Annotated in this window: 38 protein-coding genes and 2 pseudogenes (1 of these 40 running past the window's edge); 22 read left to right on the plus strand and 18 right to left on the minus strand. The window is 60.4% G+C overall.

From position 1 onward, the window contains the following. The first annotated feature begins 194 nt into the window (after window positions 1-194). From AC1DKH_RS21760 to AC1DKH_RS21775, 4 genes and pseudogenes are all read left to right on the plus strand, one after another. Window positions 195-902, plus strand: coding sequence for an HPP family protein (locus AC1DKH_RS21760; RefSeq protein ID WP_477799256.1), 708 nt, complete (start codon window positions 195-197; stop codon window positions 900-902). 195 nt (window positions 903-1097) lie between these two features. Next, on the plus strand, window positions 1098-1289 hold the full coding sequence (locus AC1DKH_RS21765; protein WP_477799318.1) for a hypothetical protein: 192 nt from the start codon (window positions 1098-1100) through the stop codon (window positions 1287-1289). Further along, window positions 1237-1505: pseudogene (locus tag AC1DKH_RS21770) on the plus strand (xanthine permease XanP); the annotation flags it as partial. The gene AC1DKH_RS21765 and the pseudogene AC1DKH_RS21770, both read left to right, overlap by 53 nt. A gap of 57 nt (window positions 1506-1562) precedes the next feature. Further along, window positions 1563-2033: an LEA/WHy family protein gene (locus AC1DKH_RS21775; RefSeq protein WP_477799257.1), complete on the plus strand. Its 471-nt coding sequence runs from the start codon at window positions 1563-1565 to the stop codon at window positions 2031-2033. A gap of 35 nt (window positions 2034-2068) precedes the next feature. Here AC1DKH_RS21775 and AC1DKH_RS21780 read toward each other — a convergent pair whose 3' ends face one another. Beyond that, window positions 2069-3085 carry an AraC family transcriptional regulator gene (locus AC1DKH_RS21780; RefSeq protein ID WP_477753668.1) on the minus strand — a complete coding sequence of 339 codons (1017 nt, stop codon included), beginning with the start codon at window positions 3083-3085 and terminating at the stop codon, window positions 2069-2071. 822 nt (window positions 3086-3907) lie between these two features. Continuing rightward, on the minus strand, window positions 3908-5251 hold the full coding sequence (gene pssA / locus AC1DKH_RS21785) for a CDP-diacylglycerol--serine O-phosphatidyltransferase (RefSeq protein WP_477754412.1): 1344 nt from the start codon (window positions 5249-5251) through the stop codon (window positions 3908-3910). Between the two features lie 217 nt (window positions 5252-5468). On the opposite strand from pssA, the gene AC1DKH_RS21790 reads away from it, so the two are divergent. The 3 genes from AC1DKH_RS21790 to AC1DKH_RS21800 all read left to right on the plus strand — a co-directional run bounded on the left by AC1DKH_RS21790 (window position 5469) and on the right by AC1DKH_RS21800 (window position 7552). Beyond that, on the plus strand, window positions 5469-6032 hold the full coding sequence (locus AC1DKH_RS21790; RefSeq protein ID WP_477799258.1) for a TetR/AcrR family transcriptional regulator: 564 nt from the start codon (window positions 5469-5471) through the stop codon (window positions 6030-6032). 56 nt (window positions 6033-6088) lie between these two features. Next, window positions 6089-6565, plus strand: a complete 477-nt coding sequence (locus tag AC1DKH_RS21795; RefSeq protein WP_477799259.1) for a nuclear transport factor 2 family protein — start codon at window positions 6089-6091, stop codon at window positions 6563-6565. Between the two features lie 207 nt (window positions 6566-6772). Next, entirely contained in the window at window positions 6773-7552 is a 780-nt protein-coding gene (locus AC1DKH_RS21800; protein WP_477764176.1) for a TSUP family transporter, read from the plus strand. Here the strand turns inward: AC1DKH_RS21800 and nudC are convergent. Further along, window positions 7520-8350 (minus strand): NAD(+) diphosphatase, encoded by an 831-nt coding sequence (nudC, locus tag AC1DKH_RS21805; protein WP_477764175.1) that lies wholly within the window; start codon window positions 8348-8350, stop codon window positions 7520-7522. The two genes, AC1DKH_RS21800 and nudC, sit on opposite strands and share 33 nt — an antisense overlap. 6 nt (window positions 8351-8356) lie before the next feature. Continuing rightward, on the minus strand, window positions 8357-9169 hold the full coding sequence (locus AC1DKH_RS21810; RefSeq protein ID WP_477799260.1) for a crotonase/enoyl-CoA hydratase family protein: 813 nt from the start codon (window positions 9167-9169) through the stop codon (window positions 8357-8359). Window positions 9170-9726: 557 nt separating this feature from the next. Between AC1DKH_RS21810 and glgA the strand changes: the two genes are divergently transcribed. From glgA to AC1DKH_RS21865, 11 genes and pseudogenes are all read left to right on the plus strand, one after another. Beyond that, window positions 9727-11310 carry a glycogen synthase GlgA gene (gene glgA / locus AC1DKH_RS21815; protein WP_477799261.1) on the plus strand — a complete coding sequence of 528 codons (1584 nt, stop codon included), beginning with the start codon at window positions 9727-9729 and terminating at the stop codon, window positions 11308-11310. Window positions 11311-11322: 12 nt separating this feature from the next. Further along, on the plus strand, window positions 11323-13122 hold the full coding sequence (gene treZ / locus AC1DKH_RS21820) for a malto-oligosyltrehalose trehalohydrolase (RefSeq protein ID WP_477799262.1): 1800 nt from the start codon (window positions 11323-11325) through the stop codon (window positions 13120-13122). After that, window positions 13115-15193: a 4-alpha-glucanotransferase gene (gene malQ / locus AC1DKH_RS21825; protein ID WP_477799263.1), complete on the plus strand. Its 2079-nt coding sequence runs from the start codon at window positions 13115-13117 to the stop codon at window positions 15191-15193. The genes treZ and malQ overlap by 8 nt, the downstream gene beginning before the upstream one ends. Beyond that, a complete protein-coding gene (locus AC1DKH_RS21830) occupies window positions 15190-17985 on the plus strand; it encodes a malto-oligosyltrehalose synthase (protein ID WP_477799264.1) in 2796 nt (931 codons plus the stop codon). The genes malQ and AC1DKH_RS21830 overlap by 4 nt, the downstream gene beginning before the upstream one ends. A 21-nt stretch (window positions 17986-18006) precedes the next feature. Then, window positions 18007-18342, plus strand: coding sequence for a DUF2934 domain-containing protein (locus AC1DKH_RS21835; RefSeq protein WP_477764169.1), 336 nt, complete (start codon window positions 18007-18009; stop codon window positions 18340-18342). Between the two features lie 193 nt (window positions 18343-18535). Then, on the plus strand, window positions 18536-20698 hold the full coding sequence (gene glgX / locus AC1DKH_RS21840) for a glycogen debranching protein GlgX (RefSeq protein WP_477799265.1): 2163 nt from the start codon (window positions 18536-18538) through the stop codon (window positions 20696-20698). 215 nt (window positions 20699-20913) lie between these two features. Continuing rightward, complete coding sequence (locus AC1DKH_RS21845) at window positions 20914-21672, plus strand: PIG-L deacetylase family protein (protein ID WP_477799266.1); 759 nt, start codon at window positions 20914-20916, stop codon at window positions 21670-21672. Between the two features lie 78 nt (window positions 21673-21750). Continuing rightward, window positions 21751-22551, plus strand: a complete 801-nt coding sequence (locus tag AC1DKH_RS21850; RefSeq protein WP_477799267.1) for an endonuclease/exonuclease/phosphatase family protein — start codon at window positions 21751-21753, stop codon at window positions 22549-22551. 274 nt (window positions 22552-22825) lie between these two features. Next, on the plus strand, window positions 22826-25408 hold the full coding sequence (locus tag AC1DKH_RS21855; RefSeq protein ID WP_477799268.1) for an autotransporter family protein: 2583 nt from the start codon (window positions 22826-22828) through the stop codon (window positions 25406-25408). Between the two features lie 41 nt (window positions 25409-25449). After that, window positions 25450-25989 (plus strand): annotated as a pseudogene (locus AC1DKH_RS21860) (autotransporter outer membrane beta-barrel domain-containing protein); the annotation flags it as partial. An 88-nt stretch (window positions 25990-26077) separates the two neighbouring features. After that, window positions 26078-28945 (plus strand): RHS repeat domain-containing protein, encoded by a 2868-nt coding sequence (locus tag AC1DKH_RS21865; protein WP_477799269.1) that lies wholly within the window; start codon window positions 26078-26080, stop codon window positions 28943-28945. A gap of 72 nt (window positions 28946-29017) precedes the next feature. On the opposite strand, the gene glgB is transcribed toward AC1DKH_RS21865, so the two are convergent. From glgB to AC1DKH_RS21880, 3 genes are all read right to left on the minus strand, one after another. Further along, window positions 29018-31249 carry a 1,4-alpha-glucan branching protein GlgB gene (gene glgB, locus AC1DKH_RS21870; protein WP_477799270.1) on the minus strand — a complete coding sequence of 744 codons (2232 nt, stop codon included), beginning with the start codon at window positions 31247-31249 and terminating at the stop codon, window positions 29018-29020. Window positions 31250-31251: 2 nt separating this feature from the next. Beyond that, the gene (treS, locus tag AC1DKH_RS21875) at window positions 31252-34593 is read right to left on the minus strand and encodes a maltose alpha-D-glucosyltransferase (protein ID WP_477799271.1); all 3342 of its coding nucleotides are present in this window, start codon (window positions 34591-34593) and stop codon (window positions 31252-31254) included. A 142-nt stretch (window positions 34594-34735) separates the two neighbouring features. Then, window positions 34736-36733 carry an alpha-1,4-glucan--maltose-1-phosphate maltosyltransferase gene (locus AC1DKH_RS21880; RefSeq protein ID WP_477799272.1) on the minus strand — a complete coding sequence of 666 codons (1998 nt, stop codon included), beginning with the start codon at window positions 36731-36733 and terminating at the stop codon, window positions 34736-34738. 547 nt (window positions 36734-37280) lie between these two features. On the opposite strand from AC1DKH_RS21880, the gene AC1DKH_RS21885 reads away from it, so the two are divergent. The 3 genes from AC1DKH_RS21885 to mapR all read left to right on the plus strand — a co-directional run bounded on the left by AC1DKH_RS21885 (window position 37281) and on the right by mapR (window position 40742). Next, complete coding sequence (locus AC1DKH_RS21885) at window positions 37281-37517, plus strand: hypothetical protein (RefSeq protein WP_477799273.1); 237 nt, start codon at window positions 37281-37283, stop codon at window positions 37515-37517. Window positions 37518-37775: 258 nt separating this feature from the next. After that, window positions 37776-39188 (plus strand): cytochrome c oxidase accessory protein CcoG, encoded by a 1413-nt coding sequence (ccoG, locus tag AC1DKH_RS21890; RefSeq protein WP_477799274.1) that lies wholly within the window; start codon window positions 37776-37778, stop codon window positions 39186-39188. A 144-nt stretch (window positions 39189-39332) separates the two neighbouring features. Next, a complete protein-coding gene (gene mapR / locus AC1DKH_RS21895) occupies window positions 39333-40742 on the plus strand; it encodes a GntR family transcriptional regulator MpaR (protein ID WP_477799275.1) in 1410 nt (469 codons plus the stop codon). A gap of 155 nt (window positions 40743-40897) precedes the next feature. Here the strand turns inward: mapR and AC1DKH_RS21900 are convergent, their stop codons facing one another. The 7 genes from AC1DKH_RS21900 to tpx all read right to left on the minus strand — a co-directional run bounded on the left by AC1DKH_RS21900 (window position 40898) and on the right by tpx (window position 53735). Beyond that, complete coding sequence (locus AC1DKH_RS21900) at window positions 40898-41644, minus strand: SDR family oxidoreductase (protein ID WP_056727529.1); 747 nt, start codon at window positions 41642-41644, stop codon at window positions 40898-40900. A gap of 85 nt (window positions 41645-41729) precedes the next feature. Then, on the minus strand, window positions 41730-43847 hold the full coding sequence (locus AC1DKH_RS21905; RefSeq protein WP_477799276.1) for a putative bifunctional diguanylate cyclase/phosphodiesterase: 2118 nt from the start codon (window positions 43845-43847) through the stop codon (window positions 41730-41732). A 210-nt stretch (window positions 43848-44057) separates the two neighbouring features. Further along, window positions 44058-45539, minus strand: a complete 1482-nt coding sequence (locus tag AC1DKH_RS21910) for an efflux transporter outer membrane subunit (protein WP_477799277.1) — start codon at window positions 45537-45539, stop codon at window positions 44058-44060. After that, window positions 45536-48643, minus strand: a complete 3108-nt coding sequence (locus AC1DKH_RS21915; protein ID WP_477799278.1) for an efflux RND transporter permease subunit — start codon at window positions 48641-48643, stop codon at window positions 45536-45538. Before AC1DKH_RS21915 ends, AC1DKH_RS21910 begins: the two co-directional genes overlap by 4 nt. Beyond that, window positions 48640-51744, minus strand: a complete 3105-nt coding sequence (locus tag AC1DKH_RS21920; RefSeq protein WP_477799279.1) for an MdtB/MuxB family multidrug efflux RND transporter permease subunit — start codon at window positions 51742-51744, stop codon at window positions 48640-48642. The genes AC1DKH_RS21915 and AC1DKH_RS21920 overlap by 4 nt, the downstream gene beginning before the upstream one ends. Beyond that, window positions 51741-53057: an MdtA/MuxA family multidrug efflux RND transporter periplasmic adaptor subunit gene (locus AC1DKH_RS21925; RefSeq protein ID WP_477799280.1), complete on the minus strand. Its 1317-nt coding sequence runs from the start codon at window positions 53055-53057 to the stop codon at window positions 51741-51743. The genes AC1DKH_RS21920 and AC1DKH_RS21925 overlap by 4 nt, the downstream gene beginning before the upstream one ends. 177 nt (window positions 53058-53234) lie before the next feature. Beyond that, window positions 53235-53735 (minus strand): thiol peroxidase, encoded by a 501-nt coding sequence (gene tpx / locus AC1DKH_RS21930; RefSeq protein WP_477754059.1) that lies wholly within the window; start codon window positions 53733-53735, stop codon window positions 53235-53237. 403 nt (window positions 53736-54138) lie between these two features. Here tpx and AC1DKH_RS21935 point away from each other — a divergent pair, with 403 nt between their 5' ends. Continuing rightward, a complete protein-coding gene (locus AC1DKH_RS21935; RefSeq protein ID WP_477799281.1) occupies window positions 54139-54564 on the plus strand; it encodes a YciI family protein in 426 nt (141 codons plus the stop codon). Window positions 54565-54639: 75 nt separating this feature from the next. Here the strand turns inward: AC1DKH_RS21935 and AC1DKH_RS21940 are convergent, their stop codons facing one another. The 4 genes from AC1DKH_RS21940 to AC1DKH_RS21955 form a co-directional block, all read right to left on the minus strand. Beyond that, the gene (locus tag AC1DKH_RS21940; protein WP_477799282.1) at window positions 54640-56148 is read right to left on the minus strand and encodes a bacteriocin immunity protein; all 1509 of its coding nucleotides are present in this window, start codon (window positions 56146-56148) and stop codon (window positions 54640-54642) included. A gap of 83 nt (window positions 56149-56231) precedes the next feature. Beyond that, window positions 56232-56507 (minus strand): bacteriocin immunity protein, encoded by a 276-nt coding sequence (locus tag AC1DKH_RS21945; RefSeq protein ID WP_477799283.1) that lies wholly within the window; start codon window positions 56505-56507, stop codon window positions 56232-56234. Next, window positions 56497-56922 carry a hypothetical protein gene (locus AC1DKH_RS21950; protein ID WP_477799284.1) on the minus strand — a complete coding sequence of 142 codons (426 nt, stop codon included), beginning with the start codon at window positions 56920-56922 and terminating at the stop codon, window positions 56497-56499. The genes AC1DKH_RS21945 and AC1DKH_RS21950 overlap by 11 nt, the downstream gene beginning before the upstream one ends. After that, on the minus strand, window positions 56840-57671 hold the final stretch of the coding sequence (locus AC1DKH_RS21955) for an S-type pyocin domain-containing protein (protein WP_477799285.1). 1391 nt of this gene lie beyond the right edge of the window; 832 of the gene's 2223 nt are visible here — the last part of the coding sequence; its start codon lies beyond the right edge, outside the window — the gene reads right to left on this strand; its stop codon occupies window positions 56840-56842. Before AC1DKH_RS21955 ends, AC1DKH_RS21950 begins: the two co-directional genes overlap by 83 nt.

Here is a 57671-nt window from a genome sequence, read left to right on the forward strand (position 1 = left end):
TAAGGGCGGAACCCTAAGTGGCCGTTACCGCAGCAATGAATATGTACACCAGGAAGAAAATGCTCGGCCGTCAGTTGCCATCGCTGGCAAGTCGGATCGCCGCACCGCAGCTTCTACAGGTATCGGTGTTCCCCGGAATTCCGTGAAGAACCTTTTTTTTACCTCGATTTTTCCTTGCCGGAGTTTTTGTCAGAATGTTTGCTCGCTGGTTGCCCGCCGCCATCAATACCCGCCCCACCGAATGGAGCCGCGCCGCCATCGGCATGGCCTTGGGGACACTGATGAGCGTGTGGCTCTGTAGCCAGGTGTTCGGCATTGAGGTGGCCCAGCACCTGATCGGCCCGCTGGGGGCGTCGGCGGTGCTGCTGTTTGCCGTGTCTTCGGGCGCGCTCGCCCAACCCTGGTCGATTCTGGGCGGCTACTTGTGCGCCGGGGTGATCGCCTTGCTGGTGGCCCATGTGTTGGGCCGAACCCTCGGTAGCGCTTGCCTGGCGGCGGGCATGGCGTTGATTCTGATGTGCTGGCTGCGGTGCCTGCATCCACCGGCCGGTGCATTGGCCCTGACCCTGGTGCTGGCCGATCCGGCGACCATTGCCATGGACTGGAGAGCCATTGGACCGGTGATGCTCAGCGCGGCGACGATGCTGCTCTGCGCCCTGGCCTACAACAACCTGACCCGCGTTCGTTACCCCAAGAGTGCCAGCGAGCCGGTGGCCAGGATTCCTGCCGATCACCCGCCGGTCGACCGTCAGGCCATCACCGCCGAAGACCTGAAACTGGCGCTGGCCGACATGGAAGCGTTCTATGATGTCACGCCCGAAGACCTCGAACAGTTGATCCAGGCCAGCCAACTGCACGCCAAACGCCGTAGCGTGGCCGAGGTGTTCGCCCCGCGCCTGTAAGTCGCTGTTTTTGGAGGTTCTTTTGCCGTGGTCGGGCGGTTCTGGCATCCTGCGCCTCCATTTTCTGACCCGGCCCGCCTTCTGGCACGCAAACCACCATGACCGCCTCCGAAAAAGCCCCTTCTCCACGCAACAGCGACCTGATCTACGGCCTCGATGACCGTCCGCACCTGACCGCCACCGTCTTCGCCGCCCTTGTTGTGCCTGCAAGGCACCAGTTTCTCGTTCATCAGTGTGACTCTCAGTGCCGGCTTCATGGTCAAGGCCCGGGGCGGCGGCACCGATGAAATTCTCTCGACCATCTTCGGCGTGTGTTTTTTTGCCGCGTTCATTGATTTCCGTCGGCATGGGCCTGGGCGTGGCCGCCGTGCCGGAAGTCTTGCGTGAACTGCCCAGGCCCTGCACAACATTTTCGAATCGCCCATCACCGTCGGCGCGCTGTGCGCTATCGTTCTTAATATCTTCCTGCCCGAGGAATTCATCGAACTGGAAGAGGACGAACTCGATCCGGAGGCCTCAGTGCTTCAGGTGATGCAGAACCCCGATGTGACCACCAGGGATGAACCCGCAAAGCCTGCGATGTTCGCACAGTCGAACCACTAGACGGGCTCAAGGGCTGAGCCGCTGGCGGTTCAGCCCTATTCAGATGAGAGCACGTCCATGCGCAGCCTCAACGCGGTCCTGATTTCCCTCCTGCTCTGCCTGAGCGCTTGTTCTTCTCTGCCCAATCGAGACCCATTGAAAATCAACGTCGTGGGCGTCGAGCCCCTGCAAGGCGAGGGCTTGGAAGTGCGCTTTGCCGTGAAAATCCGCGTGCAAAACCCCAATGACACCACCCTCACCTACAGTGGCGTTGCTTTGGATCTGGACATCAACGGCCAACCCTTCGCTTCCGGCGTCACCGATGAGAGGGGCACGATCGGGCGTTTTTCCGACGTCGTCGTGAGCGTACCAGTCAGCGTTTCGGCGTTTTCGATGGTCCGCCAGACCTATGGCATCAGCCAAATGAAAACGCTCAACAACATGCCTTATATCCTGCACGGCAAGCTCTCGGGTGGCCTGTTCAACACCATGCGCTTCGTGGACAGTGGCACGCTCAATCTGCCGGGATCGACCACTGGCAGCCGTTAACAGCCTGCGAAGAAATGACCGTTGCGCCGCTGAACCTACTCGGTGTCATTGAGAATCAGGCTGCGGTAATGCCCAGGATTCGACCCCGACCACTTGCGAAACGCCTTGTAGAACGAACTGACGTCAGCGAACCCCAGCCGCGTGGCGATCTCGCTGAAGCTGATCGCCGGCTCGGCCAGCCAGACAATCGCCAGCTCCTTGCGCACGCTGTCCTTGAGACCCTGATAGGTTTGCCCTTCTTCGGCCAGTCGGCGGCGCAGGGTTGATGCCGACATGCACAAGCGTTGTGCCAGGACTTCGGTTTCCGGCCAGTGTTCGGCCGGCAGATGGCGTAGATCGTGTTTGATGCGACTGGCCAGGCTCTGCGGATCGCGGTACTTGACCAGAATGTTCGCCGGCGCATGGGCCAGGAATCGCTTGAGTTCTTCAGGGCTGCGCTTGATCGGCAAGTCCAGACAATCGGCGGAGAAAATCATCCGCGTGCGCGGACGGTCGAAACGCAGGTTCTCGGAAAACATCACCTGATAGTCATCGCAGAAATCCGGTTTCGCACAGCGCAGTTCGATGGCCAGGATTGGAATCCGCCGCCCTGCCAGCCAGCACGCAACGCCGTGCACGATCATCCAGTAGGTGAAATAGGTGAAGGCCCGGCGCGGGTCTTTGTCGTCCTCCAGCAGGACGATTTCCGCCAGGCTTTGCTGACGCACCAACTGTGCCGGCAGGTGTTCGAGGATCAATGACAGAAACCCCAGGCCGCTGGACAGTCCCGCCGCCACGTTGGGCTGGTGCATGGCGCTGCGACACAGAAAGGCAAAGCTGCCGGATTTCAGTTTGCGTGGGTCCATGCCAAAAAACTCATCGTCCCCGCGCCGTGCCAGCAGCCGCCACAGGCGCGCATAAGCCGTGGCCGGAACGCGGGCGCCGGTGTTGCCCAACAGCAGCGGGTCGATGCCAACCTTGATCAACACCTCGTCCGTGGCGATTCCCGGCGCGCAGCTTTGCAACAGTGCTTCACGCACCAGTTGGATGGAGATGGTGTCTTTTTCCGACATGGATCGCGGCAAGCCCTGTTCTTGTTCGAGTGGGGGGCATATTAGCTGAAAGCACCCGCCTGGCGCTGATCCCTGTGGGAGCGAGCTTGGTCCGGGCGGCGTTCCGACGATGGCTGCTTGGCGGGCGATATGGATTTTTGAGGGTGTACATATCCATTGCTGCGGTCGCGGCCACTTACGGTTCCGCCCTGACGGCGGGTCACTTTGGAAAAGCGCCAAAGTAACCAAAACGCTTTGCCCCTGACATTCGGTGCCTCGCCTAGGCTCGGCATGCCCTCGCTCCGGTCCTGCTCCGTGGGCCCGCCGCGATCGGCCATCCATGGCCCAGAGCGTGTAAAAACGCTTCGCCAAAATTGAAGTGTGCGCGTCTACGTTAAATCTGAAATTTATCGGCACGTCAGTAGATGTGGATTTCGCGTAGAAGCGCGATTTCCAGTCCGGTTTTGAGTACCTGTCGCGCTGAAAAACGTTTTCACACAGCCTCGGCCGTACGCGGCTAACCCGAGGCGGCCTGCCGGCCGGCCTGGTTCTGATGCGTGCGCATTTCCCTGTAGGAGCTGTCGAGTGCAACGAGGCTGCGATCTTTTGGCTTTATTACTGACAAACAAGATCAAAAGATCGCAGCCTTCGGCAGCTCCTACGCAGTGATACATCCGCGAAATCAGGTCGGCTGGCAGGCCGCCATCGCGAGCAGGTCGGAGCAAGCCCACAGGGTTTCACGTCGATCACAGCACTGTGTTTCGACGCTGATTTTGTGGGAGCGGCGGTGCGACGATTCGACTTGCCCGCGAAGGCGTCAATCGCCACAGGCTGCGATCTTTTTCAGAGGATGCGATAGAGCAACCGCTCGATCCGCACACGACTCACGCGCTTGAGGAACTTGGCCACGCCCGCCGGGTACTCGGCAAGGGTTTCCAGGTTCTGGAAGTGCTCGATACGCCGAGTGTGCTGGAAGATCTCCGTCAGCTCTTTACGACGCGGCTCCAGCAGTTCGCCATGGGGATCATCGATCAACAAGGCATTTTCCAGATCGAGTCGAAACGCCCGCGGGTTGAGGTTGTTGCCGGTCAGCAAGGTATAGCGCCGGTCGATCCACATGCCCTTGAGGTGATAGGTGTTGTCACCATCACGCCACAGGTGCAGGTTCAACTGCCCACTGTCGATGTTGCGCTGATGGCGCTTGGCAAACCGGCGCAAGCTGATTTCGTACAGGTACGGCAGCGCAGAAATGACCCGGAACGGTTCGCTCGGCGGAATGTAGAAATCGTTGGCGGTCTTGTCGCCGACCACAATGTCGATCTTCACCCCACGGGCCAGTGCGCGGTTGATCTCGCGGATGATCGCCAGCGGCAGGTTGAAGTACGGTGTGCAAATGGTCAGTTGCTGCTGGGCGCTGGCGATCAGTTCGCAGATCACCCGGTTCAGCGGATTGTTCTTGCCGACGCCGAGCAAGGGGCTGACAGACAAACCGGTCCGGTCGGTGGTGCCCCGCGTGGTGTCGTAGGCCGCGTGCTTGAGGCGGCTGCGCAGGTCGCCGATGTCATTGCGCAGGCTGCGGGTGGTCGGCAGATTCGGCAGGTCGAGGCGGTGCACCGCCTTGGACGCCACCAGGCCGTGCTGCACCAGATGCTGCATCGAATCGGCCAGTTCACGATTGTGCAGCAGGTGATAGCGGTCGTAGCGGTACTTGTCGAACTTGTGCAGATAGACGTTGTTCAGGCTCGCGCCGCTGTAGATCACGCAGTCATCGATCACGAAACCTTTCAGGTGCAACACGCCGAACAGTTCGCGGGTTTGTACCGGAACGCCGTAGACCGGCACAACACTTTCGTGGGTGCGGGTCATTTCCTGATACCAGGCGGAGTTGCCCGGTTGCTTGCCGGCACCGATCAGGCCGCGCTGGGCGCGCAGCCAGTCGACGACGACCACCACGTCCAGTTCCGGACGTGCCAGCTTGGCCGCGTGCAAGGCATCGAGAATTTCCTGGCCGGCTTCATCCTGTTGCAGGTACAGCGCAACGATGTAAATGCGCCGGGTCGCGCTGGCGATTTTCTCCAACAGGCAATGACGGAACTCTGCAGCGCCGGAGAGAACGCTAACGGCATCGGCCGCCAGCGGAAAACTGCGCAACTTGGGCAGCAGGGAGCGTTTGAAAAGCGACGGCATAGGGCTCGCAATTGGGTCGAATCCGAAGAACCCGAGAGCTTACACCATGCAAAGGTTCGGGTCTTGTTACCGTCTGTAATGTCCCCTTCGCGAGCAGGCTCGCTCCTACATTGAAATGCATTCTCCTGTGGGAGCGAGCCTGCTCGCGAAGACCATTTATCAGGCACTACAAAAACACCTATTGACCATGGAGAACGATCATTCTACTGTTAGCCACATGAACGAAATCACCAGCAATGACACACGCGACATCATTCTGGATGTCACCGAGAAGTTGATCTACAAAAGTGGCATTGCCGCCACTGGCATGGATCTTCTGGTGAAAACCGCCGGTGTCTCCAGAAAAAGCATCTACCGCTACTTCGTCAACAAGGACGAACTGGTGGTGGCCGCCCTGCAACGCCGCGACCAGCGTTGGATGCACTGGTACAGAGGCGCAGTCGGCCAGGCACAAACCCCGGCCGAGCGACTGCTCAACCTGTTTACCGTACTCAAGTCCTGGTTCGCCTCCGACGGTTTCCGCGGCTGCGCTTTCATCAACACCAGTGGCGAAACCGGCGACCCACAAGACCCGGTGCGCCTGGTCGCCAAAGAGCATAAACAGAAGCTGCTCGACTACGTGTGCGAGCTGTGTACCGAATATGGTGCCGAGGATCCGCAGACGCTGGCCAGACAACTGCTGATCCTGATCGATGGTGCCATTACCGTGGCGCTTGTAATGGGTGATCACAGTGCCGCCGATAATGCGCAATGCATGGCGCGAAAGTTATTGGACCTGTAGCAACTCAATCAAGCTCGACACAATGTTTGAACTTTAACTTGATACGGAGACTTGAAATGTCTGATGCCGAAGTTCGTCCGCCACTACCCCCTTTCACCCGTGAATCGGCGATTGAAAAAGTTCGCCTGGCTGAAGACGGCTGGAACTCGCGCGACCCCGAGCGCGTGTCCCTGGCCTACACCCTGGACACTCAATGGCGCAACCGCGCCGAGTTCGCCCACAACCGCGAAGAAGCCAAAGCTTTCCTGACCCGCAAATGGGCCAGGGAACTGGATTATCGGCTGATCAAGGAACTCTGGGCCTTTACCGACAACCGCATCGCCGTGCGTTATGCCTATGAATGGCATGACGACTCGGGCAACTGGTTCCGCTCCTACGGCAACGAAAACTGGGAGTTCAACGAGGATGGCCTGATGGCCCACCGCTTCGCCAGCATCAACGACATGCCGATCAAGGAAAGCGAGCGCAAGTTCCACTGGCCGCTGGGGCGTCGTCCTGACGGTCATCCGGGGCTGTCGGATCTGGGCCTGTAGTTTGAATTCGCACTAATCCCTGTGGGAGCGAGCTTGCTCGCGATAGCAATCTAACATTCAACATCATTGTTGAATTTGATGACGCCATCGCGAGCAAGCTCGCTCCCACAGTTTTTGTGTTGTTCACAAAGCATCACGCAAAGGTTACAGGTAACATGTCGCCCCTTCCCCGCAGCCCTTTCTGCACCCGCCGAATAAGCCGAGCCCATGCCTTTCGAACTCAGCGTTGACCTCTCCACCCTGGCCATCCTGGCCCTTGTCGCTTTTGTTGCCGGTTTCATCGACGCCATCGCCGGTGGCGGTGGCCTGTTGACCACCCCGGCCTTGCTGACTGCCGGCCTGCCGCCGCACCTGGTGCTGGGCACCAACAAACTCAGCTCGACCTTCGGCTCGGCGGTTGCCAGTTTCACCTTCTACCGCCGCAAGCTGTTCCACCCCGCGCAATGGGTACACGCCATCATCGGTACCCTGGTCGGCGCGCTGACCGGTGCCGTGGTCGCGCACTACCTGCCGGCGGAGTGGCTGAACAAAATGCTGCCGGTGATCGTTTTCGCCTGTGGCGTTTATCTTTTGTTTGGCGGCACGCCGAAAGCGCCAGTGGACAGCGATGCACCGATCAAGAAAAAGTGGCAGTCGACCCAGGGCTTCAGCCTCGGCTTCTATGACGGCGTGGCCGGTCCCGGCACGGGCGCGTTCTGGACCGTCAGCAGCCTGCTGCTCTACCCCGTCGACCTGGTGAAGGCCAGCGGCGTGGCGCGCAGCATGAACTTCGTCAGCAACGCGGCAGCGCTGTCGATCTTCATCTTTTCCGGTCAGGTGGACTGGATCATCGGCCTGTGCATGGGCTCGTCGTTGATGGTCGGCGCGTTCCTTGGTGCCCGCACCGCCATCAGCGGCGGTGCGAAATTCATTCGCCCGGTGTTCATCACCGTGGTGCTGGGCCTGACCGTGCGCCTAGCCTGGCAGCACTGGTTCAGCGTGGCCTAAACGCCGCGCCACATAGAGGTCGATCAGGTAACGGGCAATCGAGCGTGACGCCGGCAACGGCGGCAGCTCGTGTACGTTGAACCACTGGGCGTCCTCGATCTCGTCTTCCTGACAGACGATCTCGCCGCCGGCGTATTCGGCATGAAAGCCGAGCATCATCGAGTGCGGGAACGGCCAGCACTGGCTGCCCATGTACTGGATGTTCCGGACCTCGATGCTCACCTCTTCGCGAACCTCGCGAATCAGGCAGTCCTCGGCCGATTCGCCCGGTTCGGCAAACCCGGCCAGGGTGCTGTAGACCCCCGGCACAAAACGCGGCGAACGCCCCAGCAGAATCTCGTCGCCGCGGGTCACCAGCACGATCATGCTCGGCGAAATCCGCGGGTAATAGCGCAAGTCACACGGCTCGCAGTACATCGCCCGCTCACGCACCACCTGATGGGTCGCCTGCCCACAATTGCCGCAAAAACGATGCTCGCGGGCCCAGGTGCCGATCTGTGCGGCGTAACCGAGCACCTTGTAGACCGTGTGATCGCCCTCCAGCATGAACGCCCGCAGGCCTTTCCAGTTGCAGCCCGGCACTTCGCTTTGACTGCGCAGCTCCAGCAGATAGACCGGCTCGCCATCGAGATGACCGATGCCATGCTCGGCGAGAATCGACAGGTCCTGACGTTTGAGCCATTCGCGCGCGAACAGTGCGCCATTGTCATCGAACAGAAAGCCTTCGGGGCTGCGCGCAATGGCCCAGCCGCCGGGTTGATCGGTGTCCAGTACTGCGGTGGTCCAGCGAGGAATCATGGTTAATCAATCCAGAAATTCGGGTTTCTGTTTGCTCATATGGGCGGCCATGGCCACACGCAGATCGGTGGATTGCAGCATGGCGGCGTTCCAGGTAGCGATGTATTCGAGGCCGTCATCGATGCGATGGTCGCGCATGTAGCTGATCATCTCTTTGGTGCCGGTGACGGCGATCGGCGACTTGCTGGCGATTTCGCGGGCAATGCCCATGACGCCGTCGAGCAGACTGGCGTTGTCGCTGTAGACGCGATTGACCAGGCCCATGCCCCGCGCCTCGTCGGCGCCAAACGTGCGACCAGTGTAAGCCAGTTCGCGCAGCATGCCGTCACCGATGATCCGCGGCAAGCGTTGCAACGTGCCGACGTCGGCGGCCATGCCGATGTCGATTTCCTTGATCGAAAACTGTGCGTCTTCGGCGGCATAACGCATGTCGCACGCGGCAATCAGGTCGATGGCGCCACCCAGGCAGTAGCCCTGAATCGCTGCAAGCACCGGTTTGCGGCAGTTATCGACGGCATTGAACGACGCTTGCAGGGTGAGAATCTTGCGCCGCAGCAGTCGCGCATTGCGTCCGACGTCCTTGCCCAGTTCGTTGGCCACGCCAGCCAGCATCATCAGGTCGATACCCGAGGAGAAATGCTTGCCTGCGCCGCTGAGAACCACCACGCGCACTTCATCGGTGTCGTCGATCCACTGGAAGATTTCGACGATCTCGCTCCAGAACGCAGCGTTCATCGAGTTGATCTTCTCCGGGCGGTCGATCTGCACATGGGCGATTTTATCGACCAGTTCGACGTTGAACGCGCTGTACTGAGACATGCCAGTGATCCTTTTGCGGGCAAAAATGAGGCCCGAACTATAACAAGGCATCAAGGTGGGCAGTAAGGCAGCGGTTCGGCCAAATGCGGGACTCACGACGCGCACCACAATGGTGCGCGCATGCTGAATCGTGTCGCACATTTATGTGACTGCCCAGTGATTTTTTGAGGCCAAAACGCAAAAAAACATGCACTTCGTCGGGGCGATTGCACCTCGATCAGGCACGTCCGTCCCGCTACAAACCGATTGTCGAACAATTTTGCCATCCGGCCTTTACCGCTCTAAGTTCTGGCCTAGACTCATTTTCTCGAGACGAAACCGATCGGTCACAAAATGGAAAAACAGTCGAAACTTTTTCCAATCCCGATCGGTCCTCTGACAAGAAGGTGCGTTGCGACTGGTGCAATCTTTGCAACGGCTCATTCAACCCTTTTGCTTCGACGCATTGGGCAGCGCTTGCTCACTGATGCGTAGCGCATTTGCGCCGGCCACGGGAATTGGCCATGGAACACCGTTTGCCAGACCTAAGAATTAGATCAACAACACGGGAGATTCATATGATCAGTACGGCTTTGGAAATACAGGGAGAGCGTGCTCATCAGGTCGGCGAATCGAGCGCCGTAACTGCCGCAAACACCCAACCCGTCAGCGTTCCTGGCACCCGGACCCTGACCCCGGCAGCCAACCGGAATCCGAACCGTAAAAAAGTCTTGTTCGTCACCTCGGAAATCGCCGACCTGGTGAAAACAGGTGGTCTGGGCGACGTTTCCGCGGCGCTGCCACGGGCCATGGCCCATCTGCACGATGTACGGGTGTTGATCCCCGGTTACCCGCAGGTGCTGCACAGCGAGAACCCCATCCATATCATCGGTGAGCTCGGCGGTCATGCTGCGTTGCCACCGTGCAAGATCGGGCGCATGGACATGCCCGACGGTCTGGTCATTTACGTACTGATCTGCCCCGAACTCTACGAGCGCGAAGGTTCGCCCTACGGCGCCAACAACGGCCGCGACTGGCCGGACAACCATATCCGTTTCGCCCGCCTGGGCCTGGCGGCGGCCGATATTGCCGCCAACCTCGCGCAAATCCACTGGTGCCCGGACCTGGTGCACGCCCACGACTGGCCGGCCGGCCTGGCCCCTGCTTATATGCACTGGCGTGGACAGCGCACACCCACCCTGTTCACCATCCACAACCTGGCGTACCAGGGCGTAACCAGCCTGGGGTCGTGCCCCGAACTGGGCATCCCCCATCACGCGCTGCAACAGGAAGGCATGGAGTTCTACGGCAAGATGTCGTTCCTCAAGGCCGGCATGGCCTATTCGAGCCACATCACCACGGTCAGTGCGACCTACGCCCAGGAAATCACCACCCCGGATTTCGGCTGCGGTCTCGACGGTTTCCTCGCCGCCAAGACCCAGCAAGGCCTGCTCAGCGGGATTCCCAACGGCATCGATGAAAGCTGGGATGCGGCGACCGATCCGCACCTGTTCTGCCCGTTCAACATTGGCGACTGGGATGGCAAGGCCGTGAACGCCGCTCATGTGCGCGAGCTGTTCGGCCTGGAAGATTCCGAAGGCCCGCTGTTTGCCGTGGTCTCGCGGCTGGTTTATCAGAAAGGCCTGGACCTCACCGAGGCGGTCTCTGAATACATCGTCAAATCCGGTGGCCAGATCGCGATCATCGGCCGTGGCGAGCCGGAAGAAGAACAGTCGATGCGCGAACTGGCCCTGCGTTTCCCCGGGCAGATAGGCGTGCGCATCGGCTTCAACGAAACCGACGCCCGGCGCATGTTCGCCGGCAGCGACTTCCTGCTGATGCCTTCGCGGTACGAGCCGTGCGGCCTGAGCCAGATGTACGCCCAGCGCTTCGGCTCGTTGCCGGTGGCACGCAATACCGGTGGCCTGGCCGACACCATCGAGAACGGCGTGACCGGTTTCCTGTTCGATGAATCCACGGTGCAGAGCTATCAGGAAGCCCTGAGTCGCGCATTCAAGGTATTCGCCTTTCCCGACCTGCTGCACGCCATGCGCTGCCGGGCCATGGCCGCGCCGTTCAACTGGTGCAAGGCGGTCGAACCCTACGCCGAACTCTATGAACAGCTTGTGGCGAAAGCATTGGGGAAATCGAACAAACAGTAAGAGGCTTTGAAGATGCCGTTACGGACCCTTGAGACCTGGCCCCACGGCGCAATCATGCTGGACGCAGAGCACACGCGATTCGCGTTGTGGGCGCCAGATGCGTTTTACGTCAGTGTCGAACTGGAAAATGGACAGTCCTTGCCGTTGCTGCCCCAGGCCGACGGCTGGTTCGTGAGCAACATCCGATGCGCGGCGGGCACGCGTTACCGCTACAGCATCGACGGCGAACTGGAAGTGCCCGACCCGGCCTCCCGCGCTCAGGCCGGCGATATCGACCGGCACAGCGTGGTGGTCGATCCGCTGGCCTATGCGTGGCAACACAGTACCTGGCTGGGACGGCCGTGGAACGAAGCGGTGATCTACGAGTTGCATGTCGGTGCGCTCGGCGGCTTCAGTGCCGTTGAGCAGCATCTGGCACGCCTGGTCGAACTGGGCGTCAGCGCGATCGAACTGATGCCCATCGCGCAGTTTCCCGGTGAGCGCAATTGGGGTTATGACGGCGTCCTGCCCTATGCGCCCCAGGCTTCCTACGGCTCACCCGAGCAGCTCAAGCACTTGATCGACACCGCCCACGGCCACGGTCTGGCGGTGATTCTCGACGTGGTCTACAACCACTTCGGCCCGGACGGCAATTACCTGCATCGTTATGCCAGTGCTTTCTTTCGCGAAGACCAACACACGCCGTGGGGCGCGGCCATCGACTTGCGCCGTCGCGAAGTACGGGACTTCTTCATCGAAAACGCCTTGATGTGGCTGCTGGAATACCGTTTCGACGGATTGCGCCTGGACGCGGTGCACACCATCCAAGATCCAGATTTCCTCCAGGAACTGGCTCAACGGGTGCGCCAGCAGACGGGACCGGCGCGGCATGTGTGGCTGATGGTGGAGAACGAACACAATCAGGCCAGCCTGCTCGAACAGGGTTACGACGCGCAATGGAATGATGACGGCCACAACGCCCTGCACGTATTGCTGACCGGCGAAACCGACGCCTATTACGCCGACTACGCGCAAAACCCCACCGAACAACTGGCGCGCTGCCTGAGCCAGGGTTTCGTGTTCCAGGGCCACCTCAACCGCCATGGTGTGGCGCGGGGTGAACCCAGCGGGCATCTGCCGCCCAGTGCCTTCATCCTGTTTTTGCAGAACCATGACCAGATCGGCAACCGGGCCTTCGGCGAGCGCCTGCATCAACTCGCCCACCCGCAAGCGCTGCAGGCCGCCACGGTGTTGCTGCTGCTGTCGCCGATGATTCCGCTGCTGTTCATGGGTGACGAGTTTGCCGTCGAACAACCCTTTCTGTTTTTCACCAGCCATCACGGTGAATTGGCAAAACGGGTACGCGATGGCCGGCGCAACGAGTTCGCGGCGTTCAGCGCGTTTGCGGACCCGCGTCAACGCGAACACATTCCGGACCCGAACGATCCGCAGACATTTGCGGCGTCCCGCCCTGTCCTGCTCTCGATCGGCCACAGCGAGATGCACGACCTGTACTGCCGACTGTTGCAGATCCGTCACCGGCTCATCGTCCCGCACTTGCCGGGCACCCAGGCACTGGGCACCGACGTGCTGGGCCAAGGCGCGGTCAGTGCAGCCTGGCGATTGGGCGATGGCAGCCAATTGCGCATTGACCTGAACCTCAGCGACAGGCCCGTAGGCCACACCTCACAGACCGGTGCCGCGCGGTTGTTCGAATACCCGCCAGAGAGCGCCGGCCTTCTGGACCAGGGCACCCTTGCCCCGTATTGCGCGCTCGTCAGCCTCGCCGCCGCAGCCCCTTTGCTACCCCGTATGGAGAGCGTCCATGAGTGATGCGCAACTGGAAATCCTGGCCAGCCGTGCCGGCCTCGCGGTCGACTGGATCGACGCCAACGGTCGCCCGCAAAAAGTCGCGCCTTCAGTGTTGCGCAACGTGCTGAGCGGCCTTGGCCACCCGGCCGGCAGTGCCCAGGAAATCGACACCAGCCTGCTGGAGTTGCAAGCGGCGCAACAGACCCATCACTTGCCGCCATTGATCACCGCCGATGTCGGGGTGGGCCTGGACCTGGCGCGTTATTTCGAGCCCCAGACCCCTTGCGAAATCCACCTCGAAGACGGTTCGCGGCTCAACCTGAAACTGGACGCCAACGCGGTGCTGCCGGGGCTGGTACCGGTCGGCTATCAACAGGTCGGCATCGACGGACAAACCTTCACTCTGGCGGTGGCCCCATCCCGTTGTTACAGCGTGGCCGATGCCGTGGATAACCCCATTCCTCGTGCCTGGGGCCTGAGCGTGCAGTTGTATGGCTTGCGCCGCCCCGGTGATGGCGGGTTTGGTGACACCCAGGCGCTGGAGGACCTCGCCCGGGTGGCCGGTGAGCGTGGCGCCGAGGCGCTGGCGATCAGCCCGTTGCATGCGATGTTTTCCAGTGACACCCAACGCTATAGCCCATATTCGCCGTCCAGCCGTTTGTTTCTCAACAGCCTTTACTGCGCCCCCGGCACCATTCTCGGCGAACGCGCCCTGCGTACCGCCATCGATGCAACCGGCCTGGCCATTGAACTCAAGGCGCTGGAAGAACGTCCGCTGATTGACTGGCCGGCCGCCGCCGAAGCCAAGCATCGGTTGTTGCAGGCCCTGTATGAAGGCTTCGTCCAGGGTGAACACCCGTTGCACGAAGACTTCAGCAGTTTTCGTCACGCCGCTGGCGAAGCGCTGGAAAACCACTGCCGCTTCGAAACCATCCAGGAGGCTCGCGCCGCCCGCGGTGAACACCTCGACTGGCGGCAGTGGCCCGAACCCTGGCGCAACCCGCGCAGCGCCGAACTGGCGGCATTCGCCGAAGAAAATGCCGGGCGCATCGGCTTCTTCGCCTTCTGCCAGTGGCTGATCACGCGCTGCCTGGAGCGCGCGCAAACCGCCGCCCGCGCCAGCGGCATGAGCATCGGCCTGATTGCCGATCTGGCCGTCGGTGCCGATGGCGGCGGCAGCCAGGCCTGGAGCCGTCAGGACGAACTGCTCGCCTCCCTCACCGTCGGTGCACCACCGGACATTCTCAACCGCACTGGCCAGGGCTGGGGGATTTCCGCGTTCTCCCCTGAAGGCCTGGTGCGCAATGGTTTCCGGGCCTTCATCGAAATGTTGCGGGCCAACTTCGCCCACTCCGGAGGCTTGCGCATCGATCATGTCATGGGCTTGCAGCGTTTGTGGGTGATCCCCAATGGCTCGCCGCCAGCCGACGGCGCTTACCTGTATTACCCGGTGGACGATCTGCTGCGTTTGCTGACCCTGGAATCCCATCGTCACCAGGCCATCGTCCTCGGTGAAGACCTCGGCACCGTGCAGGACGGCCTGCGGGAAAAACTCATCGCCCGTTCGATACTCGGCATGCGAGTGTTGCTGTTCGAACAGGACAACACGCACTTCAAGCCGATCCTCGACTGGCCGGACAACGCCCTGGCGACCACCAGCACCCATGACCTGCCCACCCTCAACGGCTGGTGGCATGGCCGCGATATCGACTGGAACGCCCGGCTCGGCATGGTCGATGCCAGCACTGAAATCGAATGGCGCCAGCACCGCGAGCGCGAGCGTGAGGGCCTGCGCCGGGCGTTGAGCCAGGACCCGCAGAACTTTCGCGAAGAGTCCCACGAAACCGACCAGGTGCTCGACGCCAGCGTGCGCTTCCTCGGCCATACCCGGTCGCCGTTGGTGTTGCTGCCACTGGAAGATGCCCTTGGCGTGGAACAACAGGCCAATCTGCCGGGCACCATCGATACTCACCCGAACTGGTCGCGGCGCTTGCCCGGATACAGCGAGGCCCTGCTCGATGGAGCGGATGCCGCGCGGCGTCTGGAACTGCTCGCCTGTGCGCGGCTTCAGGCGGCCGAGCGTGATCGATGACTCAAGTGCCGAGCCGACCACTGCGCGCCACGTTGCGCCTGCAATTTCATAAAGGCTTCACGCTGGAAGATGCGGTGCCACTGGTGCCGTATTTCGCCCGTCTCGGCATCAGCCATGTCTACGCCTCCCCGCTGTTGCGCGCGCGCGTCGGATCGATGCACGGCTATGACGTGGTGGACCCGACAAGGGTCAATCCGGAGCTGGGCGGTGAGGTGGCGCTGCGCAGTCTGGTCGGTGCCCTGCACGGGCACGACATGGGGTTGATCCTCGATATCGTCTCCAACCACATGGCGGTCGGCGGCAGTGATAATCCCTGGTGGCTGGATTTGCTGGAGTGGGGGCGCCTGAGCCCCTACGGCGAGTTTTTCGACATCCAGTGGCACTCGCCCGACCCGTTGATGGAGGGCCAGTTGCTCCTGCCGTTTCTGGGCAGCGACTATGGCGTCGCGTTGCAGGACGGCACCCTGCCCCTGCGCTTCGATGCCTGGCACGGAAGCTTTCATGTCGAGTACTACGAACACCGCTTTCCCATTTGCCCCTGGGATTACGGCGAGCTGCTCAAGGTCGATGCGCCGCTCGATACGCAACAGGCCGAACAACTCAAATCCCTGGCCGATCGCTTCAGCACCCTGAGCTACCAGACCGATGCCCACAGCCTGGCGCGACCGCTGAAAGCAGAACTACGCGACCTGGTCAGCGATCCGGCCATTGCCCAAGCCATTGACCAACACCTGAAAAACTACGACTCAGTGACCCGCGAAGGCTTCCAGCGCCTGCACAACCTGCTGGAGCGCCAGAGCTATCGCCTGGCCAGTTGGCGCACCGCCGCCGACGACATCAACTGGCGGCGCTTCTTTGATATCAATGAACTCGGTGGGCTGCGCGTCGAGCGTCCCGCCGTGTTCGAAGCCACCCACGCGAAGATCTTCCAACTGGTGGCTGAAGGGCTGATCGACGGGTTGCGCATCGACCATATCGACGGCCTTGCCGACCCGCGGGGCTACTGCCGAAAACTGCGCCGTCGGATCGACAGCCTGTCCCCGGGGCGCCACCTGCCCATCTATGTCGAAAAGATCCTCGGCGAAGGCGAAACCCTGCATCGCGACTGGTCGGTGGACGGCACCACCGGTTACGAGTTCATGAACCAGTTGTCACTGCTGCAAACCGACCCCAGGGGTGCGCAGGCGCTGGCCGAGCGCTGGAAGCGTCACAGCGAGCGGTCCGCCGACTTCTCCCAGGAAGCACAACTGGCCCGTCAGCAAATCCTCAATGGCTCCCTCGCCGGGGATTTCGAAAGCGTCGCCCAGGCCTTGCTGCAAGTGGCCCGGGACAATCTGATGACCCGCGACCTGACCCTCGGCGCCATTCGCCGGGCCTTGCAGGCGCTGATCGTGCATTTTCCGGTGTACCGCACCTACATCAGCGCCCTCGGCCGGTCGGCCCAGGACGAGGTGTTTTTCCAACGGGCCATGGACGGTGCCCGGCAAACCCTGGGTGAGGCGGACTGGCCGGTGCTCGACTGCGTGGCCGGCTGGCTCGGCGGTGAACCCTGGCGGCAGCGCCCGGCCGGTCGCGAGCGCAAACGCCTCAAGCACGCCTGCGTACGTTTCCAGCAACTGACTTCGCCGGCCGCGGCGAAAGCGGTGGAAGACACCGCGTTCTATCGGTCGGCGGTCCTGCTCTCGCGCAACGATGTGGGATTCAACACCGAGCAGTTCAGTGCGCCGGTTGCCGACTTTCATCAAGCCTGCATCGAGCGCCTCGACACCTTCCCGGACAATCTGCTGGCCAGCGCCACCCACGACCACAAGCGCGGGGAAGATTCACGGGCGCGGCTGGCGGTATTGAGCGAGCGCAGCGACTGGTACGCCGACCAGATCGGTCTGTGGCGCACCCTCGCCCGGCCACTGCGCAGTGACGATCAAGTGCCGTCGGCGGGCGATGAGTTGATTCTGTATCAAGCGATTCTTGGCAGCTGGCCGCTGGAGTTGGCTGTCGATCATCCGCCGGCGCTCGAGGACTACGCAAAACGCCTCAGGCAGTGGCAACGCAAGGCCCTGCGCGAAGCCAAACTGCAAAGCAGCTGGAACGCACCCAATGACCCTTGTGAGCAGGCGAGCGAGGACTTCATCCAGCGCCTGTTGCTCAGCCCCGAAGGCGAGTTGTTGCGTACGGCCCTGGCCAAGGCTGCCCGTTCGATTGCCGTCCCCGGTGCACTCAACGGTTTGGCGCAAACCTTGCTGCGCATGACCGTGCCCGGAGTACCGGATTTGTATCAGGGCAACGATTTCTGGGACTTCAGCCTGGTCGATCCGGACAACCGTCGCCCGGTGGATTACGCCAGCCGCCAGCAGGCACTGCAGCAAGCGGTGGACCTGTCGGACTTGTTGCTGAACTGGCATGACGGGCGCATCAAGCAAGCCCTGATTGCCCGCACCTTGGGCCTGCGTGCCGAGCATGCCGAGCTGTTTCGGCGTGGCACTTACCAGGCCCTGGAAGTGGTGGGCAGCGAGGCCCATCGAGTACTGGGATTTGTCCGTGAACGGGAGGGGAAACGCGCCATCGTGATTGTGCCGATACGTTGTGCCGATCTGCTGGAAACCCGTGCAGAACCACAGGTCCATGCCCCGCTGTGGGGCGATACCCGGGTCAAACTGCCGTTCACCGTCCCTGACGAACATATAGAGGGACTTTTTTCCCGCATCACAGTCACACAACACAGGGAGCTGCTGGTCAGCGCCGCGCTGGGGGATTTCCCGGTCAATCTCATTATTCAAACTGCCCACACTTGAGTTCAGTTCAGGAGCATTACGATGAGTACCAACGACAAACGCATCCGCGAATTTGCCTATCAGATCTGGGAATCCGAAGGAAAACCTGAAGGTCAGGAAGCCCGCCATTGGGAGATGGCGCTCAAACTGGCAGAAGCCGAAGCCCTGGCCCCGAAAAAGTCCACGAAGGCCCCCGCCAGCAAGGCAGCGCCGAAGAAAACCGCAGACGCAAAACTCAGCCCGGACAAGACCCTCAATGGCAAGACCGCCGCGCCGAAAGCCAAGGCCAAACCTGCGGCAGCTTCGAAAGTCATCCCGCCCGGAGAAAAGGCAGTCGAGAAAAAGCCCCGGGCTGCGCGAAAACCGCCGGCGGTTTGAGACTGTCCTGACAGGGCTTGTGAAGAGTTACCATGAATATTGAGCCTTATGGCCTCATCGCGAGCAGGCTCGCTCCTACATGGGATCTGTGTCGTTCAAAAATTTGCGGCCCGTTCCCGATAAATGTAGGAGCGAGCCTGCTCGCGATGGCGGCGTGCCAGTCGCCATAGGTTTTGAGTTTGCAGGAGCACTTATGACCAGCCCAAAGAAAGCCGCCACGCCAGCCCCGCGTGCCGAAGCCACGCGAATCCGCGAAGGCCTGCCCTTTCCGCTGGGTGCCACCTGGGATGGACTGGGCGTCAACTTCGCGCTGTTTTCCGCCCACGCCACCAAAGTTGAACTGTGCCTGTTCGACGACGCCGGCGAGGTGGAACTCGAACGCATCGAACTGCCCGAATACACCGACGAGATCTACCACGGCTACTTGCCCGACGCCCATCCGGGGCTGATCTACGGCTATCGCGTCTACGGCCCGTACGACCCGGCCAACGGCCATCGCTTCAACCCCAACAAACTGCTGATCGACCCCTACGCCAAACAACTGGTCGGCAAGCTGAAATGGTCCGAAGCGCTGTTCGGCTACACCATCGGCCACCCCGACGCCGACCTCAGCTTCGATAAACGGGACAGCGCGCCCTTCGTGCCCAAATGCAAGGTCATCGACCCGGCGCACACCTGGGGCCACGACCACCGCGTCAGCGTGCCGTGGGACAAGACAATCATCTATGAAACCCATGTGCGCGGCTTCAGCATGCGTCACCCTGCCGTCCCCGAAAACCTGCGCGGCACCTTTGCCGGGTTGATGGTCGATGACGTGCTGGAGCACATCCGCAAACTCGGCGTGTCGACCGTGGAGTTGCTGCCGATCCACGCGTTCGTCAACGACCAGCATTTGTTGCACAAGGGCATGACCAATTATTGGGGCTACAACAGCATTGCGTTCTTCGCCCCCGACCCGCGTTACCTGGCCAGTGGCAAGATTGCCGAATTCAAGGAAATGGTCGCGCACCTGCACGAAGCCAATCTGGAGGTGATCCTCGACGTGGTCTACAACCATACCGCCGAGGGCAACGAGCAAGGCCCGACCCTGTCCATGCGCGGTATCGACAACGCGTCCTACTACCGCCTCAAGCCCGATGACAAGCGCTTCTATATCAACGATTCCGGCACCGGCAACACCCTGGACCTGAGCCACCCGTGCGTACTGCAAATGGTCACCGACTCCCTGCGCTACTGGGCCTCGGAAATGCACGTGGACGGTTTCCGCTTCGACCTGGCGACCATTCTGGGGCGTTACCACGACGGTTTCGACGAACGCCACAGTTTCCTCGTGGCCTGCCGCCAGGACCCGGTGCTGCGCCAGGTCAAACTGATCGCCGAAGCCTGGGACTGCGGCCCCGGTGGTTATCAGGTCGGCAATTTTCCGCCGGGCTGGGTCGAGTGGAACGACAAATTCCGCGACACCGTGCGCGCCTTCTGGAAAGGCGACGACGGGCAATTGGCGGACTTTGCCAGCCGCCTGACCGCTTCGGGCGAAATGTTCAATCAGCGTGGCCGGCGGCCCTACTCATCGGTGAACTTCGTCACCGCCCATGACGGTTTCACCCTCAACGACCTGGTGTCGTACAACGACAAGCACAACGAGGCCAACGACGAAGACAATCAGGATGGCAGCAACAACAACCTGTCGTGGAACCACGGCGTCGAAGGCCCTACCGACGATCCCGACATCAACGCATTGCGCCATCGGCAGATGCGCAATTTCTTCGCCACCCTGCTGCTGGCCCAGGGCACGCCGATGCTGGTGGCCGGCGACGAATTCGCCCGCACCCAGGACGGCAACAACAATGCGTACTGCCAGGACAGCGAGATCGGCTGGGTCAACTGGGACCTCAGCGAAGACGGCAAGGCCCTGCTCAAGTTCGTCAAACGCCTGATCAAGTTGCGCCTGACCTACCCGATCCTGCGGCGCGGGCGTTTCCTGGTGGGTAATTTCAACGAAGACATCGGCGTCAAGGACGTGACCTGGTTGGCGCCGGACGGCACGCAAATGACCACCAGGCATTGGCACGATGCGCACAATCGCTGCCTGGGCATGCTGCTCGATGGCCGCGCCCAGGAAACCGGCATTCGCCGCAAAGGCGCCGACGCAACGTTGATGCTGGTGTTCAACGCGCATCACGACATCGTCAATTTCCGGCTACCGGAGGTGCCTGACGGCGGTTTCTGGACGTGCATGATCGACACCAACCAGCCGTCGATCCACGGCCAGGAGCGCTTCGAGTTTGGCCACGAGTACTCGGTCACCGGCCGCTCGTTGCTGCTGTTCGAGCTGCAGCATGAGGAAGAAGAGTAAAAGAGACTCCAGGTATTCATGGCCGCAACACCGCAGAGCGGAAAAATCATTCTGGATAAGCTCGCGACGCGACGAATAGCGTTACATGAGCAATACTCGATTCGCGCCAATCCAGGGTTTGGCTTGTCGCACATTGCTTTCAACGAGCCCTCTCGGGTCTGCCGGCCCTGGCTCGCGCACGACTGAAGGCGAAACACAACAAGGACGTAATCCCCATGAAATCCGTTTCCTTCAACGAAGCCAGCCTGCCATCACAAATCTGGAACAGTGCCCCGCAACTGGACAGCATCCCGGTCATCAGCACCCAATCCCTGGTGCCCATCGGCTCACGCGCGGTGCTCATTGCCCCGCACCCCGGCGATGAAGTCGTGACCTGCGGCGGCCTGCTGCAATTGCTCAGCAACCTGGGCCACCCGCTGCAATTGATCTCGATCACCGACGGCAGCGCCAGCCATCCAGGCTCTCGGCAGTGGTCGGAAAAACGCCTTAGCGTATTTCGTCCCCAGGAAAGCGTGGAAGCCATCCGCCGACTCGGTTTGCCGATGCACAGCCTGAAGTGGATTCGTGGCGGGTTTACCGACAACGCCCTGGTGGAACACGAAGAACAGATCGCCCGATTCATCACGCGCTACCTGCGTCCAGGTGATGTGGTGTTCAGCACCTGGTGCGAGGACGGCAACCTCGACCACGACATCGTCGGCCGGGCCAGCGCCAGGGCCGCGGCCAACGCTGGGGCATCCTACAACGACGTACCGCTCTGGGCCTGGCACTGGCCGGCACGGGACCGGGAGTTGATTCCCTGGCATCGTGCACGCAAGGTGCGCCTCGATACCTGGACCGTCGCCCGCAAGAGCCACGCCATCCACGCCTACGCCAGCCAACTCGACGGCGAGCCGGCCATCGGCCTCGCGCCATTGCTGCCGCGGGCGCTGCTCGAGCGTATCCGTTTGCCTTATGAAATCGTGTTGGTTTGAAAGCGCAACCCATCAGACTGAACTGCCTGCCGACGCATCAGTCGCATACATAAGCAGCCCTGAATCAGAGGAGTGGATGTGGCCAGTCATTCAAAACGGCAGGTAGCCCAATCAACGCCATTGAACACACCCCCGGCGATTCATCGGCTTCGCGTGCTGACGGTCAATACCCATAAGGGGTTTACCGCACTCAACCGGCGCTTCATCCTCCCAGAGTTGCGTGAAGCGGTGCGCAGTACGTCGGCAGACCTGGTGTTTCTGCAAGAAGTCGTCGGCGAACACGACCGGTATTCCTCCCGCTACAACGATTGGCCACAAACCTCGCAATATGAATTTCTCGCCGACAGCATGTGGGGCGACTTCGCCTATGGACGCAATGCCGTCTATCCCGACGGTCATCATGGCAATGCCCTGCTGTCGAAATACCCGATCCGCGAGTACCGAAACCTCGATGTTTCCATTACCGGCCCGGAACGCCGCGGCTTGCTGCACTGCGTGCTGGACGTGCCGGGGCATAGTGAAGTCCATGCCATCTGCGTGCACCTCAGCCTGCTGGAAAGTCATCGTCAGCTGCAGTTGCAGTTGCTCTGCCAACTCCTTGAGTCCCTACCTGACCAGGCGCCGGTGATCATTGCCGGCGACTTCAACGACTGGCAGCTGCAGGGCAATGCCGCCCTGGCCCGTCGCGATTATCTGCACGAAGCCTTCGAACGCCACCATGGCCGTCCGGCCAAAACCTACCCCGCGCGGTTTCCCTTGTTGCGCCTGGACCGTGTCTACCTGCGCAATGCCAGCAGCCACGAGCCGCAAATACTCGGGCACAAGCCGTGGACGCACCTGTCCGACCATTTGCCGCTGGCGGTGGAAGTGCATCTTTGAATCACGGCCATTCAGCGCCAATTGACGAAAAATCGTCCCCCACCTGTTATTTCTGACAGTAGCCACGTTTGATCCATGCCTGTTACGTTGGTGACACCCTGACGGATATCCGCAGGGGCTTGCGACACACACGTAGCGCCTTGGTTGCCGATGGTATTTGCGGGCCACTGTTTTTCCCGATGTTGTCTTGCAACTCGCGCTGCCGAGCACGTCTGATTCCTGGTCGTTCCTGACAACCCAAGGAATGGAAGTTGATCCCATCGCGGAGGCAAGCATGGAGTTTTCGACAGATCTGTCCAAGTACCGTTATGGCGCCTGCCTGTTCTCAATCTGGTTATGTGTGAACTGGCCCCAGCCCACCCAAGCAGCCTGCACACTCACCCCCACCGCCGGTAACGACAACTTCGTGTGCGACAGCGCCACCAGCGGGCCGCTGACCGATTTGTCGGGCAATAACTCCCTGACCTTCCCCACCAATGGCACCGGCAGGATCAACGGCAACGTGACCTTCGGCGCGGGTACCGACACCGTGACCATGGCCTCGGGCATCGTGGCCGGCGCGGTGGATCAGGGCGACGCAGCGGACAGCTTCACAATCAGTGCCGGGCAAGTCACCGGGGAGGTCAGCCAGGGCAGTGGCATCGATAACTTCGTCATGTCTGGCGGGACCATTCAGTCCCTGGCCCAAGGGGACGGTCACGATACCTTCCTGATGACCGGCGGCACCATCGTCGGCGCTTTCGAGGATGGCGACATCGCCAAAATGACCGGCGGCACCATTGGCCGGGTCGACATGAAACTCGATAACAATATTTTCGATATGTCCGGTGGGCAGATCCTCGGCAACCTGGTGACCGGTTTGGGCACCGATACCATCATCGTTTCCGGTGGCCGTATCGGCGGCAACATCAGTGTCAGCAATGGCAACGACAGCATCACGGTTACCGGCGGGGAAGTCGTCGGCGAGATCCGCGCCGGCAACGGCGATGACAGCCTGGTGTGGGACGGCGGCGGGATCATCCACTCGCAAATTCTCCTTGAGGCGGGCAACGATAGCGCGACCTTGCGCAATCTCACCGAAAGCACCCTCACCCCGAGCCTCAATGGCGGGGTTGGCAATGACCTGCTGACCTTCGATCACACCACCTCGTCAGGCGCCACCCGCTACGTCAACTGGGAAACGGTCAACCTCGGCAACAGCTCGCGCTTTGATCTCGATGGCACTTTTCAATTGGGGGACAGCACCAGCGGCACGGGCGTGTTCAACGTCGATGGCAGCAGCACGCTGACGTCGGTGCAGGGCAGCATCGCGCCATTGACTGCAGGTCGGCTCGTTAGCTTGAACAACAGCGGGGTCATCGACCTCACCGGTGGCAACTCGCGCACCAATGACAGCCTGACGGTTGAAGGTAATTACGTGGGTAACGGCGGCCAGTTGCTGCTGCAAAGCGCCGTGGGCGATGACAGTTCTCCCAGCGACAAGCTGGTGGTCAACAACGGGACGCTGACCGGCAGCACCCTGATCAGCGTCACCAACGTTGGCGGCGTAGGCGCCCTGACCCAGCAAAACGGCATCCAGTTGGTACAGGCCAAAGGCACGGCAGTCAGCGACAACACTGCGTTCGCCCTGAAAGCGCCAGTGTCGGTCGGCGCCTTCGATTACCGCCTGTTCAAAGGCGGTATCACACCGGGCAGCGAAAACAGTTGGTACCTGCGTTCCTCCGTTGTGGCGCCGCCAGTGGTTGCGGTCGCCAATCCTGATCCCGCCTTGCCGCCGACGCTGGTGCCCATCGTGGCGGTGCCGGTGGCCGCGCCGGTGGTTGTGGCTTCCGGTGTTGATGGGGTTGCAACCGTCGAAGCCCCGGTGTTACCGGCCGCCGTACCCGGTGCCGCCCCGATCCCCCTGTACCGCGAGGCAGTGCCCACCTGGTCGGTGGTGCCGCCGGCAGCAGCACAGTTGAGCCTGACCGCCTTGGGCACTTTTCATGACCGTCAGGGCGATCAGCGCCTGCTGACCGAAACCGGTGCCTTGAGCGCCGGTTGGGGCCGGGTCTATGGCAAGAACCTCGAGCAGACCTGGGCCGGCACCGTCAAGCCAAGACTGGATGGTTCGCTCAATGGCTTTCAGGTCGGCAATGACCTGTTCGCTTCGCAGTTGGCCAGTGGTCAAACCCAGCGCAGCGGTTTCTTTATCGGCCACAGTCGATTGCAAGGTGATGTCGACGGTTTCAACGAGGGCTTTGAAGGCAAACGCTCCGGCAAGGTGGAGTTGCAAGGTGACAGTCTTGGCGTTTACTGGACCCTGACCGATCCTGCCGGCGCCTATCTCGATACCGTGGCCATGTACACCTGGCTCAACGGTGACAACCGTTCCGAAAGTGGACTGAAGATCGACAATGACGGTCACGTCACGACGTTATCGGCAGAAGTCGGGTATCCGATCGCGGTGGCCGGTAGCTGGGTGATCGAACCCCAGGCCCAGGCGATTTATCAGAAGGTCAAACTCGACAGCCAGGACGACGGCATCTCCCATGTCTCGTTCGACTCCGACAGCGCCTGGACCGCTCGCGTCGGCGCACGCCTGAAGGGTCGCTACGAGGTCAGCGGCCGGCCGCTGGAACCGTACCTGCGGGCCAATATCTGGCACACCTTCACCGGTACCGACACGGTCACCTTTGACCATGTCGATCAGGTCGAAACCGAGCAACGAACCTCGTCCGCCGACCTCGGTATCGGCATGGTACTGAGCGTTGCAGCCTCGGTCAGCGTGTACGCCGGACTCGACTACACCAGCAATATCGACAGCAACCAACAACGGGGAACGTACGGTAACGTGGGGGTTCGGGTGAAGTGGTGAGGGTTGAAAAGCGCTCCGGCCTGAAGTTTTTTTGACGATCCACCGAAGACGCCGCGCCCACGGCCTGGGACCAACTCTACGGCCAGCCCTCTCGCCAGGTACAAACCGATTACCTTTCCCTGGGGCTGGCCGTCCCCGGCACCCACGAACTCAAAGGCCCGGCGATATTTACCCTGCAAAGCGCCAGCGGCCATATGCAAAGGGTCGGTCTGGAGTCAGTGGCTTCGGCCGCAACGAGCAAGGGACCCGAAGAGCCACCGAGGGCAGTGCGAGGACGTTGTCGGTGGAAGGTGGTTTCCCCATCGGCCTTGGCGAGAACCGGGTGATTGAACCCCAAGGCGCAATTGATCAATCAGCGCATCACCCTGGACACCCCGTATACCGGCAACACCGTGACCCTCGATCAGATCGACAAGATCAGCAGTAGCCGTAGTTCCTCGACCGTCGAACTGGGTCTGGGCCTGGTCGCCAGGGTGACGCCGACCGTGAGCCTGTATGTCAGCGCCGACTACAGCAGCGACGTGGATGACAGTGATTTGAACGGGTTGATTGGCAGCCTGGGTGTGCGGATGTGCTGGTGAAAACTGGTATTTCTTACAGTATCCACGGCATTGGCGATGATGCATTGTGATAGGCAAGTCACCCTGATCGAGGCCGTCACGGATGTCTATGGACCATACGCATCACGGCACGCCAACTCTTGCGGTTTCAGACTCACGTGGGCTGACCGTAAGGACGGTGCAGTTTTATCGGCGACAGGCGGCCGATCCGCTTGAAACGCGGGTGACGCATCAACGCTTCGATGCCGCCGGCCGGGCAGTGGCCAGTCGGGATCCGTATCTGTTTGCCTTGGCGCAGAACGATGTGTCGGTACCGGCCAACCTTAGCCAGGTGTTCAGTTTGTCTGGCTCACCGTTGTCGAGTGACAGCGTGGATGCCGGGTGGCGGCTGGCGTTGCATGGCGCTGCCGGGCAACGCGCCGAGGCTTGGGACGGCCGCGGCAGCCATTCCCTGAATGAGTTCGATGCATTGCTGCGGCCGGTGGCCGTACATGAACGTGGTGAAGATGTCGCCGAGCATGTCCTTGAGCGTTTTACGTATGCGGGAGTGGATGCCGAGGCGGCCTCGCACAATCTGTGCGGTCAATTGATTCGCCACGACGACCCGGCCGGGACGTTGCACTTGAATGATCTCAGCATCGGCGGCGCACTGCTACAACAGACCCGGCATTTTTTGCTGGATACCTTGCCGGTGAACTGGCCCGACAGCGTGCCCGCCCGCGATGCGTTACTTGAACCTGCTGAGGGCGCCATCACCGCCCTGCACTATGCCGCCAGCGGTGAACTGTTCCAGCAAATCGATGCACTGGGTAATCAGCAGCGTTTTACCTACACCGTCGCCGGTGAATTGAGCGACACGCGACTGATCCTGGCCGGTGAAGGCCAAACAGAACGGACGCTGGTCAACGATCTTCGCTACAACGCCTCCGGCCAGATCGAGTCAGAAACCGCCGGCAATGGCGTCGTCACCCGCCACCGCTACGATACTGCGGATGGTCGCCTCATCGGCCTGAGCGCCCACAAAGCCAATGGCACGCCGCTGCAGGATCTGAAGTACCGCTATGACGCAGCCGGCAACGTTCTGAGCCTCGAAGATGCCGCCCAACCGATCCGCTACTTCAACAACCAACGCATCGAACCGATCAAGAACTATCGCTACGACACCCTCGATCAATTGATCGAGGCCACCGGATGGGAGGCCAGGACAGGCCACGGCGGTCCTGCCCTGCCCGACTTGCAACCCTTGCCTCTCGACCCCAACCAGGTTGCCAATTACAGCCAGACGTATCACTACGACGCCGGCGGTAACCTGCTGGACCTGACGCGTGTCGGCGCTCAGGCCCATGGCCGCATCCTGACCCGCGCCCAATACAGCAACCGCTGCCTGCCCGAGCGTAACGGCCGTCCACCGACCGAAGCCGAACTGGCCACCAGCTTCGATGCCAATGGCAACCTGCGTGAGTTGCAAGCCGGCCAATCGCTCGCCTGGGACCTGCGCAATCAACTGTCTACCGTGCGCCCGGTCGTCCGCGAAGATGGCAATGATGACTATGAACGCTACCTCTACGACGGCGGTGGCCAACGGGTGCGCAAGGTGCGTGCAAGCCAGACCAACGCTCGCACGCTGGTCAGCGAAGTACGCTACCTGCCCGGCGTGGAAATCCGTAGTCATAGCGGTACCGGGGAAATCCTTCACGTGATCAATGCCAGCGCCGGCAGCAACAGCGTGCAGGTGTTGCACTGGGTTGCCCAAAAGCCGGATGACATCACCAACAACCAGGTGCGCTACGACCTCAATGACCACCTGCAATCCAGCACCATGGAGCTGGACCAAAACGCCGATTTAATCAGTCAGGAATGGTATTACCCATTTGGCGGCACGGCTTGCTGGGCGGCTCGCTCGGCAACAGAAGCCAAGTACAAGACCGTGCGTTATTCGGGCAAGGAGCGGGATGCGACGGGGCTTTATTATTATGGGTTCAGGTATTACGCGCCGTGGTTGCAGCGATGGATTAATCCGGACCCGGCTTGGGCGATTGATGGGCTCAATTTCTTTCGGATGGTAAGAAATAACCCTATTGCATTGTATGACAAAAACGGATTGTCGCCCGAAGGGAAGTTATCGCGATTAATGCTAAAAGAGCCGGGCTTTCGCGAAGGCTATGCTAAAGATCCAAGGACTGCGTTACGAACACTCAAAAAATTTTTCGAAGATTATCCCAAGGATGTTCTTAAACTCGCAATAGAGAGAGTTCAAGAGGAAATGGATCCTTCACTAGAAACTGTCACGAGCCAAATGAGCAACCTGGCAATCACTGCCCCCCAAAAAAAACTTCGAAAGCCCTCGCAAGAATATGCCTACATGAAAGAGTTCAAAGCCATCTACTCCACAAACCGTGGATCAACAGCAATCAATAGTGCCATGAGGGCAGGAGTCCAGATTTCCATTGATGGTAAAAAAATACTACGTGAATTAACAGAGCGAGTTGGAGACAAGGAATTTTCTGGAAAAGAAGGGAAAGAAAGAGCAAGGTTCATCGAAATTATCGCTGGCGGCTTTAACCTGCACAACACAGAACAAATCAGCTACCTACTCTACCATCAAACCAACGCAACACTAACCACCTATTATCGCGGCCAAGACATATCAGCTAGAGGCCTAGACGAACTTATCTCTGCAAAGGAAGAGGGAACCGTCTTTCATTCAACGAGTTTTCTTTCGGTATCCAAGGAAAAGAGCATTGCTGAAGGATTCATGCACGGGACCAAGCCACTCCTAATAACGATAAATGGATTTAGCGCCGCAAATGTAATTTCACAATACTCGGTGCAAAGTGAAAAAGATTTAGTATTTACACCGCATGCAGATTTTGTAGTGACCAGTATCGGAAAACGCGAGAGCAACCAGAACCAATACGTTGTTAACCTTAAAGAAATACGAGGACACACTGGCACTCGCACCGCAATGCCATATTAAAACTTTCAATGTAGCGCTGGAGTGTGGCACTGGGTTGCAGGCCCACTCCAGAGCTTCTACTTCAGGTCTGAATTACCCCTCCGGCCTCAACATCAACACCGCCAACGGCGGCAAATTCAGCACCAACGACAACGCCTGCCCATGGCTCGGCGTTTCCTCGGCCACCGCCCCGCCACTATTGCCGTAGTTGGAACCGGCATAAATAGACGAATCGCTGTTGAGCACCTCACTCCACTGCCCGGCAAACGGCACCCCGACGCGATAAGCCTCGCGCGGCACCGGCGTAAAGTTGGCCACCACCAGCACAGGCCGGCCGTCCTTGCTCCAGCGCAGCCACGCATAAACGCTGTTGATCGCGTCATCGCCGATCAACCATTGGAAGCCCTGCGGTACATCGTCCTGCTCATGCAGCGCCGGTTCTTCGCGGTACAAGCGATTGAGGTCACTCACCAGTTTCTGCACACCCTTGTGCTCGGAGTATTGCAACAGGTACCAGTCCAGTTGCTGGTCATGGTTCCACTCGCGCCATTGGCCGAATTCGCAGCCCATGAACAGCAGTTTCTTGCCCGGATGCGCCCACATGAAGCTCAGGTAGGCCCGCAGGTTGGCGAATTTCTGCCAGCGGTCACCGGGCATCTTGTCGATCAATGAGTGTTTGCCGTGCACCACTTCATCGTGGGAGATCGGCAGGATAAAGCGCTCGGACCACGCATACACCAGGCCGAAACTCAGCTCGTTGTGGTGATGGGCACGGTACACCGGGTCCTGCTGGATGTAGTGCAGCGAATCGTGCATCCAGCCCATGTTCCATTTGTAGGCAAAGCCCAGGCCGCCCTGTTGCGTGCCCTGGCTGACGCCCGGCCAGGCGGTGGATTCTTCGGCGATCACCAGCGCACCGGGCGCTTCCAGGGCCACTACGTCATTGAGGTGGCGCAGGAAGTCGATGGCTTCGAGGTTCTCCCGCCCGCCGTGGCGGTTCGGCACCCATTCGCCAGCCTTGCGCGAGTAGTCGCGGTACAGCATCGAGGCCACCGCATCGACCCGCAGGCCGTCGACATGGAAATGCTTGAGCCAGTGCAGCGCCGACGCCAGCATGTAGCCGTGCACTTCGGTGCGCCCCAGGTTGTAGATCAGCGTGTCCCAGTCCTGGTGGAAACCTTCCTGCGGGTTGCCGTACTCGTACAGCGCCGTGCCGTCGAACTGGGCCAGGCCGTGGGTATCGGTGGGGAAATGCGCCGGCACCCAATCGAGGATCACCCCGAGCCCGGCCTGGTGGCAGGCGTTAACGAACGCAGCGAACTCGTCCGGCGTGCCATACCGCGCACTCGGCGCGAATTGCGACAACAACTGATAGCCCCACGAACCGCCGAACGGGTGCTCCATGATCGGCATCAGTTCGATGTGGGTGAAGCCCAGGTCTTTGACATAGGGAATCAGCCGCTCGGTCAGTTCCGGCCAGGTGTACTGGCGGGCCACTTCGCCCAGGTCGTCCAGTTCGCATTGCCACGAGCCGGCGTGCAATTCGTAGATCGACAAGGGCGCCGTCACCCGGTGGCGGTCGCCCCGGGCCAGCATCCAGTCCTGATCCTGCCAGTCGACGTTCAAGGGTGAAGCGACTTTCGAGGCCGTGTCCGGTGGCAGGCTGGTGGCCAGTGCCACGGGATCAGCCTTCAACGGCAGAATGCCGTGGGCGCCGAGAATCTCGTATTTGTAGGTGTCCCCGGCCTGCAGGCGCGGGATGAACAACTCCCAGACACCGGTGGGATGACGCAGGCGCATCGGGTGCCGGCGCCCGTCCCAGACGTTGAAATCGCCGACCACCGACACCCGCCGGGCATTCGGTGCCCACACGGCAAAACGCACGCCGTCGACACCGTCCACGGTTTTCAGTTGCGCGCCCAGACATGCACTGAGGTCGCGGTGATTGCCTTCGGCAAACAGGTACAAGTCCATTTCGCCCAGCAACGGGCCAAAGCTGTAAGGATCTTCTGCGGTTTGCTCGCCGCCGGCCCAACGGGTGCGCAACAGATACGCTTGCGCATGCTGGAAATGCCCGACGAACAACCCCGGCGTCTCCGTGACTTCAAGGTGACCAAGCTCTTCGCCGGAATCCCTGGCCAGCACCTGCACACTCAGGGCACCCGGCAGGTAAGTACGGATGAATTGCCCGCCGGCACCGTCACCATGTGGGCCAAGAATGGCAAAAGGATCGATATGTTCGGCGCGCACCAATGCATCGATATCCCGCGTGTTGGGCAGCAGCGCTTCTTTGTGATGACCCTGTTCCTTGTTCGAGACACTCATGACTACTCTCCACCAAGATCGGAAAAGGGTTTAAGCCCACTCAATAATCCATATAAACCGTGCAACGGCACGGGCAACCAGGTGGGGCGATTTTCCGCCTCATAGGCCACTTCATACGCCGCCTTCTCCAGACCGAACAACGCCAGCGCGGCATCCTCGCCTTCTGGATCTTGCCATGCATGGGCAAGACTAGCTGCCGCCAGCCGATAAGCGTCGACAAATGCATGCCGCGCCTCGCTCAAGTAGCGATCGGTGACCCGCAAGCGCGCGGCATCGGCCGCCGCGGTGTTGTCGACGCTCTGCACATTGATCGCCATCGCCGCCGCATAGTCGAAGGAACGCAGCACGCCGCTGACATCCTTGTACGGGCTGTGTTTGCCCCGTCGGTCATGCAATGGCCGGGCCGGTTCGCCTTCGAAGTCGATCAGGTAGGCATCGCCCTTGATCACCAACACCTGCCCCAAATGCAGGTCGCCGTGCACACGAATGCGCAAGCCGCCCGCGGTCTTCTTGCCCAGTGCCTGTACATGGCCGAGGATGGCTTTCCTGTTGTCCAGCAAACGGCTGACCAGGGTCTGGTCCGCCGTATTCAGTTGATTTTTATGCTGCTTGAGCAAGTTCAACGCGTGATCGATTTGCGCCGCGACATCCCTGGCCGAAGCCAGCGTCTCCTTCTGCGTGGTGACCTGGGGCAAGAAGTCCGGATTGGCACTCGGCGCCGCCAGCACCTGATGCATTTCCCCCAGGCGCTGACCGAGCATAGCGGCGAAATCTTTCAGTTCGCCCAGCGCGTTGTAGTGTTGTTCCTGCTCGGACACGGCGTCGGCCAGCTCATCGCGCAGCGCCCGTTCGAGGTTGTTCTGCGTCCACTCCCAGGCGTCGCCCTGGTTACTCAGATAGCCTTGGGCGATCATCAGCAGGTTGTCTTCACCCGCCCCGTCCCGGCGCACCACCGCACCCAGCAATGGCGAAATATTGCTGAACCCGGCTTCGGTCAGGAACGCGCTCATTTCCAGCTCCGGGTGCACACCGCAGGCAACCTTGCGGATCAGCTTCAGCACCAGGCTGTTGCCGATCACCACCGAGCTGTTGGACTGCTCGGCCGACAGGTATCGCACCGGGGACTCGGCATTGAGGCCGAGTTTTTCAAGTTCGGCGGTGGACTCGAAGCGAATGTCGCCATCACTGGATGCCAACACGGTGCCGGCCTGAATGCCCTGTAATACGGCATGCACAAAGGAGTCCAGGCTGAAGGCATCGGTGATCAGGCCGACCTGGCGCCCACGCCGTACCCGCGACAACGCCAACTGCTGGGGCAGCGGAGTACCGACCTGATCCTCGGAAATAAAGCCGAATGGCAACTGGTAGCGGCTGCGCTGGCCTCCACTGGTGACATTGATCTCACTGAACAGCACCGGATGCTGCGGATCGCCGAAACGCGCGCCATAGGCCAGATCGACCTGTTCAATGGCGGCGTCCTTGCCGGCGAACCAGCGGCGGTTTTGCAACCAGTTCGGCAGGATGCTTTGCTCCAGCGTGGTGCGTGACGGCGCTTCGAGCAACTCTTCCATGCGTTTTTTCAGCACCAGCGTGGTGAAGTCCGGCAGGCTTTGTGCGGGCTCCACGTGCCAGCTCGGCATCTGGTTTTCCGCGGCGAGGCCGAACCAGTAAAAGCCGTAGGGCGCCAGCGTCAGGAGGAAATTCAGCTGGCCAATGGGCGGGAACGCGTTACCCCCGAGCATTTCCACCGGCACCATGCCAACGTAGGCCGACAAATCCAGCTCGGCGGCCTGGGCACTGCGCGACACATTGGCCACGCACAGAATGACTTCGTGCTTGCCATCCACCCCGGTGTATTCACGGGTGTAGGCCAGAATCCGTCGGTTGCTGGGCGAAAGCATCTTCAACGTACCGCGCCCGAAGGCCTTGGATTGCTTGCGCACTGCAAGCATGCGCCGGGTCCAGTTCAACAGCGAATGCGGATCGCCGGCCTGGGTTTCGACGTTGACCGACAGGTAGCCATATTGCGGGTCCATGATCGGCGGCAGCACCAGGCTGGCCGGGTCGGCGCGGGAGAAACCGCCATTGCGGTCGATGGACCATTGCATCGGCGTGCGTACGCCGTCGCGGTCACCGAGGTAGATGTTGTCGCCCATGCCGATTTCATCGCCGTAGTACAGGGTCGGCGTGCCGGGCATCGACAGTAGCAAGCTGTTGAGCAGCTCGACCCGACGGCGGTCGCGCTCAACCAAAGGCGCCAGACGGCGGCGAATCCCCAGATTGATCCGTGCGCGGCGGTCGGCAGCGTAGTAATTCCACAGGTAGTCGCGCTCCTTGTCGGTGACCATCTCCAGGGTCAGCTCATCGTGGTTGCGCAGGAAGATTGCCCATTGGCAGTTGGCGGGAATGTCCGGGGTCTGGCGCAGAATGTCGGTAATCGGGAAGCGATCTTCCTGGGCCAGCGCCATGTACATGCGCGGCATCAATGGGAAGTGAAAGGCCATGTGGCATTCGTCGCCGTTCAGGCCTTTTCTATCGGTGTCGCCGAAGTACAGCTGTGTGTCCTCCGGCCATTGATTGGCCTCGGCCAGCAGCATGCGGTCGGGGTAGTTGGCGTCGATTTCGGCGCGGATCTTTTTCAGGACGTCGTGGGTTTCCGGCAGGTTCTCGTTGTTGGTGCCGTCGCGTTCGATCAGGTAGGGAATGGCGTCCAGGCGCAAGCCGTCGATGCCCATGTCGAGCCAGTAACGCATCACCGACAGCACTGCTTTCATCACTTGCGGGTTATCGAAGTTCAGGTCCGGCTGGTGGGAATAGAAACGGTGCCAGAAGTATTGGCCGGCGACCGGGTCCCAGGTCCAGTTGGACTTTTCGGTGTCGAGGAAAATGATGCGGGTGCCGTCGTATTTCTGATCGTCATCGGACCACACGTAGAAGTCCCGGGCGGCCGAACCTTTTTTGGCCTTGCGTGCGCGCTGGAACCACGGGTGCTGGTCGGAGGTGTGGTTGATGACCAGCTCGGTGATCACCCGCAGGCCGCGTTTGTGCGCCTCGGCAATGAAACGCCGGGCATCGGCCATGGTGCCGTAGTCACTGTGTACGCCGCGATACTCGGCGATGTCATAACCGTCGTCGCGCCGTGGCGAGGGATAGAACGGCAACAACCAGATGGTGTTGACCCCAAGGTCGGCGATGTAGTCGAGCTTGGCGATGAGGCCGGGAAAATCGCCGATCCCGTCGTTGTTGGAGTCGAAATACGATTTGACATGAACTTGATAGATCACCGCGTCCTTGTACCAGAGCGGGTCCTTGATGAACGTGGCTGCCTTGGGTTTCTTCGCCATGTGAAACTCCTGGTGAATTCATTAAGGCCGCTCTCAAAACGCCCCCCTGTTGGAGCTGCCGAAGGCTGCGATCTTTTGATCTTCGCTGTAAAGCTAAAGATCGCAGCCTTCGGCAGCTCCTACAGGGTGGTTTGCGGCGCATTCAAGCAGTGGTAATCCTCCAAATCCCGAACGGCTGATACGCCGGATCGATCCGCATCAATTGCTGCTTGCCGTACCAGGTCCAGCGATGGCCATTCATCAGGTCTTCGCCGTGAGTGCTGGCGTCATCGGGCAGGCCCATTTCCCACAAGGGCAACTCAAAGCTCGCTTCCTGCACGTTGTGCGGATCGAGGTTGACCGCCACCAGAATGAAATTGCTGCCGTCAATGCTGCGTTTGCCGAAGTACAGGATATTGTCGTTCCACGCGTTGTAGACCTTCAGCCCCAGATGCGTGTGCAGCGCCGGGTTCTGTCGGCGGATGCGGTTGAGCTGGGCGATCTCGGCAATGATGTTGCCCGGCGCGTTGAAGTCCCTGGGGCGGATCTCGTACTTCTCGGAGTCAAGGTACTCCTCCTTGCCCGGCACCGGCGCCGACTCGCACAACTCGAAACCCGAATACATGCCCCACAAGCCTGAGCCCATGGTCGCCAACACGGCACGGATGAGGAACCCGGGACGCCCTGAGTCATGGAGGAACGCCGGGTTGATGTCCGGTGTATTGACGAAAAAATTCGGCCGGTAGCATTCGCGCCATGGCGATTCGTTGAGTTCCGTGAAGTAGCTCGCCAGTTCGGCCTTGGTGTTGCGCCAGGTGAAATAGGTGTAGCTCTGGGAATAACCGACCTTGCCCAGGCGCGCCATCATTGCCGGGGTGGTGAAGGCTTCGGCGAGGAAGATCACCTCGGGGTACAACGCCCGTACATCGGCGATCAGCCATTGCCAGAACGGCAAAGGCTTGGTGTGCGGGTTATCGACGCGGAAGATCTTCACACCCTCCTCGACCCAGCCCACCACGACGTCGCGCAGTTCCACCCACAGGCTCGGAATCGACTCGGGGGCATAGAAGTCGACGTTGACGATGTCCTGGTATTTCTTCGGTGGGTTCTCGGCATATTTGATCGTGCCGTCCGGCCGCCAGTTGAACCAGCCGGGGTGTTGCTTGAGCCACGGATGGTCCTGGGAACACTGGATGGCGAAGTCGAGGGCGATTTCCAGGCCATGGGCCGCGGCGGCCGCCACCAGTCGGCGGAAGTCTTCGCGGGTACCCAACTGCGAGTGAATCGCCTCGTGCCCGCCCTCCTCGCTACCAATCGCATAGGGACTGCCCGGATCATCGGGGGCCGCCGTCAGGGTGTTGTTCGGGCCTTTGCGGTAGCTGCGCCCGATCGGGTGGATCGGCGGGAAATACAGCACATCGAAGCCCATGTCCTGAATCATCGCCAGCCGTGAATGCACGTCATTGAAGGTGCCATGACGCGCCGGACTGTCGGTGATCGAACGCGGGAACAATTCATACCAACTGGCGAACTGCGCCAGTTCGCGCTCCACATCCAGCGGGTACTCCGGGCTCAGGCTCAGGTAAGCACGATGATCGACGCGGGCCATGAGGTCGGCACTACGCTGGTGCAAAAACAGCGCGACCTGCTCGGCTTCGAGCAGTCCTGACAGTTCATGGTGCAAGGCCGCCAGTTGCTCGCTGAGTTGCCCTTCGCTGCGTTCGGCGGCTTGTTGTACATGAATCCGCCCTTCCTGCAATTCCAGGCTGACGGGCACCGCCGCCGCATGCTTCTTTTCCAGCTCATAGCAAAAACTGGCGAACTGATCGATCCAGGCTTCGATACAGAACAGATAACGGCCCTGGCTGTGGACCCGGAACTGCCCTTGCCAACCGTTGTTGCCCAGATCGTTCATGACCGCGCTTTGCCAGACGTCCTCGTCCTCGGCCCGCCAGCGCACGCGAACCCCCAGCTTGTCATGCCCGTCGGCGAAGACCTTGGCCGTCACCACCACATCCTGCCCCACCACGGCCTTGACCGCGAACTGCCCGCCTTCAAGGGTCGGCATGATGTTTTCCATGACGATACGCGGCAGCAACAACGCCTGCGACAGCGGCATGTGCGGGTTGTAGCTCAACTCAGTCGGTTTTTCAGCCGTCATCGAGCCTCTCTCCTGACGCCCCATGGACGCGCTTGTGTCTGGTCGCCATCCCGCTGGACTGTCCGCCCCGGAATGCACTCACTTAGGTTCCGAGCGACAGTCGCCGGGAAAGTTTCATCAACAATTTGCGCAATCAAGTCCTTCGCGCTGCGACCCACCCACTAGTCCACCAACTAAAGCACGACTCACGCCATGTGCCACCTGAGGTTTGAACAATGAACAATCCACTCCTGGCACGATCCCACCGCCAAGGGAAGAACCACCAACGACGATGCCGCCGGTGATGGTGAATCCGTAATGAAGACAGTTGATCGCTCCTGTGTCGAAAGCAGGGAAGATMATAAAAAATGAACGACTCTTCCCAAGAACGCGTAGTACCGATCCTAAAGCGCCGAATCTGCCCGTCCGACACTTTACGAAACTTACACCCCACGCCTTATATAGCCATCACTCCGTCAGCCTTGAGCGTGGCCAGCCATGAAAACGATTTTTTCCAGCTTCAGCGAATTCACAAGCAGAGCTAGCGCACAGCACCACGCGCTCAACCGTGAACGACCAATCGACGGCTGGCCTTCCTTTGAAAATATTCAACTACGAATTTCTTTGCTTCGAAGCCGAACGCACCCCCTCGGAACCATCAACCAGAAGCTCAATCATCAGGGATCTGGAGAATCATCTGCTGCACGGTGATATTGACTACAGCCAGCACGAACTCTCGGAAACCCCGAGCAACGAGCAGGAATCAGGCTGTGAAAAAACCTCCGCTGACAGGGTGAATCCCTGACAGGCAGGCGCGGTGGTTGGACGCCGGCACTTGAAAGCCACCGCCAGTGATTCGGTGATTTGACTGACGTTGATCAACATCCGCCGCAGCTGTTGTGGATAGGCGTTTTCACCGTTCTGCGGCGGGTGCTTCAAGTTGTCGCAGGCCGTGCGCCCAGCACCATCTGATCCGCTTTTTAATGCAATACCTGAGTCTGTTATGCAAACAGATCGCCGCTCATAGTGCTCATGCCTGATGGAGGCTGATGAGCGAAAGACCATGAGCGAGAGAATCCCCGTCCGAACCGTAGAAACATTCGAGCCTTCGCGTCCGAAGATGAAGGCCAAATCCAGCGACAACCACATCCACACCCGCAGCTTCACCGGGTTGTTCCGCAACCTGCGCATCAGCGGTGCGGGTTTTCTGTTTTTGCTGTTTTTCGGCACCGTGTGGTTGAACTGGGGTGGCCGCCAGGCGGTGCTCTGGGATCTTTCCGAAAGCAAATTCCATATCTTCGGTGCGACCTTCTGGCCGCAGGACTTCATCCTGCTGTCGGCGCTGTTGATCATTGCCGCCTTCGGCCTGTTTGCGATCACCGTGTTCGCGGGACGGGTCTGGTGCGGCTACACCTGCCCGCAAAGTTCGTGGACCTGGATCTTCATGTGGTGCGAGAAGATCACCGAGGGCGAGCGCAACCAGCGGATCAAGTTGCAAGCCGCGCCGTGGGGCCTGAACAAGCTGATGCGTCGCTCGGCCAAGCACACCTTGTGGCTGGCCATCAGCCTGCTGACCGGCCTGACGTTCGTCGGCTATTTCACGCCGATCCGGCCTTTGGCCGAAGAGCTGCTGACCTTGCAAATGAGCGGCGTCAGCCTGTTCTGGGTGCTGTTTTTTACCGGCGCCACCTACATCAATGCCGGTTGGCTGCGTGAAGCGGTGTGCATGCACATGTGCCCCTATGCGCGGTTCCAGAGCGTGATGTTCGACAAGGACACCCTGACCATTTCCTACGACGTGGCCCGAGGCGAAAACCGTGGCCCGCGCAAACGCGAGGTCAAACCCGCGGAGGTCGGCCTGGGCGATTGCATCGATTGCCAGCTCTGCGTGCAGGTCTGCCCGACCGGCATCGACATTCGCGATGGCTTGCAAATGGAATGCATCGGTTGCGCCGCCTGCATCGACGCCTGCGATTCGATCATGGACAAGATGGGCTACGCCCCAGGATTGATCAGCTATACATCCGAACATCAGTTGCAGGGTGGCAAGACGCACCTGTTGCGTCCGCGCCTGATCGGCTACACCGCCGTGCTGCTGGTGATGATTGCCGCGCTGGTGGTGGCGCTGGTGGAACGGCCGATGGTGTCGCTCGACGTCAGCAAGGACCGGGGCCTGTTCCGCGAGAACAGCCAGGGGCAGATCGAAAACATCTACAGTCTGAAGGTGATCAACAAAACCCAGCAGCGTCAGGACTACCAATTGCGCCTGGTCGATGCCGATGGTTTCGAGTTGCAAGGCAAGACCGGGTTGAGCCTGGCGCCGGGCGAGATTGTCGATGTGCCAGTGTCGGTGGTGATGCTCACGGAGCGTCCGGCCAGCAGCTCACAGAGCATCGGCTTCAAGGTGGTCGACAACGATGAGCCCGACGTCTACAGCGTGGCGAAGAGCCGGTTTGTTGCGCCGATGAATCGCTGAGCCTTTAAGATGCAGAGTTTTAAAGATCGCAGCCTTCGGCAGCTCCTGCGCACGCAAGCCGATCCATTGTAGGAGCTGCCGAAGGCTGCGATCTTGGCGGTACGACCGTCCCCTTTCTACAAATGACACCCAACCGGGCTTTTGATGAAACGCTACGAAAAATTCGCCGACGACATCGCAGAACTGATCCGCTCCGGCGTCCTCGGCCCGGGCCAGCGTGTGCCCTCGGTGCGCTATGCCAGCCAGACCTACGGGGTCAGCCCGTCGACGGTGTTCCAGGCCTACTACCTGCTGGAACGTCGCGGGCTGATCCGCGCCCGCCCGCGCTCCGGCTATTTCGTCAACGCCCATGCACCACGGCCGTTTTCCGAACCGGTGATCAGCAGTCAGGTCAACGAGTCCACCGAGGTCGACGTCAGTGAACTGGTGTTTTCGGTGCTTGACTCGATCAAGGACCCGAACACCGTACCCTTCGGCTCGGCGTTCCCCAGCCCGACGCTGTTTCCCCTGCAACGCTTGTCCCGCTCGCTGGCCAGCGCCAGCCGCGAGATGGACCCGCGCATGGTGGTCACCGACATGTCGCCGGGCAACCCGCAGCTGCGCCGGCAAATCGCCCTGCGCTACATGGTCGGCGGGCTGATGCTGCCCATGGAAGAATTGCTGATCACCAACGGCGCGCTGGAAGCCCTCAATCTTTGCCTGCAAGCGGTGACCCAACCCGGCGATCTGGTGGCCATCGAAGCCCCGGCGTTCTACGCCTGCCTGCAAGTGCTCGAACGCCTGAAGCTCAAAGCCGTGGAAATCCCCGTGCACCCGCGCGACGGCATCGACCTCGGTGTGCTCGAGCAAACCCTGGAGCGCCATCCGATCAAGGCCTGCTGGTGCATGACCAGCTTCCAGAACCCCATGGGCGCGACTGTGCCTGAGGCAAAGAAACAGCAGCTTGTGGAATTGTTGCGCCGCCACCAGGTGCCGCTGATCGAAGACGATGTCTACGCCGAACTGTATTACGGCCAACAAGCACCGAAACCGGCCAAGGCCTTTGATACCGAAGGCCTGGTGATGCACTGCGGCTCGTTCGCCAAGAGCCTGGCCCCCGGCTACCGCATCGGCTGGGTCGCCGCCGGGCGCTATGCGCAGAAAATCGAACGACTGAAACTCATGACCTCACTCTGTGCCTCGATGCCGGCCCAGGCCGCCATCGCCGATTACCTGCAACACGGCGGCTACGACCGGCACCTGCGTAAATTGCGTCACGCGCTGGAAGACCAGCAAAGCGCCATGCTCGCCGCCATCGCCCGCTATTTCCCCGCGCAGACACGGGTCAGCCAACCGGCAGGAGGGTACTTTTTGTGGCTGGAATTGCCGGAACAGATGGATTCGCTGAAGTTGTTTCAGATGGCGTTGGCACAGGGGATCAGCATTGCACCGGGGCCGATCTTTTCGCCGGCGCAGCGGTTCAGGAATTGTATTCGGTTGAATTACGGGAGCCCGTGGGATGAGGCTGCGGAGAAGGCGATGGAGACGTTGGGGCGGATTGTGCGGTCGTTCTGATGGTTGGATGTCGCCTGCTCTATCGCCTTCGCGAGCAGGCTCGCTCCCACAAGGGTTTATCCGTGTACACAATATCTGTGAACACTGGAATTCCACTAATGTGGGAGCGAGCCTGCTCGCGATGAGGCCTTATTCAACAACACAAAACTGAAGTGTTAACGCCCACCACCGAGATCAACGAACGTCCCCGTCGCATAAGAAGCCTTGTCCGACAGCAACCAGACAATCGCCTCCGCCACCTCATCCGGACGCCCGCCCCGGGCCATCGGAATCGCCGATTCCAGTTTGCTGACCCGGTCCGGATCGCCGCTCAAGGCATGGAAATCGGTGTAGATGTAGCCCGGGCGAACGGCATTGACCCGAATCCCCTCGCCCGCCACTTCCTTGGACAGGCCGATGGTGAAGGTGTCCAGCGCGCCTTTGGAGGCGGCGTAGTCGACGTACTCGTTGGGCGAGCCCAAACGCGAGGCCACCGAAGACACGTTGACGATGCTGCCGCCCTGCCCGCCGTGCCTGGGCGACATGCGCAGGATCGCGTGCTTGGCGCAGAGGATCGGCGCCAGGACGTTGGTTTTCATGATTTTGAGAATGCGGAACTCGGACATCTCGTCGACCCGGGACTTTTGCCCGACGGTGCCGGCGTTGTTCACCAGCGCGGTGACCCGGCCCAGTTCGCTGTCTACCCGATTGAACAGCGCGATGACTTCGTCTTCGATGCTGACGTCGGCCCGCACCGCAATGGCTTGTGCACCGAGGGCGCGGACTTGCTCGAGCACGCCGAGTGCAGCCTGTTCGTCGGCCTGGTAGTTGATGCAAATCCGATAGCCCTGCGCGGCGGCCAACAGCGCGGTGGCGGCACCAATGCCGCGGCTACCGCCGGTGATGACGATGACTTTGTCCATGCGAGCTTTCCCCCAATCAAAGCTTAAGCGGTCGGGGGCTAGAATAACCGCCATTGACGGTTTTTGCATGGCTTCACGTCAGCTGTCATGTCATCGACATTTCGCGCTCTGAACTGGCTTTCAACTGCTCGACCAATTGCTCCCCGCGATGGATTTCCACCATGAAACCTGCAGCCGGCAGCGGATGCCCCAGCAGGTAACCCTGCAATGAATCGCAACCGAGCTGCGTCAGGAAGTCCTGCTGCACACCCGTCTCCACACCTTCGGCGACGATGCGCAACCCCAGCGCCTGGCCGAGGGCGACGATGGCCGAAACGATGGCGGCGTCATCGCTGTCGTGCTCCAGGTCGCGGACAAAACCGCGGTCGATCTTCAGTTCGTTGGCCGGCAGGCGCTTGAGGTACATCAAGCTCGAATAGCCAGTACCAAAATCGTCGATGGACAGGTCGACGCCCATTTCCGAGAGTTCCTGAAGCACCGTCATGCTCGCATCGGCATCGCTCATGGCGGTGGTTTCAGTGATTTCCAGGGTCAGGCTGTTGGCCGGCAGATGGTGTGTCGCCAGCGCTTTGGCGACGCTCTGGACCAGCCCGGAGTGACAGAACTGGATGGCCGAAAGGTTCACCGCGATGCGCCAATCGGTGTAGCCCGACACGTACCACTCGCGCATCTGCCGGCAGGCTTCGTTGAGTACCCACTCGCCAATCGGGATGATCAGGCCGGTTTTTTCCGCCATTTCGATGAATTTATCCGGCAACAGCATCCCTTGCGTCGGGTGCTCCCAGCGCAACAAGGCCTCGGCGCCCACCGGACGGCCATTGGCGGCGTCGAACTTGGGTTGGTAATACAGGCTGAATTCCTGTTGCTCCACGGCATTGCGCAAGTCCTGCAGCAATTGCAGCTGTTTGCGGGCGTTGCTGTTCATCGAGGCATCGAAAAAACTGTAGCCGTTTTTACCCGCGCCCTTGGCGTGATACATCGCCGCGTCGGCGTTCATCAGCAATTCGTGGGCGGACTGCCCGTTACCCGGGTAGAGCGCAATGCCGACGCTGGCGGAAATGTGCAAATCATGTTCGGCAACCCGGAACGCCCGCGCGATCAACCCGACCTGACGGGCCGCCAGGCTCAAGGCGTCGTTCTGTTCGCTCAATTGCACCAGCAACACGAACTCGTCGCCGCCGATGCGCGCCAAGGTGTCCTGGCTACGCAAGTCTTCGCGCAGGCGCAAGGCCACTTCGCGCAACAGCAAATCACCCATATGGTGACCAAAGGCATCGTTGACCGGTTTGAAGCCGTCCAGATCGATGAACATCAGGGCAAAGCAGCCACCCTCTTCCCGGACCCACGACATGGCCTGATCGATACGATCAGCGAGCAACATCCGGTTCGGCAACCCGGTGAGGGTGTCATGCAGGGCCAGTTGGGTCAGTTCACGGTTGGCCTCGGTCAGCGACTCGGCCAGGCTCGCGGTGCGGGCCTCCAGGCGCGCATCGAGGATCGAGGTCAGCAAAGCGATGCTCAGCACCGCCAGCGTGGTGACCAGTACCAGGTTGTCCAGGCCCTTGCCGCTCAGGCCATTGACCGCCGCCCCGCAAAAGCTGCCATCGGCAAAGCGTGCGGCGGCCATGCCGGTGTAGTGCATGCCGACGATGGCGATGCCCATGATCACCGCGGCACCACCACGGATCAGACGGACATAAGGCGTGTGCTGGCGCAGGCGGAAAGCAATCCACAATGCCGCGCCCGAAGCACCGACAGCGATCATCAGCGAGGTGCCGAACAGCGTCGGGTCGTAGTCGATGCCCGGTTGCATGCGCATGGCGGCCATGCCGGTGTAGTGCATCGCGCTGATGCCGGCACCCATGACCAGCGCGCCAAAGGCCAGTTGCCAGGCCGGCAATTGCGGCTGGCTGACCAGCCACAGCGCAAAACCGCTGGAGAGCACGCCAATCAGCAGCGACAACAGGGTGATGGTGCCGTCGTACCCCAGGTCGATCGGCAACTTGAACGCGAGCATGCCGATAAAGTGCATCGACCAGATGCCGATGCCCATGGCAATGGCCCCGCCCGCGGTCCACAAATGCACGGCACGGCCTTTGGCAGTGGCAATGCGTCCGGTCAGGTCGAGTGCGGTGTATGAGGCGAGAATCGCGACACAGAGCGAAATGATGACCAGGGTGGGGGAATAGCTACCGATGAGCATGGGGACTTCTCGCGCATGCCCCCGTCAATGGTATTGATTCTCGCTGGGGGGCAAATGCGGCGATTGTACTGATTCCAAATGAGAACGCACTCACAAAATGAGCAAAGGGCCATCAGTTCGATGAAACGCTTGTTTTAAGGTTTTACATTAACTCGCTTCAAGCTGCTGGCGCCACAAAACCTTTGGGATAGCAGCGTGCGTTAGATTGCACTATCGGCTATCACTCACCTGAAGCTGTCCATCCCAGCCACCTCCCAACGCGGCAATCAACTGCACGCTGGCTATCAAGCGGCTTTGCAGCAGGTCCAGGTTACTGCGCTCATTGCTCAGCGCCGCCGCCTGGGTCACCACCACATCGATGTAGGCAATCAAACCGGCCTTGTACTGGTTCTGGGTCAAGCGTAGCGATTCACGAGCGGCGTCCAGTGCCTGTTGGCGCACGACGGCTTCGTCTTCAAGCACCTTGAGCTGCACCAGGAAGTTTTCCACCTCGCGGAATCCGTCCAGCACGGTCTGGCGGTACTTGGCCACCGTTTCGTCATAGGCGGCTTCACTGCGATCGACTTCCGCCGAGCGCTGGCCGCCGTCGAACAGGGTCATGGCCAATTGCGGTCCGACCGACCAGAAGCGGTTCGGCAGGCTGATCCAGTTGGAATAGGTGCTGCTGCTATAACCGCCGTTCATGTTCAGTGTCAGATCGGGGTAATAGGCGGCCTTGGCCACACCGATGTTGGCGTTGGCGGCCATCACCGAACGCTCGGCGGCAGCAATGTCCGGGCGCCGCTCCAGTAACTGCGAAGGCAGCGCCGACGGTACTTGCGGCAACGGCGGAATGTCCTGGCTTTCCGCCAGGCTGAACTGCGCCGGTGGCAAGCCGATCAGCACGGCAATGGCGTTCTCGAACTGGGCGCGTTGCCAGATCAGGTCGATCATATCGGCTTCGGTGCCCTTGAGCTGCGTCTGAGCCTGGGCCACGGCGTCCTTGCCGGATACGCCTGCGCGGTACTGGTTCTCGGTCATTTTCAGCGAACGCTGATAAGCCTCGACCGTGTCCTGGAGCAAGCGCTTCTGACCATCGATCACGCGCAATTGCAGGTAATTCTGCACCAGCTCCGACTGTTGACTCAGGCGCATCGCGGCCAAATCGGCAAAGCTGGCCTGGGCATTCGCGGTGTCGGCTTCGAGACCCCGGCGCAGCTTGCCCCAGACATCCGCTTCCCAACTGACGCCCGCCTGGGCCGAGTACGTGTCGCGAATACCGCTGGACGAACTGCTCAGGCTGGAGTTGCTGCTGCCGGTGCCCTGGCTTGAGCGGTTCTTGCTGACGTTCAGGTCGACCGTCGGGAAAAACGCCCCGCGTGCGCTGCGCACCAACGCCTGGGCCTGCCGGTACTGGGCTTCGGACTGGGCGACGGTCTGGTTGGAGCTGTTGAGCTTTTCGACCAGGTCGTTGAGCTGCCGGTCACCATACAACTCCCACCACGCACCACGCGCCAGGGCATCGCTCGGATTGGCCTGACGCCAGCCCTCTGCGGCCTTGTACTGCGCCGGTTCCGCGGTTTGCGGGCGCTGGTAATCCGGGCCGACGGCGCAGGCACTGAGCATCGCCACGCACAGTGACAGGCTCAACACACGCGAGCCTCGGGCTGTGATCAGCGGTGCAGCCAGGTTGAAAAGCGAACGTTCAGTCATAGCGGAGTTTCCAGAGCAGCATCGGTACGCACCCCACGCCATTGATTGAAGCGATGGCGCAGTTTGTCGAGATAGAGGTAAACCACCGGGGTGGTGTAAAGCGTCAGCACCTGGCTGAAGATCAGCCCGCCGATGATGGTCAGGCCCAGTGGCTGGCGCATTTCCGCCCCTTCGGCACGGCTCAGCAGCAACGGCAAGGCACCGAGGATCGCCGCCAGGGTGGTCATCAGAATAGGTCGCAAACGTTGCAGGCAGGCACTGCGAATCGATTCCAGCGGTGCCATGCCCTGGTGTCGTTCCAGTTGCAACGCCAGGTCGATCATCAGAATGGCGTTTTTCTTCACCACGCCGATCAGCAGAAACAGCCCCAGCAACGAAATCAGGCTGAACTCGCCGCCCAGCGCATAGATCGACAGCAACGCGCCGACCCCGGCCGACGGCAGCGTGGACAGGATGGTCAGCGGATGAATGTAGCTTTCGTACAACACGCCGAGCACCAGATACACCGCCACCAGCGCGCCGAGAATCATGAACGGCTGGCTTTTTTGCGTGGCGGCAAAGGCGTCGGCGGTGCCGGCCATTTTCACGATCACGTCTTCCGGCAGGCCGACCTTGGCAATCGCTCGTTCAATGGCGGCACTGCCCTGCTCCACGGTCACGCCTTCGGCCATGTCGAAGGCAATGCTTTCCGAAGCGAACTGGCCTTCGTGGCTGACCCGGTCGTTTTCCAGGCTGTTTTCGTAATGGGCAATGGTCGACAGCGGGATCCGCGCGCCGTCAGCGGTGATCACCTGGACCTGCTTGAGAGTGATCGGGTCCTGGGCGTATTTCGGATTGACCTCCATCACCACCTGATACTGGTTGAGGCTGTCGTAGATGGTTGAAATCTGCCGCTGACTGTAGGCGTTGTTCAGTACCGCCGTGACCATGTCCATGTCGACACCCAGGCGCTTGGCCTGGTCGCGGTCGACAATCAGCGTCACCTGCCGGGCACCCCGGCCTTCCCGCGCATCGATTGCCGTCAGTTCCGGCAAGGCCCGGAGCGCAGTGACGACTTTCGGATACCACTCGCGCAACGCCCCCAGATCCCCGCTTTGCAAGATGTACGAGTATTGCGAACTGGTCTGTTCGCGGCCGCCACCGAATTGCAGGTCCTGGTCGGCCATGAGCATCAGTTGTGCGCCGGGGACCTTGGGCATTTCCTTGCGCAGGCGTTCGATGACTTTCTGTGCGGAAATGTTGCGTTCCTTGATCGGCTTCAGGCGCACCAGCATGAAGGCGTTGTTGGTGCCGTTGGAACCGCCAATGAACCCGGCGACGCTTTCTACGGCCTCGTCCTTCAACACCGCCCGGCGGAAAATCTCCATCTTCGGCTGCATCACACTGAACGAGAGGCCGTCGTCGCCGCGCACGAAACCGATCAGCTGGCCGGTATCCTGCTGCGGCATAAATGTTTTAGGAACAACCACATACAACGCAATGTTCACACCAATTGTCACGAATAGACTGAGCAACGTCAGGCGCTTGTGGCGCAGCACCCAGTCGAGGCTGGTGGCGTATTTGCCGACCATCCAGTCGTTGGCCCGCCGGCTCCAGCGTTGCAGGCGGTTCTCCTGCCCCGGCGTATGCGGCTTGAGCCATCGGGCGCAGAGCATCGGGGTCAGGGTCAGCGACACCAGCAGCGAGACCACGATGGCCGCCGCCAGGGTGATGGAGAATTCGCGGAACAGGCTCTCGATGATCCCGCCCATGAACAGGATCGACAGGAACACCGCCACCAGCGACACGTTCATCGACAACAAGGTGAAGCCGACTTCCTGGGCACCGAGGTACGCGGCCCTCATCGGCCGCACGCCTTCGTCGATGTGCCGGGAAATGTTCTCCAGCACCACGATGGCATCGTCCACCACCAGCCCGGTGGCCAGGATCAGCGCCATCAGCGACAGGTTGTTCAGCGAAAAACCGTAGAGGTACATCACGGCAAAGGTGCCGACCAGCGACACCGGCACCGCCAGCGTCGGAATCAGCGAGGCGCGGAAGTTACCGAGGAACAGGAACACCACCAGAATCACCAGCGCCACGGCGATCAACAGGGTCATTTCCGCTTCGTGCAGCGTGGCCTTGATCACCGGTGAGCGGTCCATGGCCAGGTTCAGCTTGACGCTGGCCGGCAGCACCGCCTGCAACGCCGGCAACTGTGCCTTGATCTCGTTGACCGTTTCGATGATGTTGGCGCCGGCCTGCCGGTTGATCACCAGCAGCACCGCCGCGTCGTCGTTGAAGAAACCGCTGTTGTAGCGGTCCTCGACACCATCGCTGACCTTGGCCACATCCTTCAGGCGCAGGGCCGCGCCGCCGTTGTAGTGGATGATCAGCGACTCGTAGTCCTTGGCCTTTTCCAACTGGTCGTTGGCCTGGACCTGCCACAGCCGTTGATCGTCTTCCACCGAGCCCTTGGGCCGGCGCACGTTGGCATTGGCGATGGTGTTGCGCACATCGTCCAGGGCCACGCCGTACTGGTTGAGCGACTGCGGTTCGAGCTCGATACGTACCGCCGGCAGCGAACTGCCGCCGATCTGCACCTCGCCGACGCCCTGCACCTGGGACAGGCTCTGGGACAGGATCGTCGAGGCCAGGTCATAGAGCTGGCCTTTTTCCAGCACATCCGAGGTCAGCGACAGCACCATGATCGGCGCCTGGGACGGGTTGACCTTCTTGTAGGTCGGCATGCTGCGCATCCCGCTCGGCAGCAGGTTGCGCGAGGCATTGATGGCCGCCTGCACTTCCCGCGCCGCGCCGTTGATGTCGCGGTCGAGGTCGAATTGCAGAATCACCCGGGTCGATCCCTGGCTGGACCGGCTGCTCATGGTGTTGACCCCGGCAATGGCGCCGAAAGAGCGTTCCAGCGGCGTGGCCACGGTCGATGCCATCACCTCGGGGCTGGCCCCGGGCAGACTGGCCTGGACCACGATCACCGGAAAGTCCATTTGCGGCAGCGGCGACACGGGCAGCAAACCGAAGCTCACGCCACCCAGCAGCATGATCGCCAGGCTCAGCAACATGGTCGCGACCGGGCGCTTGATGAAAGGTCCCGAAAGGTTCATGGCTGCTCTACCGCTTCCACGGACTCAGGCTTGCGACCCCAGCGCCGACCGAGACGGTCGAAGTACAGGTAGATCACAGGCGTTGTGAACAGCGTCAGAACCTGGCTCAGCAGCAATCCTCCGACCATCACCAGACCCAGCGGCTGGCGCAGTTCTGCGCCGGAACCGGTGGCCAGCATCAACGGCACGGCACCGAATAACGCGGCCAGGGTGGTCATCAGGATCGGCCGAAAACGCAGCAAGGCCGCCTGATAGATCGCCGTTTGCGGGTCCATGCCCTGGTTGCGCTCGGCGTCGAGGGCGAAGTCGATCATCATGATCGCGTTTTTCTTCACGATGCCGATCAGCAGAATGATGCCGATGATCGCGATCATGCCCAGGTCGTTGCCGCTGAGGATCAACGCCAGCAAGGCGCCCACTGCCGCCGAAGGCAGGGTCGAAAGAATGGTGATCGGGTGGATGTAGCTCTCGTAGAGCACGCCCAGCACGATGTACATGGTCACCACCGCCGCCAGGATCAGCAGCAAGGTGCTCGACAACGAAGCCTGGAACGCCTGCGCCGCGCCCTGGAACTGGGTCTGCACGCCAATCGGCATGCCGATGTCCTTCTGCACCTGCTCGATGATCTCGACCGCATGCCCCAGCGCCACGCCGGGCGCCAGGTTGAAGGACATCATCACTGCCGGGAACTGGCCGATATGGGTGATCGCCAGTTGCGCCTGGCGCTCCTCGATATGCGCCAGGCTGGACAGGCGCACCTGCCCGCCATCGGTGGTCTTGACGTGAATCTGGTTCAACGCATCCGGGCCGATCTTCTCGCCGGCCTGCGATTGCAGCACCACGCGGTACTGACTGGCCTGGGTGTAGATGGTGGAAATCTGCCGCTGACCAAAGGCGTCGTACAGCGCATCGGTGATGTTCGACACCGATACACCAACCCGCGACGCCGCATCGCGGTCGATCACCAGGTAGACCTGCAAGCCCTTGTCCTGCAAATCGCTGGCGACGTCGGTCAACTCCGGCCGGTCGGCCAAGGCCTCCACCAGACGCCCGCTCCACAGGCTCAGCAACTCCGAATCCGGCGACGACATGCTGAACTGGTACTGCGTGCGGCTGACCCGGTCTTCAATGGTCAGGTCCTGCACCGGCTGCATGAACAGGCGGATGCCGACCAGTTTGTCCAGCTCCGGTTGCAGGCGGGCAATCACTTGCGTGGCGCTCAGGTCGCGGTTGTGGTGCGACTTGAGGTTAATCAGCAACCGACCGCTGTTGAGGGTCGAGTTGTCGCCATCCACGCCAATGTAGGAGGACAGGCTCTCGACCGCCGGGTCGGCCAGGATGACCTTGGCCAGTTCCTGCTGGCGCTCGCTCATGGCGGTGAAGGAAATCGATTGCGGCGCCTCGGAAATGCCCTGGATGACGCCGGTGTCCTGTACAGGGAAGAAACCCTTGGGCACCACCATGTACAGGAATACCGTCAGCGCCAAAGTGCCAATGGCCACCATCAAGGTCAGTGGCTGGTGCTTGAGCACCCACTGCAACTTGCGTCCGTAGGCGGCGATCATCCAGTCGATGAACGCGCCGCTGGCACGGTAGAAGCGGCCCTGCTCTGCTTCCTTGGGTTCACGCTTGAGCAACCGCGCGCACATCATCGGCGTCAGGGTCAGGGAAACCACCAGGGAAATCAGGATCGCCACCGCCAGCGTAATGGCGAACTCGCGGAATAGCCGCCCGACCACGTCCGCCATGAACAGCAGCGGAATCAGCACGGCGATCAGCGACAACGTCAGGGAGATCAGGGTGAAACCGATCTGTTTGGCGCCCTTGAGCGCCGCGTTCAGCGGGCTGTCGCCCTCCTCGATGAAGCGCGCAATGTTCTCCAGCATGACGATCGCATCGTCCACCACGAAACCGGTGGCGATGGTCAGGGCCATCAGGGTCAGGTTGTTGACCGAAAACCCTGCCAGGTACATCACGCCGAACGTACCGATCAGCGACAGCGGTACGGCCACCGACGGAATGATCGTGGCACTGGCGCGGCGCAGGAACAGAAAGGTCACCATGACCACCAGGGCGATGGCAATCAGCAATTCATGCTGCACGTCCTGGACCGAGGCGCGGATGGTCTGGGTGCGGTCGGTCAGCACCACCACGTCGAGGCCGGCCGGCAGGTTGTCGGTGATGCTCGGCAACAGGGCCTTGATCCGGTCCACCACCTCGATGACGTTGGCGCCGGGCTGACGCTGGATGTTCAGCAGCACGGCCTGGTTCTCGTTGGCCCAAGCGGCCAGACGCTCGTTCTCGGCGCCGTCGACGATTTCCGCGACGTCCTTGAGTCGCAACGGTGCGCCGTTGGCGTAGGCCAGAATCAGATTGGCGTAGTCCTTGGGCGACGTCAGTTGATCGTTGGCATCGAGCATCGAAACCCGGGTCGGGCCGTCGAAGTTACCCTTGGGCTGGTTGACGTTGGAGGCGCCGATCAGGGTGCGCACATCCGACAGGTTCAGGCCGTTGGCCGCCAGGGCCTCGGGGTTGACCTTGATCCGCACGGCCTGGCGCTGGCCACCGGCAATGCTGACCATGCCGACGCCGCTGATCTGGGCAATCTTCTGTGCCATGCGCGTATCGACCAGATCGTTGAGCTTGGGCAACAGCATGGTCTTGGATGTGATGGCCAGGGTCAGCACCGGCGTGTCGGCCGGGTTGACCTTGTTGTACACCGGAGGCGCTGGCAGGTCCTTGGGCAACAGGTTGGTCGCGGCGTTGATCGCTGCCTGCACCTGCTGCTCGGCCACGTCCATGTTGATGTCGAGGCTGAAACGCAGGGTCAGCACCGACGCGCCGCCGGAACTGGTGGAGGCCATTTGCGTCAGGCCGGGCATCTGCCCGAACTGCCGCTCAAGTGGCGCAGTCACTGCGCTGGTCATGACATCCGGGCTGGCGCCGGGATACAGGGTCATGACGCGAATGGTCGGGTAATCGACCTGGGGCAGCGCCGACACCGGCAGCAGCCGATAGGCGATGACGCCGGCCAGGATAATGGCCAGCATGCTCAGCGTGGTGGCTACCGGGCGAAGGATGAACAGCCGCGAGAGATTCATGCGCCGTCCTTTTTCGCCTTGTCAGTGGTCGCGGGCGTTGCCGCGTCGGCCGCCGACTTGCCTTGCAGGTGTTCGGTTGGCGTGGTCGGCACGTCCTGGCGGTCGTTGACCACCTCCACGTCGCTGCCGTCCTTCAGGCGGTCAGTGCCTTCCAATACGACCCGATCGCCCGCCGACAGGCCTTCGGTGACCACAGTGTTCAGGCCGTCACTGGCGCCGACTTTCAACTGACGGATCTTGACCTTCTTGTCACCGTCCAGGACATAGGCGAACGTGCCGTTGGTGCCGAACTGGATCGCGGCGGAAGGCGCCAGTACGACGTCCTTGAGGGTGTCGGCCAGCAGGCGCACATTGACGAACTGATTGGGGAACAGCGACTGATCGCGGTTCTCGTAACGGGCCTTGAATTTCAGGGTGCCGGTGGTGACGTCGATCTGGTTGTCCAGGCTCTGCAGCACGCCCGTGGCTTGCAGTTTGGTATCACCGCGGTCCCAGGCTTCAGCCGGCAGTTTGGCGCCGCTGCGATAACGGGCGAGCACGGTGTCGAGGCTGTTTTCCGGCAAGGTGAAGGCCACGCTGATCGGTTGGGTCTGGGTGATGATCGCCAATGCAGTGGTGTCGTTGGCCGCGACCAGGTTACCGACGTCCAGTTGACGCAGGCCGACGCGACCGGTGATCGGTGCGCGGATCCGGGTGAATTCGAGATTGAGCTTGGCATCGTTGACCGCCGCCTGATTGGTCTTGACGGTGCCCTGGAACTGACCGACCAGCGCTTCGGCGGTGTCCAGGGTCTGCTTGGCAATACTGTCTTCGCGGTACAGGCCGCGATAACGCTCGACATCGACCTGGGCGTTTTTCAGCTGCGCCTGATTCTGCAGCAAGGTGCCTTCGGCCTGGAGCAAGGCGTTCTGGTACGGACGCGGATCGATTTCGGCCAGCAGGTCGCCGGCCTTGACCATCTGCCCTTCTTCGAAATAGATCTTGACCAGCTCACCGCCGACGCGGCTGCGGACATTGATGGTGTTCAGCGCCGTGACCGTGCCCAGCGCCTTGAAGTACAGAGGGAAATCACCAGTGACTGCCGGCGCCACTCGCACCGGTACCGGCCCGGACGCCCCGCCGAATCCAGGTCGCATTCCGCCTGACCTGCCGGTATGCCCCGCGACGGCTTTCTGCCCCGCAGCCTCTTTGGGTGCAGCGCTGCCGGGCCAGAATTTCCAGCACAGGGCGGCGATGACCAACAGGACAAGCAGGCCGAACAGCCAGCGACGAGGACTATGGGAAGCGGAGGATTGCATTGAGTGATCAACCATTGGGCGCGTGGGCTTTTTTACATGAGGCTGAACGATAAGCACTGGCGGGTTTTAAGCAAAGCGCCTTTACCGGCAATTTACCTTTGGCTTACGTAACAGGAGTTTTGTGTAAGACACTGAAGCACAAATGAAAACGGCCTGGACAGGGCCAGGCCGTTAAACATTGTAAAGCCAGACTTATTTCAGAACAGCAAGTGCCGCTTCGTAGTTCGGTTCGTCAGCGATTTCGCCAACCAGTTCGCTGTGCAGCACGTTGTCGTTTTCGTCCAGCACCACGACGGCACGAGCGGTCAGGCCTTTGAGCGGGCCGTCAGCGATGGCCACGCCGTAGTTCTGGATGAACTCGGCACCGCGCAGGGTCGACAGGTTCTGTACGTTTTCCAGGCCTTCGGCGCCGCAGAAGCGGGCTTGGGCGAACGGCAGGTCAGCGGAGATGCACAGTACGACCGTGTTGGCCACGTCGCTGGCCTTGGCGTTGAACTGGCGCACGGAAGTGGCGCAGGTCGGGGTATCAATGCTTGGGAAGATGTTCAGTACTTTGCGCTTGCCGGCAAAGTCTTTCAGGGTGACGTCGGACAGATTGCCGGCAACCAGGGAAAAGGCTGGCGCCTTGGAACCGGCTTGTGGCAGTTGGCCGTTGACTTGAACCGGGTTGCCTTTAAGAGTGACTTGAGCCATGAACGGAGTCCTTCTGACGTTGGTGTGGAGAATTTTGACGAGGCCGAAGTTAACCACGAAATTGTCCGACGACCTATGGCCAAAACCAAATTGTCATGTGCTGACGCACAAAATTGGATACATGTTTTTTTCACAGCCACCACAAAACCCTGTGGGAGCGGGCTTGCCCGCGATGATGGCATCAAGTTCAACATCCATATCGGCTGACCCACCGCAATCGCGGGCAAGCCCGCTCCCACAGGTGATCGCAATCCAGCGTACCCCCCTCACCTGCCGTCGCCCGATGTTCATGACGAAAGGCAGCCAAGACAACCCAATGACAAATTTCCTTGCGAGCCTGTCGAATTGCCCCCCAGCCAATCGACTATAAATCGAGTCACTCAATTACAACGGAGACATCACCATGCGATTCATGATCATCATCAAAGCCAGCCAGGATTCAGAAGCCGATGTCATGCCCAGCCAGGAACTGCTGACCGCCATGGGCAACTATAACGAAGAGCTGGTTAAAGCCGGCATCATGCTCGCGGGCGAAGGCCTGCACCCGAGCAGCAAGGGCGCACGGGTAAAGTTTTCCGGAGACAAACACACGGTGATCGACGGCCCCTTCATCGAAACCAAGGAACTGATCGCCGGCTTCTGGTTGTGGAAAGTGAAGTCCAGAGAAGAAGCCATCGAGTGGGTCAAGCGCTGCCCCAACCCGATGCCGGGCACCGAAGCCGAAATCGAGATTCGCCAGGTGTTTGAAGCTGAAGATTTTGGTGCCGAGTTCACACCGGAACTGCGTGAGCAGGAAGAGCGGGTTTGGGAGCATGCGAAGAAGAACTGAAAACGCCAAATCGCGCGGTCATGTCCTTAAGTCCAGTTAATCTAAGGACGTGACCGCAGCACCGTTACTTACCCCTTATACCGGGTACTCAAGGTCGCTCCCGAACATAACGTAGAGCGGTTCGAGCCCAAACTCTGAGGGGAAGACAACAATGTAATCATCTAACAGCTTGTCCACAGCGGCAGAGACAACGCGCTCAATTGCAGGAACCGTCGACACCTGAACAAACCCAAGTCGAGGCAATGAGGCGGGAGACGCGGGCATATTTGTTTCAGGTTTGGCACGGACGGGCCATTGGACCGTTATGGGGGCGTTACCATCACCCGTAAAAACAAAGGTGTCTGTTTGCCGGTCGTACCGTGCTGCTCTGACCCCAATTGGCGCAGCCGATGTTTTTGAGCCGGTTGCTGAAACCTGGATTTGCACCCGCGCCTTGATCTCGCGTAGCCCTCGAAACATCGTTCCCGGTTTAGCGGGTACGACGGTGGCGCCCATTCTGTAAGGAAGGTCGATTTCGCCTCGGCGGGCAGCCAACGTCGACCAGTCCACGCCTTCAGTGGGGAAAAGTTCGGACAAAAACACGCCCAGACCAAAAACCTGCGTATCCGCGCGACTGGAAAACTCAAATTGCAGCACGCCTGCATTGCAGCTTTCGTCTGTCGACTCTCCCGCAGTCTTGCGCCAAGTTAACTCAGCAACAGCAGATCGAATGGCTGTTTGTAGATCCACCCGCTCGGGCCGCAGCAACTCCGAGGCATCCCCCGACAGTAGTAAGTCCGGGCGTTTATCGGCAAGCATCAATGGGGCGGTGATGACTCTTGCCGTTTGCATTACGCCAACGTCCGCCAGCGCTCGTGCGCGAAGCAACTGTTGCTTTGCGGCTATCAACAACGCTTCGGCCTGATCATGCAGCGCACGATGGCGCTGAGTGATTCCCGACCTCTGCACAATGTAACGGTCGTAGGTAGCGCTGATTTGTTGAACGATGCTTTGCCACTGTGCCAAATCTTTTCCCGCAAATGCCAGGCTTGACTGGGCATTGTCCCTGGCGAACCTGACGCGCATTTCTAAGCTTTCAAATTTCCTGATGGCAATCTGTGTTTCATGATGAGCGTTTTCCAGGGATCGGATACTCGTTTCCTGCGCAGAGACAGTCACAGGAACACCCTGTTGAATCTGCGCCTGTTGAATACCCTGCTCCAAAACACCGAACGCAACTGTAACGACACGTTCTGATTCGGCCACGTTTGCTGCGACTTCTTGCACGCTGGCAAGATTGCGGGCGACATTGCTCATCGGTACGTATGGGCGAGAGACCGGTGCAGTCTCCGGTTTGAACCCCACAATGCCTTGTTGTTGGTGCCAGCCCTTGATGTGATGCACCACCCAGTCCGGGCTGTTCTCACCAAACTGGTCGTCCGGGTAAAACAGCAAGTCCGTGCCACTGGGGTGGCCGACAACCCGGTCAAAGTGATTGATCAGCCGATCGTGATCCTGCCTGGGTAAATCCACGGCCCAAATCCGTTCAACCAGGGTTTTGAATTCTGTTGCCGTGTAGTCCTGCAGGGTTGCCTTGAGTTCCATCCTTGGTACTTCCTTGTATTTTCTTGTGAATGGCCGAGGGCCTCGGCACCTGCTCATTGGAAGATGGGCAGGTGCCCCGTTGATTATTCGGATTTGAAGCCTGGTTTGTTATTCGCTGCTCGCCATTCTTTGACTTCCTTCAGGATGCCCTCCGGACTGTCTTCCTGGCCTTCCTTTGGATAGAAGATGACGTCTGAGCGACCGGGATGCTCTGTAATGCGTTCAAAATGTGTGAGGAGGCGATCCAGATATGCCTCCAACGCTTTACCATTTAACCCATTGGGAAAATCGCTAAACCCTCGCAGAAAGGACAAAAACTCCGCTTCGGTATAGTCCTCTAACTTCTCTTTAAAGATCATGACTTCTTTCCTTATGCAGCTGTATATGACGCTGTGGTGTCATTACCGAAATGTTATCAATTCCATAAACGTCGCCCCCCATTGAAACTTCGATATCGTGATGAAGTTCGAAGGTTTTGCGTCCACCACTTTGGTCGGAGAGTTTCGGGTATGCGGATAGCCCCTCTCGCATTCGGCGTAGGTTGTAGTCAGAAAATTGATGCCGCAAATTCTCATCCGCAGCAACGGCCTTCCAAAACGCCTCCCTGAACCGGTGAAAATTGGCAAACTCAGCCCCTCTCAACCGATCCGCAATCTGCGAAGGTATGGGCGCCCCTTCCCCTCGCGCAGCCTCACCCAAACCATACCCCTGAAACCACCTGCCCCACCCCGGTTGCAACCCCCGGATCGTCCCGTCGATCGCGAAACAAAGCATCCGGCGAAGGCAGTTCCATATCCCCCGGAAACCCGGGAATACTCGCACCAATATCCCCTTCATCAACAGCCGGAAACGTCCCGTTTTCAGGTAGGACGGGGACGGCCGGGCTGCCGGGATAAACACCTGGAGCTACAGGCGTTATCGGCGATGTGGTCGAACCAAGCAGTTCACTGCCTGGCGGCACCAAAGGCTTCCACGTGGTGGCCGGCGGAATCGGCCAAGGCACAACTGCCGGTGCGACACCAATCCACCCCTCGGCGCTGCTCGGAGTCTTGATACTGATTTGATCGAGATTGAAAGGATCAGACCAGAACCCCGGCCGCTCCTGATAACGCAATTCGAACTCACGGTTTTCACCGGCCCATGTGCTTCTCGGCGCATAGGGGGCGTAACCTTGTTCGAGGCGCTTCTGGTTAACCTCGTCAAATTGCGAAACAATCTCGTGATGCTCTCCGAGCGTTCGCCAAAACGCTTCGTCGAAGGCTTCGAACGACGTGAACTCCCGACCTCGAAACTGATCGCCGATCAGCGTCGGAATAGCGGCGCCTACAGGCTGTGTAGCGGCTTTCCACCAGTCTGTGGTAACTGGCTGACCTGTTCCCGTGACAACACCGGCGCCCATGGGTGGGGTATTGAAGGACAGATAGATCGGCTCCAGCCCCGGCACGCAAACGATGCAATCCTGAATGCGCCAATCGACACCCGCCGGTATGCCCAGAATCTGTGGTTGGGTGACAGCCAGGGGC

The sequence above is a fragment of the Pseudomonas sp. 05L36 genome, from assembly GCF_056398125.1.

Coding starts and splice junctions, on each gene's coding strand:
- AC1DKH_RS21845 (WP_477799266.1), top strand. CDS start 20,914: ATGAAATCCGTTTCCTTCAACGAAGCCAGCCTGCCATCACAAATCTGG.
- AC1DKH_RS21830 (WP_477799264.1), top strand. CDS start 15,190: ATGACTCAAGTGCCGAGCCGACCACTGCGCGCCACGTTGCGCCTGCAA.
- AC1DKH_RS21880 (WP_477799272.1), bottom strand. CDS start 36,733: ATGACGGCTGAAAAACCGACTGAGTTGAGCTACAACCCGCACATGCCG.
- AC1DKH_RS21920 (WP_477799279.1), bottom strand. CDS start 51,744: ATGAATCTCTCGCGGCTGTTCATCCTTCGCCCGGTAGCCACCACGCTG.
- AC1DKH_RS21800 (WP_477764176.1), top strand. CDS start 6,773: ATGCCTTTCGAACTCAGCGTTGACCTCTCCACCCTGGCCATCCTGGCC.
- AC1DKH_RS21900 (WP_056727529.1), bottom strand. CDS start 41,644: ATGGACAAAGTCATCGTCATCACCGGCGGTAGCCGCGGCATTGGTGCC.
- AC1DKH_RS21795 (WP_477799259.1), top strand. CDS start 6,089: ATGTCTGATGCCGAAGTTCGTCCGCCACTACCCCCTTTCACCCGTGAA.
- AC1DKH_RS21835 (WP_477764169.1), top strand. CDS start 18,007: ATGAGTACCAACGACAAACGCATCCGCGAATTTGCCTATCAGATCTGG.
- glgB (WP_477799270.1), bottom strand. CDS start 31,249: ATGAGTGTCTCGAACAAGGAACAGGGTCATCACAAAGAAGCGCTGCTG.
- AC1DKH_RS21910 (WP_477799277.1), bottom strand. CDS start 45,539: ATGACTGAACGTTCGCTTTTCAACCTGGCTGCACCGCTGATCACAGCC.
- treZ (WP_477799262.1), top strand. CDS start 11,323: ATGCCGTTACGGACCCTTGAGACCTGGCCCCACGGCGCAATCATGCTG.
- AC1DKH_RS21780 (WP_477753668.1), bottom strand. CDS start 3,085: ATGTCGGAAAAAGACACCATCTCCATCCAACTGGTGCGTGAAGCACTG.
- AC1DKH_RS21945 (WP_477799283.1), bottom strand. CDS start 56,507: ATGATCTTTAAAGAGAAGTTAGAGGACTATACCGAAGCGGAGTTTTTG.
- glgA (WP_477799261.1), top strand. CDS start 9,727: ATGATCAGTACGGCTTTGGAAATACAGGGAGAGCGTGCTCATCAGGTC.
- pssA (WP_477754412.1), bottom strand. CDS start 5,251: ATGCCGTCGCTTTTCAAACGCTCCCTGCTGCCCAAGTTGCGCAGTTTT.
- tpx (WP_477754059.1), bottom strand. CDS start 53,735: ATGGCTCAAGTCACTCTTAAAGGCAACCCGGTTCAAGTCAACGGCCAA.
- AC1DKH_RS21855 (WP_477799268.1), top strand. CDS start 22,826: ATGGAGTTTTCGACAGATCTGTCCAAGTACCGTTATGGCGCCTGCCTG.
- glgX (WP_477799265.1), top strand. CDS start 18,536: ATGACCAGCCCAAAGAAAGCCGCCACGCCAGCCCCGCGTGCCGAAGCC.
- AC1DKH_RS21950 (WP_477799284.1), bottom strand. CDS start 56,922: ATGCTTTGTTTCGCGATCGACGGGACGATCCGGGGGTTGCAACCGGGG.
- AC1DKH_RS21915 (WP_477799278.1), bottom strand. CDS start 48,643: ATGAACCTTTCGGGACCTTTCATCAAGCGCCCGGTCGCGACCATGTTG.
- malQ (WP_477799263.1), top strand. CDS start 13,115: ATGAGTGATGCGCAACTGGAAATCCTGGCCAGCCGTGCCGGCCTCGCG.
- AC1DKH_RS21905 (WP_477799276.1), bottom strand. CDS start 43,847: ATGCTCATCGGTAGCTATTCCCCCACCCTGGTCATCATTTCGCTCTGT.
- AC1DKH_RS21790 (WP_477799258.1), top strand. CDS start 5,469: ATGAACGAAATCACCAGCAATGACACACGCGACATCATTCTGGATGTC.
- AC1DKH_RS21940 (WP_477799282.1), bottom strand. CDS start 56,148: ATGGAACTCAAGGCAACCCTGCAGGACTACACGGCAACAGAATTCAAA.
- AC1DKH_RS21775 (WP_477799257.1), top strand. CDS start 1,563: ATGCGCAGCCTCAACGCGGTCCTGATTTCCCTCCTGCTCTGCCTGAGC.
- AC1DKH_RS21865 (WP_477799269.1), top strand. CDS start 26,078: ATGGACCATACGCATCACGGCACGCCAACTCTTGCGGTTTCAGACTCA.
- nudC (WP_477764175.1), bottom strand. CDS start 8,350: ATGATTCCTCGCTGGACCACCGCAGTACTGGACACCGATCAACCCGGC.
- ccoG (WP_477799274.1), top strand. CDS start 37,776: ATGAGCGAGAGAATCCCCGTCCGAACCGTAGAAACATTCGAGCCTTCG.
- mapR (WP_477799275.1), top strand. CDS start 39,333: ATGAAACGCTACGAAAAATTCGCCGACGACATCGCAGAACTGATCCGC.
- AC1DKH_RS21935 (WP_477799281.1), top strand. CDS start 54,139: ATGCGATTCATGATCATCATCAAAGCCAGCCAGGATTCAGAAGCCGAT.
- AC1DKH_RS21810 (WP_477799260.1), bottom strand. CDS start 9,169: ATGTCTCAGTACAGCGCGTTCAACGTCGAACTGGTCGATAAAATCGCC.
- treS (WP_477799271.1), bottom strand. CDS start 34,593: ATGGCGAAGAAACCCAAGGCAGCCACGTTCATCAAGGACCCGCTCTGG.
- AC1DKH_RS21925 (WP_477799280.1), bottom strand. CDS start 53,057: ATGGTTGATCACTCAATGCAATCCTCCGCTTCCCATAGTCCTCGTCGC.
- AC1DKH_RS21760 (WP_477799256.1), top strand. CDS start 195: ATGTTTGCTCGCTGGTTGCCCGCCGCCATCAATACCCGCCCCACCGAA.